This window comes from Enterobacter sp. Tr-810, from assembly GCF_011752765.1.
Classification (GTDB): Bacteria; Pseudomonadota; Gammaproteobacteria; order Enterobacterales; family Enterobacteriaceae; genus Enterobacter; species Enterobacter soli.
Map to the genome: position 1 here is coordinate 1 of NZ_VWWW01000005.1, position 57671 is coordinate 57671.

At 52.8% G+C, this 57671-nt stretch carries 46 protein-coding genes, 1 tRNA gene and 1 pseudogene (1 of these 48 running past the window's edge); 27 read left to right on the forward strand and 21 right to left on the reverse strand.

What is annotated here, in order from left to right; all coding sequences use genetic code 11:
- Nucleotides 1-152 precede the first annotated feature (152 nt).
- Nucleotides 153-1151 carry a class 1 fructose-bisphosphatase gene (gene fbp / locus F3J30_RS14815; RefSeq protein ID WP_014068665.1) on the reverse strand — a complete coding sequence of 333 codons (999 nt, stop codon included), beginning with the start codon at nt 1149-1151 and terminating at the stop codon, nt 153-155.
- 198 nt (nt 1152-1349) lie between these two features.
- Here fbp and mpl point away from each other — a divergent pair, with 198 nt between their 5' ends.
- Nucleotides 1350-2729 (forward strand): UDP-N-acetylmuramate:L-alanyl-gamma-D-glutamyl-meso-diaminopimelate ligase, encoded by a 1380-nt coding sequence (mpl, locus tag F3J30_RS14820; protein ID WP_166717725.1) that lies wholly within the window; start codon nt 1350-1352, stop codon nt 2727-2729.
- A gap of 99 nt (nt 2730-2828) precedes the next feature.
- On the opposite strand, the gene yjgA is transcribed toward mpl, so the two are convergent.
- Entirely contained in the window at nt 2829-3380 is a 552-nt protein-coding gene (gene yjgA, locus F3J30_RS14825) for a ribosome biogenesis factor YjgA (protein WP_014068667.1), read from the reverse strand.
- A 95-nt stretch (nt 3381-3475) separates the two neighbouring features.
- Between yjgA and pmbA the strand changes: the two genes are divergently transcribed.
- The 12 genes from pmbA (at nt 3476) to F3J30_RS14885 (ending at nt 14249) form a co-directional block, all read left to right on the forward strand.
- Nucleotides 3476-4828, forward strand: a complete 1353-nt coding sequence (gene pmbA, locus F3J30_RS14830; RefSeq protein ID WP_014068668.1) for a metalloprotease PmbA — start codon at nt 3476-3478, stop codon at nt 4826-4828.
- A gap of 38 nt (nt 4829-4866) precedes the next feature.
- Nucleotides 4867-5253, forward strand: coding sequence for a cytochrome b562 (cybC, locus tag F3J30_RS14835; RefSeq protein WP_166717726.1), 387 nt, complete (start codon nt 4867-4869; stop codon nt 5251-5253).
- A gap of 319 nt (nt 5254-5572) precedes the next feature.
- Complete coding sequence (locus F3J30_RS14840; RefSeq protein WP_166717727.1) at nt 5573-5911, forward strand: glycine dehydrogenase; 339 nt, start codon at nt 5573-5575, stop codon at nt 5909-5911.
- 10 nt (nt 5912-5921) lie between these two features.
- On the forward strand, nt 5922-6284 hold the full coding sequence (locus F3J30_RS14845; protein ID WP_014068671.1) for an SFCGS family glycine-rich protein: 363 nt from the start codon (nt 5922-5924) through the stop codon (nt 6282-6284).
- A 2-nt stretch (nt 6285-6286) separates the two neighbouring features.
- Nucleotides 6287-6586, forward strand: a complete 300-nt coding sequence (locus tag F3J30_RS14850; RefSeq protein ID WP_006810338.1) for a DUF4312 family protein — start codon at nt 6287-6289, stop codon at nt 6584-6586.
- 22 nt (nt 6587-6608) lie between these two features.
- Nucleotides 6609-7385, forward strand: coding sequence for a DUF4311 domain-containing protein (locus F3J30_RS14855; RefSeq protein ID WP_014068672.1), 777 nt, complete (start codon nt 6609-6611; stop codon nt 7383-7385).
- A gap of 13 nt (nt 7386-7398) precedes the next feature.
- Nucleotides 7399-8040 carry a DUF4310 family protein gene (locus tag F3J30_RS14860; protein ID WP_014068673.1) on the forward strand — a complete coding sequence of 214 codons (642 nt, stop codon included), beginning with the start codon at nt 7399-7401 and terminating at the stop codon, nt 8038-8040.
- A 42-nt stretch (nt 8041-8082) separates the two neighbouring features.
- Entirely contained in the window at nt 8083-9216 is a 1134-nt protein-coding gene (locus tag F3J30_RS14865) for an amidohydrolase/deacetylase family metallohydrolase (RefSeq protein ID WP_166717728.1), read from the forward strand.
- Nucleotides 9200-10318, forward strand: a complete 1119-nt coding sequence (locus F3J30_RS14870) for a DgaE family pyridoxal phosphate-dependent ammonia lyase (protein WP_166717729.1) — start codon at nt 9200-9202, stop codon at nt 10316-10318. Before F3J30_RS14865 ends, F3J30_RS14870 begins: the two co-directional genes overlap by 17 nt.
- Nucleotides 10315-11055 carry a KDGP aldolase family protein gene (locus tag F3J30_RS14875; RefSeq protein ID WP_166717730.1) on the forward strand — a complete coding sequence of 247 codons (741 nt, stop codon included), beginning with the start codon at nt 10315-10317 and terminating at the stop codon, nt 11053-11055. Before F3J30_RS14870 ends, F3J30_RS14875 begins: the two co-directional genes overlap by 4 nt.
- Nucleotides 11056-11176: 121 nt before the next feature.
- The gene (locus F3J30_RS14880; RefSeq protein ID WP_166717930.1) at nt 11177-12319 is read left to right on the forward strand and encodes a lactonase family protein; all 1143 of its coding nucleotides are present in this window, start codon (nt 11177-11179) and stop codon (nt 12317-12319) included.
- A 19-nt stretch (nt 12320-12338) separates the two neighbouring features.
- The gene (locus tag F3J30_RS14885) at nt 12339-14249 is read left to right on the forward strand and encodes a BglG family transcription antiterminator (protein WP_166717731.1); all 1911 of its coding nucleotides are present in this window, start codon (nt 12339-12341) and stop codon (nt 14247-14249) included.
- A gap of 32 nt (nt 14250-14281) precedes the next feature.
- Here F3J30_RS14885 and nrdG read toward each other — a convergent pair whose 3' ends face one another.
- From nrdG to treR, 5 genes are all read right to left on the reverse strand, one after another.
- Nucleotides 14282-14746, reverse strand: a complete 465-nt coding sequence (gene nrdG, locus F3J30_RS14890) for an anaerobic ribonucleoside-triphosphate reductase-activating protein (protein ID WP_166717732.1) — start codon at nt 14744-14746, stop codon at nt 14282-14284.
- 141 nt (nt 14747-14887) lie between these two features.
- Complete coding sequence (nrdD, locus tag F3J30_RS14895) at nt 14888-17026, reverse strand: anaerobic ribonucleoside-triphosphate reductase (protein WP_014068680.1); 2139 nt, start codon at nt 17024-17026, stop codon at nt 14888-14890.
- 374 nt (nt 17027-17400) lie between these two features.
- Nucleotides 17401-19059 carry an alpha,alpha-phosphotrehalase gene (gene treC, locus F3J30_RS14900; protein WP_014068682.1) on the reverse strand — a complete coding sequence of 553 codons (1659 nt, stop codon included), beginning with the start codon at nt 19057-19059 and terminating at the stop codon, nt 17401-17403.
- A gap of 51 nt (nt 19060-19110) precedes the next feature.
- A complete protein-coding gene (gene treB, locus F3J30_RS14905; RefSeq protein ID WP_211053284.1) occupies nt 19111-20529 on the reverse strand; it encodes a PTS trehalose transporter subunit IIBC in 1419 nt (472 codons plus the stop codon).
- Between the two features lie 128 nt (nt 20530-20657).
- Nucleotides 20658-21605: a trehalose operon repressor TreR gene (treR, locus tag F3J30_RS14910; RefSeq protein ID WP_166717734.1), complete on the reverse strand. Its 948-nt coding sequence runs from the start codon at nt 21603-21605 to the stop codon at nt 20658-20660.
- Between the two features lie 390 nt (nt 21606-21995).
- Here treR and mgtA point away from each other — a divergent pair, with 390 nt between their 5' ends.
- Together mgtA and F3J30_RS14920 are read left to right on the forward strand one after the other, a co-directional pair.
- Nucleotides 21996-24704, forward strand: a complete 2709-nt coding sequence (gene mgtA / locus F3J30_RS14915; RefSeq protein WP_166717735.1) for a magnesium-translocating P-type ATPase — start codon at nt 21996-21998, stop codon at nt 24702-24704.
- 175 nt (nt 24705-24879) lie between these two features.
- The gene (locus tag F3J30_RS14920) at nt 24880-27264 is read left to right on the forward strand and encodes a family 20 glycosylhydrolase (RefSeq protein WP_166717736.1); all 2385 of its coding nucleotides are present in this window, start codon (nt 24880-24882) and stop codon (nt 27262-27264) included.
- 94 nt (nt 27265-27358) lie between these two features.
- Here the strand turns inward: F3J30_RS14920 and gbpA are convergent, their stop codons facing one another.
- The 10 genes from gbpA to arcA all read right to left on the reverse strand — a co-directional run bounded on the left by gbpA (nt 27359) and on the right by arcA (nt 36323).
- A complete protein-coding gene (gbpA, locus tag F3J30_RS14925) occupies nt 27359-28810 on the reverse strand; it encodes an N-acetylglucosamine-binding protein GbpA (RefSeq protein WP_166717737.1) in 1452 nt (483 codons plus the stop codon).
- 131 nt (nt 28811-28941) lie between these two features.
- Nucleotides 28942-29328 (reverse strand): 2-iminobutanoate/2-iminopropanoate deaminase, encoded by a 387-nt coding sequence (gene ridA / locus F3J30_RS14930; protein ID WP_014068687.1) that lies wholly within the window; start codon nt 29326-29328, stop codon nt 28942-28944.
- A 73-nt stretch (nt 29329-29401) separates the two neighbouring features.
- Nucleotides 29402-29863 (reverse strand): aspartate carbamoyltransferase regulatory subunit, encoded by a 462-nt coding sequence (pyrI, locus tag F3J30_RS14935; protein ID WP_014068688.1) that lies wholly within the window; start codon nt 29861-29863, stop codon nt 29402-29404.
- Between the two features lie 12 nt (nt 29864-29875).
- Entirely contained in the window at nt 29876-30808 is a 933-nt protein-coding gene (gene pyrB, locus F3J30_RS14940; RefSeq protein ID WP_014068689.1) for an aspartate carbamoyltransferase, read from the reverse strand.
- 34 nt (nt 30809-30842) lie between these two features.
- Complete coding sequence (locus tag F3J30_RS14945; RefSeq protein ID WP_022646880.1) at nt 30843-30947, reverse strand: pyrBI operon leader peptide; 105 nt, start codon at nt 30945-30947, stop codon at nt 30843-30845.
- A gap of 100 nt (nt 30948-31047) precedes the next feature.
- Complete coding sequence (locus F3J30_RS14950; RefSeq protein ID WP_014068690.1) at nt 31048-31527, reverse strand: ArgR family transcriptional regulator; 480 nt, start codon at nt 31525-31527, stop codon at nt 31048-31050.
- Nucleotides 31528-31602: 75 nt separating this feature from the next.
- Complete coding sequence (locus F3J30_RS14955) at nt 31603-33006, reverse strand: YfcC family protein (protein ID WP_014068691.1); 1404 nt, start codon at nt 33004-33006, stop codon at nt 31603-31605.
- 47 nt (nt 33007-33053) lie between these two features.
- Nucleotides 33054-34058: an ornithine carbamoyltransferase gene (gene argF / locus F3J30_RS14960; RefSeq protein ID WP_014068692.1), complete on the reverse strand. Its 1005-nt coding sequence runs from the start codon at nt 34056-34058 to the stop codon at nt 33054-33056.
- 122 nt (nt 34059-34180) lie between these two features.
- Entirely contained in the window at nt 34181-35092 is a 912-nt protein-coding gene (locus tag F3J30_RS14965) for a carbamate kinase (RefSeq protein WP_014068693.1), read from the reverse strand.
- A 10-nt stretch (nt 35093-35102) separates the two neighbouring features.
- Nucleotides 35103-36323, reverse strand: a complete 1221-nt coding sequence (gene arcA, locus F3J30_RS14970) for an arginine deiminase (protein ID WP_166717738.1) — start codon at nt 36321-36323, stop codon at nt 35103-35105.
- Nucleotides 36324-36993: 670 nt separating this feature from the next.
- Between arcA and F3J30_RS14975 the strand changes: the two genes are divergently transcribed.
- Nucleotides 36994-37446: a YhcH/YjgK/YiaL family protein gene (locus F3J30_RS14975; RefSeq protein WP_166717739.1), complete on the forward strand. Its 453-nt coding sequence runs from the start codon at nt 36994-36996 to the stop codon at nt 37444-37446.
- A 125-nt stretch (nt 37447-37571) separates the two neighbouring features.
- Here F3J30_RS14975 and argF (F3J30_RS14980) read toward each other — a convergent pair whose 3' ends face one another.
- Complete coding sequence (gene argF, locus F3J30_RS14980; RefSeq protein WP_166717740.1) at nt 37572-38576, reverse strand: ornithine carbamoyltransferase; 1005 nt, start codon at nt 38574-38576, stop codon at nt 37572-37574.
- On the reverse strand, nt 38546-38641 hold the full coding sequence (locus tag F3J30_RS22670; RefSeq protein ID WP_217188093.1) for a hypothetical protein: 96 nt from the start codon (nt 38639-38641) through the stop codon (nt 38546-38548). The genes argF (F3J30_RS14980) and F3J30_RS22670 overlap by 31 nt, the downstream gene beginning before the upstream one ends.
- 99 nt (nt 38642-38740) lie before the next feature.
- On the opposite strand from F3J30_RS22670, the gene rraB reads away from it, so the two are divergent.
- From rraB to F3J30_RS15025, 9 genes and pseudogenes are all read left to right on the forward strand, one after another.
- Entirely contained in the window at nt 38741-39163 is a 423-nt protein-coding gene (rraB, locus tag F3J30_RS14985) for a ribonuclease E inhibitor RraB (RefSeq protein ID WP_014068697.1), read from the forward strand.
- A 42-nt stretch (nt 39164-39205) separates the two neighbouring features.
- Nucleotides 39206-39964, forward strand: coding sequence for a tRNA isopentenyl-2-thiomethyl-A-37 hydroxylase MiaE (gene miaE, locus F3J30_RS14990; protein ID WP_166717741.1), 759 nt, complete (start codon nt 39206-39208; stop codon nt 39962-39964).
- Nucleotides 39965-39994: 30 nt separating this feature from the next.
- Nucleotides 39995-40726 carry a topoisomerase II gene (locus F3J30_RS14995; RefSeq protein WP_166717742.1) on the forward strand — a complete coding sequence of 244 codons (732 nt, stop codon included), beginning with the start codon at nt 39995-39997 and terminating at the stop codon, nt 40724-40726.
- 105 nt (nt 40727-40831) lie between these two features.
- A tRNA-Leu gene (locus F3J30_RS15000) sits at nt 40832-40916 on the forward strand.
- Nucleotides 40917-41182: 266 nt separating this feature from the next.
- Nucleotides 41183-43435, forward strand: a pseudogene (locus F3J30_RS22735) (class I SAM-dependent DNA methyltransferase); the annotation flags it as partial.
- A gap of 1413 nt (nt 43436-44848) precedes the next feature.
- The gene (locus tag F3J30_RS15010; protein WP_166717743.1) at nt 44849-45862 is read left to right on the forward strand and encodes a restriction endonuclease; all 1014 of its coding nucleotides are present in this window, start codon (nt 44849-44851) and stop codon (nt 45860-45862) included.
- A 272-nt stretch (nt 45863-46134) separates the two neighbouring features.
- Nucleotides 46135-48495 carry a class I SAM-dependent DNA methyltransferase gene (locus tag F3J30_RS15015; RefSeq protein WP_166717744.1) on the forward strand — a complete coding sequence of 787 codons (2361 nt, stop codon included), beginning with the start codon at nt 46135-46137 and terminating at the stop codon, nt 48493-48495.
- Nucleotides 48495-49904 (forward strand): restriction endonuclease subunit S, encoded by a 1410-nt coding sequence (locus F3J30_RS15020; protein WP_166717745.1) that lies wholly within the window; start codon nt 48495-48497, stop codon nt 49902-49904. The genes F3J30_RS15015 and F3J30_RS15020 overlap by 1 nt, the downstream gene beginning before the upstream one ends.
- Entirely contained in the window at nt 49901-53149 is a 3249-nt protein-coding gene (locus F3J30_RS15025; RefSeq protein ID WP_166717746.1) for a DEAD/DEAH box helicase family protein, read from the forward strand. The genes F3J30_RS15020 and F3J30_RS15025 overlap by 4 nt, the downstream gene beginning before the upstream one ends.
- A gap of 145 nt (nt 53150-53294) precedes the next feature.
- On the opposite strand, the gene F3J30_RS15030 is transcribed toward F3J30_RS15025, so the two are convergent.
- Complete coding sequence (locus tag F3J30_RS15030; protein WP_166717747.1) at nt 53295-53804, reverse strand: hypothetical protein; 510 nt, start codon at nt 53802-53804, stop codon at nt 53295-53297.
- A 194-nt stretch (nt 53805-53998) separates the two neighbouring features.
- Here F3J30_RS15030 and F3J30_RS15035 point away from each other — a divergent pair, with 194 nt between their 5' ends.
- Nucleotides 53999-56086, forward strand: a complete 2088-nt coding sequence (locus tag F3J30_RS15035) for a DUF262 and DUF1524 domain-containing protein (RefSeq protein WP_166717748.1) — start codon at nt 53999-54001, stop codon at nt 56084-56086.
- 24 nt (nt 56087-56110) lie between these two features.
- Here F3J30_RS15035 and F3J30_RS15040 read toward each other — a convergent pair whose 3' ends face one another.
- Entirely contained in the window at nt 56111-57061 is a 951-nt protein-coding gene (locus tag F3J30_RS15040; RefSeq protein ID WP_247650591.1) for an HNH endonuclease, read from the reverse strand.
- A 506-nt stretch (nt 57062-57567) separates the two neighbouring features.
- On the opposite strand from F3J30_RS15040, the gene F3J30_RS15045 reads away from it, so the two are divergent.
- A protein-coding gene (locus F3J30_RS15045) for a SymE family type I addiction module toxin (RefSeq protein WP_166717749.1) crosses the window boundary here: on the forward strand, nt 57568-57671 show its 5' end (the start). Its footprint extends 352 nt past the window's final position; 104 of the gene's 456 nt are visible here — the first part of the coding sequence; its start codon is at nt 57568-57570; its stop codon lies beyond the right edge, outside the window.

The following is a 57671-nucleotide window of genomic DNA, read 5'->3' on the forward strand; positions in this document are numbered from 1 at the left end:
AGGTTTTGGTGAACTGATACTGGCCCGGTACGACAGAAGAAATCATCGTATAATCCGGGCCGATTAAGTCAAAAAGTGTTACCTATGTGACCGGTCAGATCTGTAACCCATGTGACCGGTTCATACAGGATCGGCTCCCCTGGAGAGAGGTGTTACGCGTCGGGGAACTCGCGGATGAAGCGTTCTACGTCTTCCACCATGTGGTTGTTGCCGACGAAGAACGAACGGCGCTGGTGCAGGCTTTCTGGCACGATATCCAGAATACGCTCTTTGCCATCGCTGGCTTTGCCGCCGGCTTGTTCCGCCAGGAACGCCATCGGGTTGCATTCGTACAGCAGGCGCAACTTCCCGTCCGGGTGGCTGGCGGTGCTTGGGTAGAGATAAATCCCGCCTTTCAGCAGGTTGCGGTGGAAATCCGCCACCAGTGAGCCGATATAACGAGAGGTATACGGGCGCTGGGTGTTTTTATCTTCTTCCTGGCAGAATTTGATGTACTTCTTCACGCCATTAGGGAATTTGATGTAGTTGCCTTCGTTGATGGAGTACGTGTTGCCTTTCTCCGGGAAGCGCATACGCTCCTGGCACAGACAGAACACACCCAGAGAAGGATCGTAAGTAAATGCATGAACACCGCAACCGGTGGTGTACACCAGCATGGTGGATGAACCGTAGACAACATAGCCCGCCGCCACCTGGTTGCTGCCTGGTTGCAGGAAGTCTTCTTCGGTCACCGGCGTGCCAACAGGCGTGACACGGCGATAAATGGAGAAAATAGTGCCGACAGAAACGTTAACGTCGATGTTGGAGGAGCCGTCCAGCGGATCCATCAGTACAACGTATTTTGCGTGTTCACACCCTTCGAAAACGACAATTTCATCTTCTTCTTCAGAGGCGATACCCGCAACGATGTCGCGCGCGCGCAGTGCAGCTTTCAGTTTTTCATTCGCGAACAGGTCGAGTTTCTGCTGAACCTCGCCCTGCACGTTTTCGGCACCGCTGGCACCCAGGATATCGACCAGACCGGCCTTGTTGATATCACGGTGGATGATCTTAGCGCCAAGCTTTATCGCCGACAGCAAAGCAGTGAGTTCACCCGTAGCATGAGAAAACTCGTGCTGCTTTTCGACAATAAATTCACCTAACGTTTTCATAACACTTTCCCTGCATCTTATGTGAGTAGAGCGATCGTATGTTCACTAAAACGACTAAAGCCCAACAATCTTAACAAACATTCAAATATTAGCGCAGAGGTGAATCGCGCCAGCAAAATACGGATTTACCTGAAATGCGTTTCACACCCGCTGACATGTGAGTAAAATGTGCGCCACATTGAAGAAGGATAGTGACGTATGCGCATTCATATATTGGGGATTTGTGGCACTTTCATGGGCGGGCTGGCAATGCTGGCACGCTCGCTGGGCCATGAAGTAACAGGTTCGGACGCCAATGTGTATCCGCCGATGAGCACGCTTCTGGAGAATCAGGGCATTGACCTTATTCAGGGTTATGATGCCAGCCAGTTAGACCCGCAGCCGGATCTGGTCATCATTGGCAATGCCATGACCCGTGGTAATCCGTGTGTTGAAGCGGTGCTGGAACGCAATATTCCATACATGTCTGGCCCACAGTGGCTGCACGATTTCGTGCTGCGCGATCGCTGGGTTGTGGCCGTTGCGGGTACGCACGGTAAAACCACGACCGCCGGGATGGCGACCTGGATCCTCGAAGCCTGTGGTTACAAGCCAGGTTTTGTGATCGGCGGCGTGCCGGGCAACTTTGACGTCTCTGCGCGTCTGGGTGAAAGCCCGTTCTTTGTGATCGAAGCCGACGAGTACGACTGCGCGTTCTTCGATAAACGTTCCAAGTTCGTGCACTACTGCCCGCGCACGCTGATCCTCAATAACCTTGAGTTCGATCACGCAGACATTTTTGACGACCTGAAAGCCATCCAGAAACAGTTCCACCATCTGGTGCGTATCGTCCCGGGCCAGGGCCGTATCATCCTGCCGGAAAACGACATTAACCTGAAACAGACGATGGCGATGGGCTGCTGGAGCGAGCAGGAGCTGGTGGGCGAGCAAGGCCACTGGCAGGCGAAAAAACTCAATGCCGATGCCTCTGAGTGGGAAGTCCTGCTCGACGGCGAAAAAGTGGGTGAGGTGAAGTGGGGCCTGGTGGGCGAACACAACATGCACAACGGCCTGATGGCGATTGCTGCGGCACGTCATGTGGGCGTAGTGCCTGCGGACGCGGCCAATGCGCTGGGGTCATTCGTGAATGCCCGCCGTCGCCTGGAGCTGCGCGGTGAAGCCCACGGCGTAACGGTGTATGACGATTTTGCACACCACCCAACGGCTATTCTGGCAACGCTTGCTGCCCTGCGCGGTAAAGTTGGCGGAACGGCACGTATCCTGGCCGTGCTGGAGCCTCGTTCAAACACTATGAAGATGGGCGTCTGTAAAGACGATCTGGCGCCGTCTTTAGGGCGTGCGGACGAAGTGTTCCTGCTGCAACCTCAGCATATTCCATGGCAAGTGGCGGAAGTTGCTGAAGCTTGCGTACAGCCCGCACACTGGAGTGCGGATGTGGATACCCTGGCGGATATGGTGGTGAAAACCGCCCAGCCTGGCGATCACATCCTGGTGATGAGCAACGGCGGATTTGGCGGCATCCATCAGAAACTGCTGGATGGCCTGGCGAAAAAGGCTAAAGCCGCAGCCGCAGAGTAAAAAAAAGCCCGGTGGCGCTAGCGCTTACCGGGCCTTCATTCTTTTCTCCCTCGCCCCACAGGGGAGAGGGCCGGGGTGAGGGGAACAGACGATTCGATATTACTCGTCGTTCTCAGACAGCTCGCGCAGATACTGGAAAATCAGGCGCGCAGACTTCGGCGGCTTATTCCCTTCTTTCTCTTTCTTCGCATTGCGGATCAAAGAACGCAGCTGCTGGCGGTCGGCGTCTGGCCACAGATTCAAGACTTCCGGTACCGCGTCATCGCCCTGTTCAATCAGACGGTCGCGGATCTGCTCAAGCTTATGGAAAAACGCAACCTGCTGGTTGTGGCGGTTCTTAAGCTTGTCCAGAGCCTGGCGAATCGGCTCAACGTCGCGCTGACGCAACATTTTACCGATAAGCTGAAGCTGGCGGCGACGGCCTTCTTTTTTGATTTTCTGTGCCAGTTCAATGGCATCACGCAGATCCTGGTCGAGCGGGATCTTATCCAGCGCGTTTTTACCCAGTTCTACCATTTCCGCGCCAAGCTGTTTTAACTCTTCGGCGTCGCGTTTAATTTCACTTTTACTGACCCAGATGATCTCATCATCTTCGTCTTCGATGTCATCACCGGGAACGTCGTCGAGCCAGTCTTCGGGCTGCTTAGTCATGTCAGGCTCCTTAAAAAAAGAGGCTAATGTTACCAGTTAAGACGCGCACTGAAAAACGGTTCTCTGATAGACTTCACTTAACTCTCTCTTACAGTATGGCATTTGCGATGAAAGTAACCTCACAAGTTGAAGCGCAGCGTAAGATTCTGGAAGAAGCAGTCTCCACAGCGCTGGCGCTGGCTTCAGGTAAATCAGATGGCGCCGAAGTGGCGGTAAGCAAAACCACCGGCATTAGCGTAAGTACCCGCTATGGCGAAGTGGAAAATGTTGAATTTAACAGCGATGGCGCACTGGGGATCACGGTTTATCACCAGAATCGCAAAGGTAGCGCGTCATCGACCGACCTCAGCCCGGATGCCATTGCCCGTACTGTGCAGGCCGCGCTGGACATTGCGCGCTATACCTCACCCGATCCTTACGCAGGCGTTGCTGATAAAGAGCTGCTGGCGTTCGACGCACCGGATCTGGATCTGTTCCACCCGGCGGAAGTTACCCCGGATGAGGCCATCGAACTGGCTGCGCGTGCAGAACAGGCGTCTCTGCAAGCGGATAAACGCATCACCAATACCGAAGGCGGCAGCTTTAACAGCCACTATGGCATCAAAGTTTTCGGCAACAGCCACGGTATGTTGCAGGGCTATTGCTCAACCCGTCATTCACTTTCAAGCTGCGTCATTGCCGAAGAGAATGGCGATATGGAGCGTGATTACGCGTACACCATTGGCCGAGCGCTGGGCGATTTGCAGTCTCCGGAGTGGGTCGGTAAAGAGTGCGCCGAGCGCACGCTGTCACGCCTGTCGCCGCGTAAACTCTCCACCATGAAAGCGCCGGTTATTTTTGCCAATGAAGTGGCTACCGGTCTGTTTGGTCACCTGGTGGGGGCGATTGCGGGCGGTTCAGTTTACCGTAAGTCCACGTTCCTGCTGGATTCACTCGGCAAACAGATCCTGCCGGAATGGCTGACCATTGAAGAGCACCCGCATCTGCTGAAAGGGCTGGCCTCCACGCCGTTCGACAGCGAAGGTGTGCGCACTGAACGTCGCGATATCATCAAAGACGGCGTGCTGACTCAGTGGCTGCTGACCAACTACTCTGCGCGTAAGCTGGGGCTGAAAAGCACCGGTCACGCGGGCGGTATCCACAACTGGCGCATTGCCGGTCAGGGCCTGAACTTTGAGCAGATGCTGAAAGAGATGGGCACTGGTCTGGTGGTCACCGAGCTGATGGGGCAGGGCGTAAGCGGTATCACCGGGGATTACTCTCGCGGTGCAGCGGGCTTCTGGGTTGAAAACGGTGAAATTCAGTATCCGGTGAGCGAAATTACCATCGCCGGCAACCTGAAGGATATGTGGCGCAATATCGTTACGGTCGGTAACGATATTGAAACACGTAGCAATATACAGTGTGGTTCAGTTCTTCTGCCTGAAATGAAAATTGCCGGACAATAGATTTGGCGTTTTGTTAATTATAAAAAAGGAAGTGAGCAATGCGTAAACACCTGTTAGCGATCGTCGCGGCCTCAACGCTGGTTCTTGGTTCGACTGCGTTTGCTGCCGATCTTGAAGACAATATGGACACCCTCAGCGCCAATCTGAAAGTGGTGCAAAAAACCGATAATGCGTCCGAAATGAAAGATGCATTAACCAAAATGCGTGAAGCGGCTCTGGACGCGCAGAACGCAACGCCACCAAAGCTGGAAAGCAAAGCGGCAGACAGCGCGGAAATGAAAGATTACCGCCACGGTTTTGACATCCTGGTCGGCCAGATTGACGGTGCACTGAAGCTGGCGAATGAAGGTAAAGTGAAAGAGGCGCAGGCCGCGGCTGAGCAGTTCGTGACCACCCGTAACACCTACCACAAAAAATACCGCTAACAGACTCAGCATCTGACACAACAGAAGGCGAGGGCGTAATGCTCTCGCTTTTTTTATGCGTCGTAATAAGTAAACCCTATCGCTGTCACATTTCTGCGACTCCCCCTCAAGATGTTTTCGTTTTCTGCCCTGCTGTTTTGTCGAAGGATTGCGTGATATTCATCACGTAAATCCAGCGAATTGTCATTATTCAACGCATTTATGTGGCACAGATCACTGCCGCCGCTCTCCTTTCCACTTCGAAGTGGAAAACAACTCGCTACAAACAATCAACCGCCAACGTTAGTTTTATCCCAGAGACATTAACGGGGTAAGACGAGTGATTAACGGAGCGGTAATGAACGACGTTGGAGACCAGGCGGTGCAAACAGAGCAGCTCGCAACCACCATGCTTAAGCAGGTTTATGCCCTGCTGGCCGGGCACAACATCATCCCCAATGCAGTACAGGAACAGATGCTGACTTCACACGTTCGCGCGATGGCGCACCGGTCCGTGACCGGCGAGCCGCTGCCGGAAGTCGAAGCGGAATTGTTCGACGAAATTTCACCCGATTCAATGCGGCTTGCCCGCGAAGTGGTGGCGCAGTTTGGCAACCTTCCTGATGAAGAAGCCTGGCTGCTTTCCGTTCACTTTGAAGTCGCAAAAGACAACCTTTAAGGAGCAACACATGGAACAAATTACAGTCGTGATTGGCGATCGCCTGGGTAAAGGTCAGAAAGTGGCGGCCGGTATCGAAAAAGCGGGTGGACGCGCGGTGGTTGTGCCGGGTATGGCAGCGGATATGAAGCTGGGTGACGTGATGAAAGCGGAAAACGCGACCTTCGGCATCTCCTTCTGCGGCAGCGGCGGTGCGGGTGCCATCACTGCACAAACCAAATATGGCTACAAAGCCAAATACGGTATGCGTTCAGTGGAAGAGGGCGTTACCGCCATCAACGAAGGCTGCAACGTACTCGGCTTCGGCTTTATGGACAAAGAAGAGCTGGGCGAGCGTCTGGTACAGGCGTGGCAGAAGAAGCACGGCGCGTAAGCATGAAAGAACAATTCACTACCACGGTGAGAGTGAAGGGAAAAGGCGATGCCAAAGCGCGCGCCTTTGCCGATGCACTCAACCACGTTCAGGCCGCGGTGATGAAAGCCTCACCGCATATCTTACTGCGTATTGAGCCACAGGATGTGCAGGTCGTTCAGGCGCAAGAAGCGGTGCGAAAAGAAGCGTTTCTGTTCTTCTTTTTGCGTCGGGAAAGACGCACCTACAGCGTGGAGCTGGATGTGACTGTCAACGTGACCGCCATCAATCTCGACCAGGTGGATTTCGTCACGCAACGCTGATTATTCATAAAAGGGCAGACTGATGTTCTTAATTATATTAATAAAATCGCTCATCATTGGCGGCCTGGTTGGCGTCGGTGTTGGGGCCGGGGCTGCACGCATGTTTCATGCGCCTACCACTCAGGGTATGGGCGCGTTTCGTACGTTGGGGGAACTGAACTCCTGTGAAGGGGATCCGGCTTCTCACTTCTCCTTTGGGTTAGGCTTCTTCTTTAACGCCTGGGCTTCTTCCGTGGCCGCGGGTGCGTTCACGCAGGACGTTGACCACCGCATCATCCCTAACTGGGGCGCGGCGGCGCTGATGATCAAAAACCGTAATGTCGGTGAAACACTCCACGATCCACGCAAAATGGCGATTGCCTGCGGCGTGATCGGCATGATCGTCGTGACCTTCCTTAACCTTACCGCTTCTTCCGTTCCGGCTGCACTTCAGGTGACGGCCGTTAAGGTGCTGGTACCGGCAGCTAACCTGCTGGTGAACACCGTGATGCCGGTGATCTTCTGGCTGGCGGCTATCGATGCGGGCAAAAAATCCGGCTTCTGGGCCACCGTGTTTGGCGGCGCAGCGCAGCTGATTATGGGTAACGCCGTACCGGGTCTGGTGCTGGGTATCCTGATTGGTAAAGGCGTTGAAGAGAGCGGCTGGAACCACGTCACCAAAGTGATGATGGCAGCCATCATCGCACTGTTCGTGCTGAGCGGCTTCTTCCGCGGCTTCGACATGAAGATGATCGAATCCTTCCATCTGACCGTGCCGAACTGGCTCGACATGATCCACAACTCGCTCAGCGGCAAGTAACAGGAGTCTCTAAATGGAACAGAATAAAGGTTTTTGGTATGCCGACTGGTCGTTCCCGATCTTCGTTGGCCTGCTCTCTTCCGGCGTGTTCGCCGGGACGCACATGTACTACCTGTATGGCATTGGCGCGTTTAACGAAGTGGCCTTTGTAGCGATGCTGAAAGCGGGTATCGATACCGGCGTGTACGGGGCTGTAGCGGCGTTCGGCGCAAGCTTCCTGTTCGCGCGCATCATTGAAGGCTCGCTGGTCGGTATTCTTGATATCGGCGGGGCGATCCAGACCGGCGTAGGCCTTGGTGTGCCAGCGCTGCTGCTGGGCGCGGGCATTATGTTCCCGGTGACCAACTTCATTGCTGCGCTGATTACCGGCCTGGTGATTGGTCTGGCGATTGGTTACGTCATCATCCTGGCGCGTAAATTCACCATCAATCAGAGCAACTCCACCTACGGGGCTGACGTGATGATGGGCGCGGGTAATGCCTCTGGCCGCTTCCTCGGCCCGTTGATTATCCTCAGCGCCATGACCGCCTCCATTCCAATCGGTGTCGGTTCACTGTTGGGCGCGCTGCTGTTCTATATCTGGCAGAAGCCAATCACCGGCGGTGCAATCCTCGGTGCAATGCTGTTGGGCTGGCTGTTCCCGGTCGCCCTTTAATACCTGCGGGCGCTCCGGCGCCCGTCTTATCAGGAGAACCCCATGTTTGATTTACTCCTGCGCCGTGCGCGCCTTACCGACGATACCCTGACCGATATCGCCATTCAGGACGGGAAAATCGCGGCGCTTGGCGAGATTGACGCCCCCGCCCGTAAAACGGTTGAGCTTAATGGCGAAGTGTTCGTCAGCGCAGGCTGGATTGACTCCCACGTTCACTGCTACCCGAATTCCCCGATTTACCACGACGAACCGGACAGCGTAGGCATCGCCACTGGCGTGACCTCCGTAGTGGATGCGGGCAGTACCGGTGCGGATGACGTGGACGATTTTTACGCCATCACCCGCAAGGCCTCAACCGAGGTCTTTGCCCTGCTGAATATCTCCCGCGTGGGGCTGATTGCCCAGAACGAGCTGGCCAATATGGCCAATATTGACGCGGATGCCGTGAAGCAGGCCGTTAAACGCCACCCTGATTTTATCGTCGGCCTGAAAGCGCGCATGAGCAGCAGCGTGGTCGGCGAAAATGGCATCACCCCGCTGGAGCGTGCCAAAGCTATCCAGAAAGAGAACGGCGACCTGCCGCTGATGGTGCACATTGGCAACAACCCGCCAAATCTCGACGAAATTGCCGAGCTGCTGAGTTCCGGCGACATCATTACCCACTGCTACAACGGCAAACCGAACCGCATTCTGACCCCATCCGGCGAGCTGCGCGCGTCCATCACCAGCGCCCTGAAACGCGGCGTACGTCTGGACGTGGGCCACGGTACGGCGAGCTTCAGTTTTGAGGTGGCGAAGCGCGCCATCGCGATGGGCATTCTGCCGCACACCATCAGCTCAGATATCTACTGCCGCAACCGCATTAACGGCCCGGTCGGGTCGCTGGCGAGCGTGATGTCGAAATTCCTCGCCATCGGTATGTCGCTGCCGCAGGTGATTGAGTGCGTGACCGCAAATGCCGCCGACGGCTTGCGCCTGACGCGTAAAGGGCGCATCCAGCCTGGTCTCGACGCTGACCTGACGCTGTTCACTATTAAGCGCCAGCCAACGGTATTAACCGATGCCGAAAACGAAAGCCTTCAGGCTGAACACATTCTGGTGCCGCTTGCCGCGATCCGCGCAGGCAAGGGCTACATGACCGAACAAGGGAGCACGGAACATGCCTTCGATTTATGAGAAGTACAATTTAAAACAGGTTATCAACACCTCTGGCCGCATGACGGCGCTGGGTGTCTCCACGCCACGTCCGGAAGTGGTTCAGGCGGCGATGGACGGGATGAACCAGTACTTCGAGATGAAAGACCTGGTGAACAAAACCGGTGAATACATTGCGAACCTGCTGGATGTGGAAGGGGCGACCGTTGTCTCTTGCGCTTCTGCGGGCATTGCCCAGTCTGTGGCGGCGGTGCTGGTGAAAGACAGCGACTGGCTGCTGGAAAACCTGCACGTCACCCCGATTGAGAACAACGAAATCGTGCTGCCGAAAGGCCACAACGTTAACTTTGGCGCGCCGGTTGGCACCATGGTGGCGCTGGGCGGCGGCAAGCTGGTGGAAGCGGGCTATGCAAACGAATGCTCTGCCGACCAACTGGCGGCGGCAATCACCCCGCGCACGGCCGCGATCCTGTACATCAAATCTCACCACTGCGTGCAGAAAAGTATGCTTAGCGTAGAGCAGGCCGCCGTAGTGGCGCGTAAACACGATCTTCCGCTGATCGTCGATGCGGCGGCAGAAGAGGATCTGCACGTGTATTACCGTTCCGGGGCGGATCTCGTGATCTACAGCGGCGCGAAGGCGATCGAAGGCCCAACCAGCGGTCTGGTGATCGGCAAAACGCAGTATGTCGAGTGGGTGAAACGCCAGACGGCGGGCATTGGCCGCGCGATGAAGGTGGGTAAAGAGGGCATTCTCGGCCTGACCTGCGCCATCGAACACTACCTGACAGCAACCAAAGAGAACGGTGCGGAGATGGTGGCGAAGATGACGCCGTTTATCGATGCGCTGAACACCCTGAACGGCGTCACCGCGCGCGTGGTCTGGGACAGCGCGGGTCGCGACATCGCGCGCGCTGAAATCAAGTTCGACGAAGCCACCACTGGCGTGGGTACCGGCGAGCTGGTGACCCGCCTGAAGCAGGGCGAATATGCGATTTATTTCCGTGGCTACAAGGCCAACGAAGGGATCATCGAAGCGGATGTGCGCAGCGTGAACGCAGAGCAGCTGAACATTGTGTACTGCCGCATTAGTGAAGTTTTAGGACAGGAGAAAAAAGCATGAAACTGACCCCCAACTTTTACCGTGACCGTGTCTGCCTGAACGTACTGGCGGGTTCAAAAGCTAACGCCAGCGCCATTTACGAAGCGGCAGAAGGCCATGTGCTGGTGGGTGTGCTCTCCAAAAATTACCCGGACGTGGCAAGCGCGGTGGCCGATATGCGCGAATATGCGCAGCTGATTGATAACGCGCTGTCTGTTGGCCTGGGCGCGGGCGATCCGAACCAGTCGGCGATGGTGAGTGAGATCTCCCGTCAGGTACAGCCGCAGCACGTGAATCAGGTCTTTACCGGCGTGGCGACCAGCCGCGCGCTGCTGGGACAAAATGAGTCTGTCGTTAACGGTCTGGTCTCACCGACCGGGACTGTCGGCATGGTTAAAATCTCCACCGGCCCGCTGAGCAGCGCGGCCCCGGACGGCATCGTACCGGTAGAAACGGCAATTGCCCTGCTGAAAGATTTTGGCGGCAGCTCCATTAAGTACTTCCCGATGGGCGGTCTGAAATGCCGTGACGAGTACAAAGCGGTAGCGGAAGCCTGCGCCCGCCACGACTTCTGGCTGGAGCCGACCGGCGGTATCGATCTGGAAAATTATGAGGAGATTTTGCAGATTGCGCTGGATGCCGGCGTGAGCAAAATCATCCCGCATATCTACAGCTCAATTATCGACAAAGCCAGCGGCGACACGCGCCCGGAAGATGTGCGCACGCTGCTTGAGATGACGAAGAAACTGGTTAAGTAAAAACAACACCCCTCACCCCAGCCCTCTCCCCAAAGGGGAGAGGGTGTAATCGTCCCCTCTCCCCTTTGGGGAGAGGGTTAGGGTGAGGGGGCAAATGACGCACAAACCCGAAGGAGCCACCATGCACAACCGTAGCCTGCTTGTCGCTTCACTCTCTTTACTTGCCACCGCCGCCATCGCCCAGCCGCAGTACGCCTGGGTGGGAACCTATAATCCCAACGGAGAAGGGCTATACCGCTTTACCGTTGACCCGCAAACCGGGGCGCTCACCGGTAAAACGCTGGTCAGTAAACTGCCCAATGCCGCGCAGCTTACCGTCTCGCACGATGGCAAAACGCTTTATGTCGCAAGCGAAGTGGAGCAGGGCGTGGTGCAGGCATTACGCGTAGGGGATAACGGCGCGGTGAGTGAATTAAATCAGGTGGCTTCCGGTGGGGCTGGCCCGGTTTATCTCTCTTTAACGCCAAATGGCCGTCATCTGCTGGTGGCAAACTATGTGAGTGGTTCCATTGCCGTGTTGCCCGTGAAGGCGGACGGCAGCCTGGGGGATGCATCGGATACCCATCAGGATCAGGGTGAACCGGGCGCCGCTAAACCGCAAGCCGCAGCGGAAGGGAGTTTTGCGGTAAGCGATCATAATGGCCCACATGCGCACATGATCGCCGCCGATCCTGGCGGAAAGTATGTTTTTTCCACCGATCTTGGGCTGGATCGTATCTATCAGTACCGTTTTGACGATCAAAGCGGAAAGCTGACGCCGAACGATCCGCCGTTTATCAGCGCCTCCTCAAAAGGGGCCGGGCCGCGCCACTTCGTCTTTACGCCAAAAGGCGATGCTTTGTGGCTGATTAACGAAGAGGCGTCTACGCTGACCCACTATGCCGTGAATGCAAATGGCACCCTGAAAGAGGGCAAAACGCTTTCGGCGTTGCCAGCAGGCTATAAAGGCACCAGTTTTGCCGCCGGGCTGGCATTAAGTGCAGACGGTAAACAGCTGTATGTAGCTAACCGTTTGCATAACAGCATCGGGCACTTTACCGTAACAGCAGATGGCACGCTGACGCATCAGGACGATGTCTGGACGCGTGGTGATTACCCGCGCTCGCTGACGCTGGATAAACAAGGGCGATGGCTCTACGTCATGAATCAGCGCAGCGACAACATCACCCGATTCCGCGTAGCGGAAGACGGCAAACTCAGCTTCGAGCCGGACTATACGCCGGTTGGCAGTCCATCCCAGATGGTCATTTCACCTTCTCCCTGAGCCGTAAGAGGACAACGACGTGCGATTCCCGAACCAACGTTTAGCGCAACTTTTCGAACTGTTGCAAAACGAAACGCTGCCACAGGACGAGCTGGCGCAGCGGCTGTCGGTGTCCACGCGTACCGTCCGTGCTGATATCACGGCCCTGAATGCGCTGCTGGCAGGCCACGGCGCACAGTTTATTCTGAGCCGGGGGAATGGTTACCAGCTCAAAATCGACGATGTGGTGCGCTATCAGCAGCTTCAGGATTCTCATCCGCGCGCGCTGCGTATTCCCCGCACGGGGCCGGAGCGGGTGCACTATCTGGTGGTGCGTTTTCTGACATCGGCCTTTTCGCTAAAGCTGGAAGATCTGGCCGACGAATGGTTTGTCAGCCGCGCCACGCTGCAAAGTGACATGGTGGAAGTGCGCGAGTGGTTCCACCGTTACAACCTGACCCTGGAAACCCGTCCGCGCCACGGCATGAAGCTGTTTGGCAGCGAGATGGCGACCCGCGCCTGTCTGACCGACCTGCTCTGGGAGCTGGCGCAGCAGGACAGCCTGAACCCGCTGGTCACCGAAGTGGCGCTGAATGCAGGCGTGCCTGAACAGATGGTCTCGGTGCTGCATGATGCGCTCACCCGCCACCACATCCGCCTGACGGACGAAGGTGAACTGTTCCTGCGCCTGTACTGCGCGGTGTCGGTGCGCCGTATCAGCGAAGGCTATCCCCTGCCGGAGTTCCACGCGGAAGATGTGGAAGAGAACGTGCGGGACGCGGCGAAAGACATCGCGGTGACCATTCAACAACTGGCGGGCAAGGCGCTGGCCCCCTCGGAAGAGAGCTGGCTTTGCGTGCACATTGCTGCGCGCCAGATCCAGGAGATTGCCCCAAGCGCCATCAACGCCGACGATGACGAAGCGCTGGTCAATTACATCCTGCGCTACATCAACACCCACTATAACTACAACCTGCTCAGTGATGAGCAGCTGCACGCGGATTTGCTCACGCACATTAAAACCATGATCACCCGCGTGCGGTATCAAATCATGATCCCCAACCCGCTGCTGGATAATATCAAACAGCACTACCCGATGGCCTGGGATATGACCCTGGCGGCGGTATCAAGCTGGGGTAAATACACGCCGTATGTGATCAGCGAAAACGAGATTGGTTTCCTGGTACTGCATATCGGCGTCGGACTGGAACGCCACTACAATATTGGCTACCAGCGCCAGCCCCGCGTGCTGCTGGTGTGTGATGCGGGCAACGCGATGGTGAGAATGATTGAGGCGGTGCTCCAGCGTAAATATCCGCAGATTGAGGTGACGCGCACCCTCACGCTGCGCGAGTACGAGCAGGCAGAAAGCCTCAGCGAAGACTTTGTTATCTCAACGGCGCGCATCAGCGAAAAGGCGAAACCGGTGGTGATGATCGCCCCGTTCCCGACCGACTACCAGCTTGAACAAATCGGCAAGCTGGTGCTGGTGGACCGCACCCGACCGTGGATGCTGGATAAATACTTCGACGCCGCCCATTTCCGCATTATCGATGAACCTATCGACCAGCAGACGCTGTTCCGTGAATTGTGCGGGCAGCTTGAAAGCGAAGGTTTTGTCGGCGCGGAGTTTCTGGATTCCGTGGTCGAGCGTGAGGCGATCGTTAGCACCATGCTCGGTGAAGGGATTGCATTGCCGCACTCCCTGGGCCTGCTGGCGCAGAAAACCGTGGTCTATACGGTGCTGGCACCGCACGGCATCCCGTGGGGCGATGAAACTGCGCACGTGATTTTCCTGCTCGCCATCAGCAAAAGCGAGTATGAAGAGGCAATGGCGATCTACGATATTTTCGTCACTTTCCTGCGCGAACGGGCAATGACGCGGCTTTGTGGCTGCAAGGATTTTGCCGGGTTTAAGGCGGTGGCGATGGAGAGTTTGAGCCGGTTTTGAGATGAAGGCGGATAGAGGATATCCGCCTTTAATCACCGCAAGTGATGCACAACCTGGTTGCTACTGCCGCGCCAGATCAGCGCCGGGTCTTTTAAATCCTGCACGAATTTGCCATCGACCAGCACGTTGATCAGATCCACCACCTCCATTTGGGCAGTGTTCAGTTCATCCAGCTTATAGCCTGTCCACACCCAGATATCTTTTCCCTCGCACTCGCGGTGAATGCGTTTAACCAGCTTCAGGATCTCCGGTACGTTTTGCGGGTGTAGCGGATCGCCGCCCGACAGCGAAATCCCCTGGCGGTGAATGCGCGTGTCGTTCAGGTCGTTGATGATCCGGTCTTCCATTTCCTGGGTGAATGGCATCCCGGAATTTACACGCCAGGTGCTTTTGTTGTAGCAGCCCGGGCATTCGTGAACGCAGCCTGAAACGAACAGGGTGCAGCGGGTGCCGGGGCCGTTGACGATGTCGACGGGGTAGTATTGGTGGTAATTCATAACGTTAACCTGATGCCCTTACCCCGGCCCTCTCCCACAGGGAGAGGGAGAAAACCGGCGTCAGGCTCAACAATGTGCTCGATCGGTTCCCTCTCCCTTGAGGGAGAGGGCTAGGGTGAGGGGGAAAATCCGGCGAAAAACTTAACCTATCTGCCCATTCCCCAGATGTTTCACCCGGCGTTTCACCTCTTCCTGCTTACCGGCGTTAAACGGACGTGCATCCGGGCTACCAAGATAACCGCACACGCGGCGGGTGACGGAAACGCGGGCCGCATCGTGATTACCGCATTTCGGGCAGGTGAAGCCTTTGCTGGTGCACTCAAACTCACCGGTGAAACCGCACTCGTAGCACTCGTCGATTGGCGTGTTCGTGCCGTAATACGGCACGTGCTGGTAGCTGTAATCCCACACGTCTTCCAGCGCTTTCAGGTTGTGCTGGATATTCGGGTACTCGCCGTAACAGATGAAACCACCGCTGGCGATTGGCGGGTAAGCCGCTTCAAAGTCGATCTTGTCGTACGGGTTAACCTTTTTCTCAACGTCCAGGTGGAAGCTGTTGGTGTAGTAACCTTTGTCGGTTACGCCTTCCACAATGCCGAACTCTGCGGTGTCCAGGCGACAGAAACGGTCGCACAGGTTTTCACTTGGGGTGCTGTACAGGCTGAAACCGTAGCCCGTCTCATCTTTCCACTGGTCAACCGCATCGCGCAGACGCTGGACGATAGCGACGCCTTTCTCACGCAGGGCTTCGCTGTCGTACATATGTGTGTCGCCACACAGCGCGTTAATGGTCTCGTGAATGCCGATGTAACCCAGAGAAATAGACGCACGGCCGTTTTTGAAGATCTCTGATACGTCATCGTCCGCTTTCAGACGCACGCCGCAGGCCCCTTCCATATAGAGGATTGGCGCGACGCGGGCTTTCACCCCTTCCAGGCGCGCAATACGGGTCATCAGCGCTTTACGGGCCAGTTGCAGACGCTCATCCAGCAGTGTCCAGAAGGCGGCTTCATTGCCTTTGGCTTCCAGCGCGATGCGCGGCAGGTTAAGGCTGATCACGCCCAGGTTGTTACGCCCGTCGTGGATCTGCTCGCCATTTTCATCTTCATACACGCCGAGGAAGCTGCGGCAGCCCATTGGCGTTTTGAACGAACCAGTGACTTTCACCACCTGGTCGTAGTTCAGGATGTCCGGGTACATACGCTTGCTTGCGCATTCCAGCGCCAGCTGTTTGATGTCGTAGTTCGGATCGCCAAACTTATGATTCAGGCCATCGCGGATAGCGAACACCAGTTTCGGGAACACGGCGGTTTTGCGATTTTTGCCGAGACCAGAAATACGGTTGCGCAGAATCGACTGCTGGATCAGACGCGATTCCCAGCTGGTGCCCAGGCCAAAGCCAAAGGTCACAAACGGGGTCTGGCCGTTAGCGGTATGCAGTGTGTTCACTTCATATTCGAGCGACTGGAATGCGTCATAGCACTCTTTTTCAGTACGCGAATGCGCATAGCCGTCCGCGTCCGGGATCTGCCACTCTTCGGCGGTTTTACGGTGTTTGTTGAAGCTCGCTGTGACAAACGGCGCCAGCACTTCATCAATACGGTTAATGGTGGTGCCGCCGTAAATGTGGCTGGCAACCTGCGCGATAATTTGCGCGGTTACTGCCGTGGCAGTAGAGATAGATTTTGGCGGCTCAATCTCGGCGTTACCCATTTTAAAGCCGTGGGTCAGCATCCCTTTCAGGTCGATCAACATACAGTTGAACATCGGGAAGAACGGCGAGTAGTCGAGATCGTGGTAGTGGATCTCACCGCGCTCGTGCGCGGAAACCACATCGCGCGGCAGCAGGTGCTGACGGGCATAGTGTTTGGCAACAATACCGGCCAGCAGGTCGCGCTGGGTAGGAATCACTTTACTGTCTTTGTTGGCGTTTTCGTTGAGCAGCGCAGAGTTGGTTTGCTCGACCAGGCCGCGAATGTCCTGGTTCAGACGACCACGTTTTTCGCGCTGGACGTCACGGTCGTGACGGTATTCGATGTACGCGCGGGCCAGCTGCTTGTACGGGCCTGCCATCAGCTGGTTCTCAACAGCGGTCTGGATCTCGCTGATATCCACCTGGCTACGTTCGGTCATCTGGCTGCTAACGACTTCTGCGACGGTGGCGCAATAATCTGCGTCATCGACTCCCGCTGCTTTAGCTGCACGCAGAATGGCTTCTTTGATGCGCTCTGATTTAAACGGCACTTTACAGCCATCACGTTTCATCACATGCGGTGTCATGATCACTCCATTTTAAAAACAGGTTATCCACAGAGGTGGAGAAGACTGCACCGGGCTGATGTATTGATAGCCCAGTCACTTCCCTCGTTCCCGACAGTTGTTATCCACAATTCCGGAGAGCTGAGTCGCCGTCTTGTTGTAGGAATAGTAGACGATAAATACAAGATGTTGGGTCGGCGTGCATTTTAAGTGCTACATATAGTGATTTGCATCAAACATGTTTGCGTTTTATTTGATGCAGAACAAAGTAAAAAGACGAGAGTACAAATGACGGGCGCTACAGCGATTGTAAATTGTCGTGAGAAAAATCTGATTAATTATTCAACAAAAACAGTAAGGTAAACCGGGCATATTGCAATGCCCGGCGATGAAAATTACGACTGAAGCCACCAGACGGCTTCAAACGGACGCAGGGTCATGGCCTGCGGTGCGTTGGCCGCTTCCGCATAGTTACTCATCACTACCTGCCATTCGCTGCTCTGTATGTCTGGCTGCCATTGCTGGCACGCATTGCTGAGGTTTGCCGCCACGATCAGGGTTTGCCCCTGCCACTGACGACGGTAGCACCACAGGGATGGATGCTCAGGGAGCAGATCCTGATAATCCCCCCACGTCAGTACCGGCAGCGTTTTACGCAGCGCAATCAGCGACTGGTAGGTATAGAACACCGAATCCGGGTCGCTCAGTGCCGCGCTGGCGTTAATGCTCTGGTAGTTATCACAGACCGCAATCCACGGCTCACCCGCCGTAAAACCGGCGTTTGGCGAGGCATCCCACTGCATTGGCGTCCGGCCATTATCACGGGATTTACTGGCGAGGATCTCCAGCAGTTCATCCGCTTCACGGCCCGCGGCGCGCAGCTCGGTGAACATATTCAGGCTTTCCACATCGCGATAATCCGTGATCTGGCGGAAGTGCGGGTTGGTCATGCCCAGCTCTTCACCCTGGTAGATATACGGCGTGCCCTGCATTCCATGCAGCACCATCGCCAGCATTTTGGCGGCCGGGACGCGATGCTCGCCCTCATCGCCAAAACGCGACACGATGCGCGGCTGATCGTGGTTACACCAGAAGAGGGCGTTCCAGGCCACGTTATGCATTCCCTGCTGCCAGTGGCTGAACAGGGTTTTCAGCGCCACGTAATCGGGCTGCGCTTTCGTCCATTTTTCGCCGTCAGGGTAGTCCACCTTCAGGTGATGGAAATTAAAGGTCATCGACAGCTCGCGTCCATCAAGGGAGGCGTACTGCTGGCAGTTTTCTAACGAGGTGGAAGACATCTCGCCCACCGTCATCAGGCTGCGCGGGGTGAAGACGTCGCGGCTCATCTCCTGCAAATATTCGTGAACGCGCGGCCCGTCGGTGTAAAAGCGACGGCCATCGCCGTGCTCGTCATTCGGGAATGTCTGATCTTTGGAGATAAGGTTAATCACGTCGAGACGCAAACCGTCCACGCCGCGATCGGCCCAGAATTCGCACACTTTTTTCAGCTCGGTGCGCACTGCCGGGTTTTCCCAGTTCAGATCCGCCTGTTCCGGGGCGAACAAGTGCAGGTAATACTGCTCGCTGCCCGCATGCCAGCGCCAGGCATTGCCGCCAAATTTAGAGCGCCAGTTGTTCGGCAGCAGGCCATCCGGCGTGCCGTCGCGCCAGATATAGAACTGGCGATATGGGCTCTCTTTGTTCAATGATTCGCGGAACCATGCGTGCTGGGTTGAGGTATGGTTAAGCACCATATCCAGCACAATGCGGATGCCGCGAGAATGGGCCTGCGCGACCAGTTCGTCAAAGTCATCCAGCGTGCCGTATGCCGGGTCGATGGCGGTGTAATTCGCCACGTCATAGCCGTTATCAATCTGCGGAGAGATATAGAACGGGGTCAGCCAGATGGCATCAATACCGAGATTTTTCAGGTAGTCGAGGCGCTGCGTTACGCCGCGTAAATCCCCGGTACCGCATCCGGTGGTGTCCTGAAAACTCTTTGGGTAAATCTGATAGATGACACCGTTTTGCCACCACTGAGGAAGGGTATTCATAGTTCGTTCCTGCAAATGCGAAGGGGCGCAATTGCGCCCCGAAAGATGAAGTTAAACAATCTGCAACGTGCCCTGACGGTACTTACGCTGATAAACGAAGGTGGTCAGCGCCATCGGGACAATAATCGCGATAGCCATGGCCAGCGCAAACACCTGCCAGAAGGCTGGCTGAATGGAGAGGATGCCCGGCAGGCCACCCACGCCAATCCCGTTCGCCATCACGCCGTTCAGGCCACACACCAGGCCCGCCAGGCCAGAGCCGATCATGGCGCACAGCATCGGGAAGCGATATTTCAGGTTGATACCGTACATCGCCGGTTCGGTCACGCCGAGGTAGGCAGAGATAGCCGCCGGAACGGAAATCTCACGCTCGTTATGCTTACGGCTGATAATGATGATGCCGGTGACCGCAGACGCCTGAGCAATATTAGACAGCGCAATGATTGGCCAGACTGGCGTGCCGCCCATGCTCTGAATCATCTGCATATCAATGGCCAGCGTGGTCTGGTGCACGCCGGTAATCACCAGCGGCGCATACAGGAAGCCAAACAGCGCAGCACCAATCGGCGCGAAGCTACCGGTCATCAGGTGACGTACCGCAAAGGCCACGCCGTCGCCAATCATGCGGCCAAACGGGCCGATAAAGGCGTGAGCAAGGAACACGGCGATAATCAGGGAACAGACCGGCACCACCACCAGATACAGGTAATCCGGGACGATGCGTTTTAAGCGAGTCTCAATAAAGCCCAGCGCCAGACCTGCCAGTAACGCCGGAATCACCTGCGCCTGATAGCCCACTTTCGCGATAGTGAACAGGCCGAAGTTCCAGACTTCCGGCACCTGCTGACCCAGTAAGTAAGCGTTCATTAACTGCGGAGACACCAGCGTGACGCCAAGGACAATCCCCAGGATTGGCGTGCCGCCCATCTTGCGCACCGCCGACCAGCAAATTCCGACAGGCAGGTAGAAGAAGATGGCTTCACCAATCAGCCACAGGAAGTCGTAAACGGTTTTCAGCGCGGGATACATTTGCGCCAGGGTTTTGCCATCGCTCATCGGCACATCGCCGATCACGTTACGGAACCCTAAGATCAAGCCCCCGCTGATGAGCGCCGGCAGCAGCGGGAAGAAGATCTCTGCAAAGTGCGAGATCAACTGCTCGTGCCATTTCATATTTTGACGTGCGGCGAGCTTCGCCTGCTCTTTATCAGCAGATGAGTGGCCAGTGGTAGCCAGCAGAGCCTGATAGTAATCGCCCACTTCTGTGCCGATAACCACCTGGAACTGCCCGGCGTTGGTAAAGCAACCTTTTACCATCGAAAGCTCTTCAATCGCTTTCGGGTTAGCTTTGGCCGGATCGTTCAGCACAAAGCGCAGGCGGGTAATGCAATGACTGACGGTTGCGATGTTATCGCGTCCGCCAACCAGGACGATCAGCTGGTCGATATCTGCTTGTTTGACTTTGCTCATCATGAAACCTCATGACAGATGGAGAAGGGTGTAATGACCTGAACGCAAGCCTACTCCTTCAGCGTCACGGCGAAAATGGGAACGTTCCCGAAATCAGGCGAAGATCACAATAAACCGTTTAATGGGGTTTACGAAAGATGGGCAGGAATGACTATCTGGCGCGGTTCCGTGCGACCGGTGATCTGCTCGATCAACTGAGCGGCAGCCTGTCTCCCGGACTCGGCGTAGCCGGGATCGACGGTGATAATTTCCGGGTGAAGGAACTTCATCAGTGGCGTACTGCCGACGCTTGCGACCTGCAAATTATCGATACGCTGTTCCTGAAGGTATTTACTCGCGCCCAGCGCCAGGGTGTCCGTAGCGCACACCAGCGCGGTGGTCTGTGGAGTCAGCACGCTGGCGACCTGCTCGTAGCCCTGCTTCATACCCAGCCCTGGCAAGGAGGCTACGGCAGAGAGGTTGTGCTTTTTACAAAACGTCAGATAGGCTTCATGACGCCGTTTACCGGTGGTCACGTCCGCATGGGGTACACCGAGGAAGCTGATATGGCGATGGCCCTGATCGTATAAGCGCTGCATCAGCGTGAAGATAGCGCCTTCATCGTCATAACAGACAGAGGCAAAACCACTGGCATCGCGCGCCAGCAGCACCAGCGATGGCTGCCAGGGTTTAAGCATCTCTTCTTTAATGCCGGTAAAGCCGAACAGCACCACGCCGTCGATGTTGCGGCGTTGCAGCATTCCCAGGTGCTCTTCCACCAGCTGTGGCGAAAACTGGCTTTCCATCATAATCGGGTCGTAACCCTGTTCGTAGAAGGCAGGCAGCATGGTCTGAACCGCCAGGTTTTCAGACAGGGAATCGAGGCGCGACACAATAATGGCGACCACTTTGTCACTTTGCCCACGCATGGCGCGTGCGGAGCGGGAAGGGGAAAAACCGTGCTGATTCATGACCGCCTCGACGCGCTCGCGCGTGCGCTCGCTGACACCACTTTCGTTGTTCAGCACTCGCGACACGGTGGATTTCCCCACGCCGCTTAAACGCGCGATGTCTTTAATGGTAAGGCGGTTTTGCATCCTCTATTCCCTGTAACAGCGACGGCGGTCGTCAATTGAGCGTAATGGTATAGCGTGATTTTGCTATGGGCAAAGTCTGGTTTACGTATGGTTTACTTGCGCGGGGTTATAATACCGCCCGAATCGTCACAAACGGTACGGTTAATTCCTTATACTGCACGGCGAAATACCAATTTTACTTACCGGAGGTTACATGGATCCCGATCCCACGCCTCTCCTGAACGGGAGAGCTCTTTCTTTCCGGTAAGCCAGCCTTTTGCTGTCTCACCGGTGATGTGAGGCAGCAACGTCCCAAACGTTTCTGCTAATAATTAAAGTGCCGCCAGGTACGGATTTACCGTGTCTGCCAGCAAAACTGCGTTCGCTGCTGCGCGCGCAGGAGAGCTTATTATGCTGAAAAATATCACCCGGCAGCTGCTTGATCAGCTGAGCCGCCACCTGCCACGCCGCCTTATCCAGCGTGACCCAATGCCAAACGCCAAAAATCTGGCGGGCGCGGCTATTCCTTCTTCCCTGACCGAACGCTGCCTGAACGTGGCGGCGATGGACGAAAACGAAGTCTGGCGCGCCTTTGGCGGGCACCCGGAAGGGCTGAATGCAGCCGAAGTCGATAAAATCCGCGCCGAGCATGGCGACAATCAAATCCCGGCGCAAAAGCCTTCACCCTGGTGGGTGCACCTGTGGGTTTGCTACCGCAACCCGTTCAACCTGCTGCTGACGGTGCTCGGCATTATCTCGTATGCCACCGAAGACCTGTTTGCCGCAGGCGTTATCGCCCTGATGGTGGGGATTTCCACGCTGCTGAACTTTATTCAGGAAGCCCGCTCCACCAAAGCGGCAGACGCCCTGAAAGCAATGGTCAGCAACACCGCCACCGTCTCGCGCGTGATTAACGAGCTCGGTGAAAACGCCTGGCTTGAACTGCCTATCGATCAGCTGGTTCCGGGTGACCTGGTGAAACTTGCCGCCGGGGATATGATCCCGGCAGATTTACGCATCATTCAGGCGCGCGATCTGTTTGTCGCTCAGGCGTCGTTAACTGGCGAATCACTGCCGGTGGAGAAAGTGGCGCGTACCCGCGATCCGCAGCAGATGAATCCGCTGGAATGCGACACCCTGTGCTTTATGGGCACCACGGTGGTGAGCGGAACCGCGCAGGCCATTGTGACGGCCACGGGCGGTAACACCTGGTTCGGCCAACTTGCCGGGCGCGTGACGGAACAGGAAAGCGAACCTAACGCCTTCCAGAAGGGGATTGGCCGCGTCAGTATGCTGCTGATCCGCTTTATGATGGTGATGACGCCGATTGTGCTGCTGATCAACGGCTACACCAAGGGCGACTGGTGGGAAGCGGCGCTGTTTGCGCTCTCTGTTGCCGTGGGTTTAACGCCAGAAATGCTGCCGATGATTGTCACCTCCACGCTGGCGCGCGGGGCGGTAAAACTCTCTAAGCAAAAAGTCATTGTTAAACACCTCGATGCTATCCAGAACTTTGGCGCGATGGACATCCTCTGCACCGATAAAACCGGGACGCTGACCCAGGATAAAATCGTGCTGGAGAACCATACCGATATCTCCGGCAAGACCAGTGAACGCGTGCTGCACAGTGCCTGGCTCAACAGCCACTACCAGACCGGGCTGAAAAACCTGCTCGACGTTGCCGTGCTGGAAGGCGTGGGCGAAGAGTCTGCCCGCACGCTGTCTGGCCGCTGGCAGAAAGTGGACGAGATCCCGTTTGATTTTGAGCGCCGCCGTATGTCGGTGGTGGTGAGTGAACAGCAGGATGTGCATCAGCTGATCTGCAAAGGCGCGTTGCAGGAGATCCTCAATGTGTGCACCCAGGTACGGTACAACGGTGACATCGTCCCGCTGGACGACACCATGCTGCGCCGCATCAAACGCGTGACCGACAACCTGAACCGTCAGGGGCTGCGCGTGGTGGCGGTGGCCAGCAAATTCCTGCCAGCGCGCGTCGGGGATTATCAGCGTATTGATGAATCAGACCTGATCCTTGAAGGTTACATCGCGTTCCTCGATCCGCCAAAAGAGACGACAGCTCCAGCGCTGAAAGCCCTGAAGGCGAGCGGGATCACCGTGAAAATCCTCACCGGCGACAGCGAGCTGGTGGCGGCTAAAGTGTGTCACGAAGTGGGGCTGGATGCCGGTGACGTGGTGGTGGGAAGCGAGATCGAACATCTTTCTGACGATGAGCTGGCCAGGCTTGCCCAGCGCACCACGCTGTTTGCCCGACTGACGCCGATGCACAAAGAGCGCATTGTGACGCTGCTGCGCCGTGAGGGCCATGTGGTGGGCTTTATGGGTGACGGTATCAACGATGCTCCGGCGCTGCGTGCAGCAGATATTGGGATTTCTGTCGACGGCGCCGTGGATATTGCCCGTGAAGCGGCGGATATCATTTTGCTGGAAAAAAGCCTGATGGTGCTGGAAGAGGGGGTGATCGAAGGCCGCCGTACCTTTGCCAACATGCTGAAGTACATCAAAATGACCGCCAGCTCGAACTTCGGTAACGTCTTCAGCGTGCTGGTGGCGAGTGCGTTTTTACCCTTCCTGCCAATGTTGCCGCTGCACCTGCTGATCCAGAACCTGATGTACGATGTCTCTCAGGTGGCGATCCCGTTTGATAACGTGGACGATGAGCAGATCCAGAAGCCACAGCGCTGGAATCCGTCCGATCTTGGCCGCTTTATGCTGTTCTTCGGGCCGATCAGCTCCATTTTTGACATTCTGACCTTCTGCCTGATGTGGTTTGTGTTCCATGCCAACACGCCTGAACATCAGACCCTGTTCCAGTCCGGCTGGTTCGTGGTGGGGTTGCTGTCGCAAACGCTGATTGTGCATATGATCCGTACCCGCCGTATTCCGTTTATTCAGAGCCGTGCCGCCTGGCCGCTGATTGTGATGACGGGGCTGGTGATGGCGCTGGGTATCGCGTTGCCGTTCTCGCCGCTGGCAAGTTACCTGCAATTGCAGGCGCTGCCGCTGAGCTACTTCCCGTGGCTGGTGGCGATCCTCGCGGGCTATATGGTCCTGACGCAAATGGTGAAAGGGTTCTATGCGCGCCGGTATGGCTGGCAGTAAGTCGTTTTACCCTCACCCTAACCCTCTCCCTGTAAGGGAGAGGGAACCGTCCGGTGCGGTTTCCTCTCAAATTCAACAACCTGTGATCTCCGTCGTGTCATTCTCTTGACGACAAATTGAGCGCATGTTAACAGAATGTTTTGCCTTTTTTCGGCCCGTCAAATAAGGAACATTCATGTTACGGTACAGCCTCTTAACCGCCGGGCTTATGCTCGGCGCTTCTGCGTTTGCCGCTCCGGCAGGTGACCTCCCCCTGATGCCCTGGCCTGCAAAGGTTGAACGCCCGACAACGCAAGGCGCGCTGGTGCTCAGCGATAACATTTCTGTTAGCTTCAGCGGTGACGATCTGGGTGACGCGGTTAACCGCCTGCGCCAGCGCATTGCGCTGCAAACCGGCTGGACACTACAGCCGCAGGCCGATAAGCCAGACAAACCCACCATCCGCATCGACATCGCTAAAAAGGTGAAGCCGCAACCTCTGCCCGACAGCGATGAAAGCTACACGCTTAAGGTGGATGCTGACGGCGTGAACATCTCGGCTAACACCCGCTTTGGCGCGCTGCGCGGGATGGAAACGCTGCTTCAGCTTATCCAGAACGGGCCAGAAAATACTGCGATACCCTGGGTCACCATTGAGGATGCGCCGCGCTTCCCGTGGCGTGGTTTGCTGCTTGATTCCGCCCGCCACTTTATTCCGCTGAACGACATCAAGCGGCAGATTGACGGGATGGCGGCGGCAAAACTGAACGTGCTGCACTGGCATCTGACTGACGATCAGGGCTGGCGCTTTACCTCGAAGCGCTATCCAAAGCTCACGCAGCTTGCCAGCGACGGACAGTTTTACACCCCGGAGCAGATGCGCGAGATCGTGCGCTACGCCGCCGACCGAGGCATTCGCGTGGTCCCTGAAATCGACATGCCGGGCCACGCTTCGGCAATTGCCGTTGCCTACCCCGAGCTGATGAGCGCACCGGGGCCTTATGAAATGGAACGCCACTGGGGCGTGCTGAAACCGGTGCTGGATCCGACAAAAGAGGCGACGTATACCTTTGCAGAGGCAATGGTCAGCGAACTGGCGGCGATCTTCCCCGATCCCTATCTGCATATCGGTGGCGATGAGGTGGACGACACGCAGTGGAAACAAAACACCGCCATTCAGAAATTCATGCGTGACAACAAACTGGCGGACAGCCATGCATTGCAGGCGTATTTCAACCGCAAGCTGGAAACGATCCTCGAAAAACATCACCGGCAGATGGTGGGCTGGGACGAAATCTTCCATCCAGACCTGCCAAAAAGCATTCTGATCCAGTCCTGGCAAGGGCAGGACGCGCTGGGGCAGGTGGCCGAAAAAGGCTACAAAGGCATTCTCTCGACCGGTTTTTACCTCGACCAGCCACAGTCTACGGCCTATCACTACCGCAATGAGATTGTGCCGCAGGGCTTAAACAATGTGGACGTGATTGGCGATAACGACAGCCCGCAGAGCTGGTCTTTCACCCTGCCGCGCCTGAAAGGCAAGCCGCTAGAAGGGAGCTTTACGCTGGTAAAAGGCGATTCCGGCTGGCGAGGATTTATTGATTTTGCCGGGAAGTCGCGCCGCGCGGTTCAGAATATCGAATGGCGTAGCGACGACCAGGTGACCTTTACCGTCGATACCTGGATGGGCGAAACGCGCCCGGTGGTGACGGTGAGCACGGACACGCTGAGCGGCTATTTCCTGCTGGGCAACGCCCGTTACCCGGTCAGCGGCAAGCTGCTGGATGAGGTGCCAAAAGGTATCGCCCCTGTCGTGCCCGATACTGCCCAGCAGGCCAATCTGCTGGGTGGCGAAGCCGCGCTGTGGGCCGAAAACGTGGTGGCGCCGGTGCTGGATATTAAACTCTGGCCGCGCGCGTTTGCCGTGGCGGAACGCTTGTGGTCGGCACAGGACGTGAACGATACCGACAACATGTACACCCGTTTGCAGGCGATGGATAGCTGGTCAACGGTGTCGGTGGGGCTTTTGCAGCACAGCCAGCAGCAGGTGTACTTCACCCGCCTGGCGAACAATGGCGACAGCCTGCCGCTGCTGATCCTCGCGCAGGCAGTGGAGCCAGCACAGTATTACACTCGTCAGCACCTGAAGTTCCAGGCCGGGAAATACCATCAATTTGAGCCGCTCAACCGCTTCGCCGATGCGCTGAGCGCTGAAAGCGCAACCGTGCGTCAGATGAATAAATGGGTCGACAGACTGGTGAGCGATGCCGAAGACACGGAAAGTGCGGATGCGCTGCGCCACGTGTTTAACCGCTGGCAGAGCAATACCAGCGATGCGCTGGCGCTGAGCGGAAGCAATTATCAGCTGAAGGCCATTAAACCGGTGATTCAGGAAGTGGATAAGCTGGCGTCGATTGGGTTGCGCTTAACCGATCTGGTCGCGCGTCAGGGGACGCTGGATGATAAAGAAATTGCGTCGATTCAGGCGGAGCTGGATAACGCGGCGAAAATCCAGGATGAAGTGGTGATTGCGGCGGTTTACCCGCTGGAGACGCTGCTCAGAGCCACGCGTAATCAGTAGTAAAGAACCCTCACCCTAACCCTCTCCCAAAGGGAGAGGGAATTTATACACCCTCTCCCTTTGGGAGAGGGTCGGGGTGAGGGGATCAGAGGACTCAGTTCTTAAGAACCCATGCCTCTTTCCAGTGTGAACCCACGCCAGGCTCATACTGATTCGCATACTGGCTCCACTGTACGCAGTAGCCGCTGTACGGGAATGGCTTACATTCGTAGGTCTTGCCGTCTTTTGGCTGTAACACTACCGTGCCCGCTTTATAGGCGGCGATGTTCGCCGGGAAGCTAAAGTCGTAATGGCCCGTATTTCCGGTTGCGGCATCCTCTTCCAGCATCAGGTTCAGGACATCCTGCGCAAACAGGGTGCCGTCCTGATTGGTGGCGTAATATTTCAGCATGTGGTGGCCCGGCTCAACGTTGGTCAGGTTCATGGTAACGTCCTGATTCACGTTGTTCATATCCTGCTTCAGATAGCCTTTCTCCGCGCCGTTATGGTTCATCACATGGGCTTCAAAATCCACGTTACCGTGGGTGTTCAGATGGAAGGTGACCGTGGCATTACCCTGCTCGATTTTGCTGTACTGAAGGCTGGATACCGCAATGGTTTCATTGACCTGCGCTTTCTGCTCTTCGTAGGAAATCGCTACCGATTTTAACGTGCTCCCTTCTTTGACGAAAATGCTGTTGGCCCCATGGATCGGGCTGATTTCACCGGAGGCATCTTTTACCCCCACGCGAATTGCGCTCTGCGCGGTGTTGAGCTTCTGCGCCAGATCGTAAGACCACTGGTTCGCATCACCCTGTTCGGCTGAAGCGATGGCCATCTCTGTGCGCATGGCGGTTACTTCACCGTTAGCGTCAAAGAAGCGAGCAATCACTTTGTCACCAGCATTGAGGTTATTCCCCGTAATCTGGCCGCTCAGCGTGGTGCTCCATTCGGACACTACAGCCGGTGTTTCGTCGGGTTTGACCGTACCGTCATTGCCGAAATCAACGTCAATTGCCTGATAGAAACTGTTTGTTGTATCAGCAATTTCCCACACGCCATAAATAACCTGGTAACCAGTACGCGCCGGAACATTACAATTCATGGCCTGACGCATGGCCGGAGCCTGGTTATTTCCGTTAATGGTGCAGAATGGCGTTAATTCAAACTGATCGCGAGTAAGGGGTTTATTCGGATCCCAGTTTTGTTTGGTCATATAATAACGCCAGTTGGTGGTTTTGTGCGGCGCAGTGTGATACCAGACAAACTCATGTGGGCCTGCGGTCATCGGCGTTTTAGTCCAGGCATTCAGACTCTGTTTATCAAGCTGGGAGTAGTTGGCAATGCCAGCGCTGGCGAGCTGCCCGTCTGGCGGCAATGTGCCCGCAGGGAAGCCGGACGTTTTTTCCACGCTCTGTGGTTCATATTGCACGGAACCACAATCAATATTTTGACCGAGCTTACACATATAGGCGCGGCTGGCGGGGGATTCAATATAACCGTGTGCCAACGCGGAGGACGCAACGGCCATCGTCGCCATCGCCAGCGTAATTTTTGATAATTTCATTGTTAATCCATTAATAATAAATATGCAGCTCGATATTATTAATGGGAGGTGGGGGACGTCATGCTGTGGCGAGAGGAAAAATATCCAAAAAAAATGGACGGCCGGAGCCGCCCATTTTTTATTGAAATAAATTAACGACGTACTGCAATCGCTTCGATTTCAATTTTCACGTCTTTCGGCAGACGCGCCACTTCAACGCAAGAGCGCGCCGGGAAGGTGGCATTGTGTTCGGTGAAGAATGCTTCGTAGGTCGCGTTTACGGTCGCGAAATCATTCAGGTCTTTAACGAATACCGTGGTTTTCACGATATCACCCACTTTCAGACCTGCAGATTCAACGATAGCCTGCACGTTTTCCAGCGACTGACGTGCCTGCGCAGCTACGTCTTCCGGCACGGCGCCGGTTTTTGGGTTAACCGGGATCTGGCCTGAGGTAATAATCATGCTACCCAGATCAACGCCCTGAACATATGGGCCGATAGCCGCTGGTGCATTTTCCGTCGCGAGTACTTTGGTCATGATTTCTCCAGAATAACAGCTGATTTAAGAGTCCCGGCCATTATAACAGCCGGGATTTCATTACCAACCTCAATTAGTTGGCCAGCACCACATAATGAGAAAACTCTTTTTCACAGTATTTGCATTTGAGTGCGATGTCATCGGCGCGTTTTTTCACTGAAAAACTGGAAGAAACCGGCTCAGCATGGCTGATGCAGTTACTGTTCGGGCAGACCAGCACGCTTTCGATACGATCCGGCAGGCTTGGGCGTGATTTGCCCACCACGTCATAATCGTCGATACGGTTAACGGTGGCGTCCGGTGCGTACAGCGACAGCTGGTTTACCTGCTCGTCAGTCAGGAACGTGTTCTCAATTTTGATCAGATCTTTGCGGCCCATTTCGCCAGACGGCAGGTTCAGGCCGATGGTGATGCGCTGGTCAGTTTCGGTCAGCTTAAACAGGGTCAGCAGCTTAAAACCTACCTGCGCAGGGATGTGGTCAATCACGGTGCCACGTTTGATGGCTTCAACCTGAAGTTTGTTATCGTGTGTCATTGTCATTTCCCCTTACAAAGCTAATTCGCGATTCAGAACCAGTGCCAGTAACGCCTGGCGAGCGAAGATGCCGTTCCCGGCCTGCTGGAAGTACCAGGCATGTGGCGTCTTATCGACGTCTGTTGTGATCTCATCGATACGTGGCAGCGGATGCAGCACCTTCATGTTGTCGCGTGCGCCCTCTAGGTCGCTGGCGCGCAGCACAAACTGGGCCTTCACGTTGGCGTATTCAGAGGGATCCAGGCGCTCTTTCTGCACGCGGGTCATATACAGAATATCCACGCTGTTCATCACCTCTTCGATGCTGGCGTGCAGGCTCCACTGGATGCCTTTTTCGTCCAGCATATCGAGGATGTACTGCGGCATCGCCAGCGCGTCCGGGGCGATAAAGTAGAAGCGGTTGCCGTTAAATTTCGCCAGCGCCTGCGTCAGCGAGTGGACGGTACGGCCATATTTCAGGTCACCGACCATGGCGATGTTCAGGTTTTCCAGGCTGCCCTGGGTTTCCTGAATGGTGAACAGATCCAGCAGCGTTTGCGTCGGGTGCTGGTTCGCGCCATCCCCGGCGTTCAGTACCGGAATGCCGCCGGAAAACTCGGTCGCCAGACGGGCCGCACCTTCCTGCGGATGACGCATTACGATGGCGTCAACGTAGGTGCTGATAACTGAAATCGTGTCCGCCAGCGTTTCGCCTTTTTTACCCAGCGACGTGTTGCTGCTGTCTGAGAAGCCCACCACGCTTGCGCCCAGGCGGTGCATGGAGGTTTCAAAGGAGAGGCGCGTACGGGTAGAGGCTTCGAAGAAGCAGCTCGCAATGACTTTGTGTTTAAGCAGCTCCGGTTGCGGATTCGCCTTCAGTTTTGCCGCGGTTTCCAGAACCAGTTCCAGCTCTTCGCGGCTGAGGTCGTTTATGGAAATGATGTGTTTTTGATAAAGCGGATTCATGTTTATCTCCTGACGCCGGGCAAAAAAAAGCCCCTCAAATGAGGGGCTCTGGGAATAGGTTTAGCAACGGGAAGAAAAACGGCAGGCCAGCGTCTGATTTCAGACGCGGTAAGACGTTATGTCGTACACGCTTGACCATGCTTCCTCCCGGCAAATTGTCGGGCATTATACGCACCCCGATTTTCGGATCAAGCGATTTAATGCACACTTTACTCAATGCAAACGGTTCTTTGTGAATATTAATTCGTTCTGAGTAAATAATTAATTTGTTTGTGCACCAGGGCAGTGCGCTTCACCACGCGCGGGGCAACCCAGACAATACTGCTTCCGGCAACCACGCCTAAAATTTCCGGTAACTGGTGATAATCCAGAATACGCGCCACCGCGCGGCCATATCCGGCAACGGTATGGATAAGGATAAACTCGCTATTATGCTCCACGCTGACCACCATTTCGGAAACCGTACGCGCAGCATCGGGAGCAGGGCGTAACTGGTGATTCAACGAATAAATCTTTAGCCCTTTGGCATTTCGAATTTTTATGACTCCGAGCAACTTGAGCAGACGTGAAACGGTAGACTGGCTGATGCTGTCGAACCCCCGCTCCTGTAAGTCGCGGCGAATTTCTTCCTGGGAGAGATAACTCTTTTCGGTAATCAGACGCTGACACACCGTCAGCTGTAGCTGTTCCTTTGGAGAGTAATCACCATATTCCGTCATAACTTAATCCCATGTAATTGGCTGAAACAAAATGCCCGGTGGCGCTACGCTTACCGGGCCTACAACGTCAAAAGATCACAACAACGCTCCGAGGCTCAACGCCACCATAATCACCACCGTCAGGATCGCCAGCAAAGGAGCAACCCACTTCAGGTAACGCACATAAGGGACGCGGGCGATCGCCAGCCCGCCCATCACGACGGCAGAGGTCGGCGTGACCAGGTTAACGATGCCGGAAGCCGACTGATACGCCGTCACCACCAGGTCGCGGTTGACGTTAGCGAAATCGGCAAGCGGTGCCATGATCGGCATCGTCAGAACGGCCAGGCCGGACGAAGAAGGCACAAGAAACGACAACACCACCTCCAGCCAGTACATCACGTTGATAAATGCGACGGTCGGTAACCCGCTTACCAGCCCTTCAGCACTGTGTAAAATGGTGTGGGTAATCATGCCTTTATCCATTATCACTACGATACCGCGCGCAATGCCGATAATCAGCGCGACACCCAGCAAATCCCGCGCGCCGTTGATAAAGGTTGAGGTAAGTTCTTCTTCGCTCATGCGGGCGATAAGCCCGACGATGATCGCGCTGGCGAGGAATACCGCGGAGATCTCCGCCATCCACCAGCCGAGCACCGCCACGCCGTAAATCATCACCGCGAAGGCGAGGGCGAAAATCACGAGGATGATTTTGCGCACCGGGGTAAATTCCAGCGACTGTTCGCCTTTGTTACCGAGGAAATGGGCGAGGTTCTCTTCCTGTTTGTCCGCGACGATAGAGAGAGAGGGGTCCTTACGCACTTTACGGGCGTAACGCATCACCCACGCCACGCAGATTATCCAGCCAATCACCAGCAGCGCCACGCGCAGGGCAATACCGTTGGTGAAGGGGATCCCGGCTGCGTTGGCGGCGATCACCGTGGCAAACGGGTTGATGGTGGAGCCGAGCGTGCCGATCCCGGCGCCAAGCAGGACGGTGGAAGCCGCCACCACCGGATCAAACCGGGCAGCCAGCATCACCGGAACCAGCAGCGTGTAAAACGGCAGAGACTCTTCGGCCATGCCGTAAATCGTGCCGCCTGCGGCAAACAGCGCCATCAGGATCGGGATCATCCACTCTTCACGACCACGTAACCGGGTGGTGACGCGCTCGATCCCGGCGTCAATCGCCCCGGTTTTGGTGACGATCCCCAGAAAACCGCCGATGATCAGAATAAACAATGCCACGTCGATGGCACCGGCCTGGCCGGATTCCGGATCGTACAGCCCGGCGATAGGAGCCATCAGCACCGAAATAATGCCCTGCGGATGGGCGGCAACGTGGGCGTAAGTCCCGGCAATAGGCACTTCTTTGCCGAGGGCCGCGTTCATTGCCATCTGGTACTGACCGGCCGGGACAACCCAGCTCAGCGCGGCCACAACGGCAATCAGAAAGAAGAGAATGGTGTAAGCGGAGGGAAACTTAAACTTGCCCATGGTGTTCTCCTTAAACCCGGCGCACCCCGCGGCACGCCGGGTGGTGATTAGTCGCCGAGTGTCGCCACCATGACCGCTTTAATGGTGTGCATCCGGTTTTCGGCTTCGTCGAAGACAATGGAATTGGGGGATTCGAAGACCTCTTCCGTCACTTCCAGCCCTTTCAGGCCGTAAGCCATTTCGATTTCGCGACCCACTTTGGTGTGCTCGTTATGGAATGCAGGCAGGCAGTGCATGAACTTAACATTCGGGTTGCCGGTGGCTTTCATCACCTTCGCGTTGATCTGATACGGCGTCATCAGGCTGACGCGCTCGGCCCAGGCTTCCTTCGGCTCGCCCATCGATACCCACACGTCGGTGTAGAGGAAATCGGTGCCGTGAACCCCTTCTTCTACATCGTCTGTCAGGGTGATGCGTGCGCCCGTTTCTTTGGCGATGGCGCGACACTGCTCAACCAGCGCCGCTTCTGGCCAGAAGGATTTCGGCGCCACAAGACGGATATCCATGCCCATTTTGGCCGCGCCAACCATGAGTGAATTACCCATGTTGTTGCGCGCATCGCCCAGGTAGGCAAAGCTCAGCTCCGGCAGGGTTTTGCCCGGCGCGTGTTCGAGCATGGTCATCAGGTCGGCAAGAATTTGGGTCGGGTGGAATTCATCGGTCAGGCCGTTCCAGACCGGCACGCCCGCGTATTCGCCCAGCTCCTCGACAATCGCCTGACCGTAGCCGCGATACTCAATGCCGTCGTACATACGGCCCAGCACGCGGGCGGTGTCTTTCATTGATTCCTTATGCCCAATCTGCGAGCCGCTTGGGCCGAGGTAAGTCACCTGCGCACCCTGGTCGAACGCGCCTACTTCAAAGGCGCAGCGCGTGCGGGTGGAGGTTTTTTCAAAAATCAGCGCGATGTTTTTGCCAACCAGAGTCTGCTTTTCGCGCCCGGCTTTTTTGGCGGCCTTCAGGTCAATGGCGAGGTCAATCAGGTACTGGATCTCTGCCGGGGTGTAGTCCAGCAGTTTGAGAAAATTGCGGTTTTTCAGGTTGATGGTCATGTGGGAAATCCTTTTAAAATTAATGTCTAAGACCTGACCCCTCACCCTAACCCTCTCCCCAAAGGGGCGAGGGGATGGTTTGCTCCCTCTCACCTTTGGGGAGAGGGCAGGGGTGAGGGGTTTTAGTTGCGAATCAACGTGCCTTTCTCGCCTGCGAGGATCTCCGCGCCATCGGCCAGCGCGCCGATCCCGGCAATGCCGTTGCAGGTTTCAACAAACTCGCGGCAGGCGGCCACTTTCGGCCCCATCGAGCCGGCGTCGAACTGCATGTCTCTGAGCAGTTCCGGCGTGACCTGTGCCAGTGGGCGCTGGGTGGGTTTGCCCCAGTCGAGATACACCGCATCGGCATCGGTCAGGATCAGCAAGGCATCCGCCTCTATCTGACGCGCCAGCAGCGCAGCGGACAGATCTTTGTCGATCACCGCTTCGATGCCGTGGTAGCCGTTGGCGTTTTCCACCACCGGAACCCCGCCGCCGCCGTTACAAATCACCAGGTGGTCGCGCTGGATAAGTGCGGTAATGGCATCGCTCTCGACAATGCGTTTCGGCTGCGGGGAAGGCACCACGCGGCGGAAGTAGCGGCCATCGGCCTTAAACACCCAGCCTTTTTCCGCTGCCAGCGCGCTGGATTGTTCTTCGCTGTAGACCGGGCCGATGTACTTGGTCGGGTGAGTAAACGCCGGGTCGGCGGCATCCACTTCCACCTGGGTGAGCAGCACGCTTACCTCACGCTGGGGCAGGTTGTTTTTCAGCGCTTGCTGGAGCATGTAGCCGATCATCCCCTGACTTTCGGCCCCGAGGATGTCGAGCGGGTAGGGCGTGACCTTGTCATAGGCGCTGTTTTGCAGTGCCAGCAGCCCGACCTGCGGCCCGTTGCCGTGAACCAGCACCACGCGCCACTGCTCGGTCAGCCCGGCGATGGTGCGGGCCGCCAGCTCGATGTTCTGGCGCTGGATCTCCGCTTCCAGTGGTTCACCGCGTTTGAGTAACGCGTTACCGCCAAGCGCGACGACCAGAGTGGGTTTTCTTTCCATGATGGCTCCTTTAAATTCCGTCGCGTTCCAGCGGGCAGCTCATGCAGCGCGCGCCGCCACGGCCACGCCCCAGTTCGTCGCCAGGGATCGGCAACACGGTGATCCCGGCCTTGTCGTACTTCTCGTTGGTCCAGATGTTGCGCTCGTAACCAATCACCACGCCCGGGCGGATGGTCAGCACGTTGTTGGCGTCGTTCCACTGTTCGCGTTCGGCTTCAAAGGCATCGCCACCGGTGGTGATCAGGCGTACGTGGTTAATGCCAAGCGCTTTTTCGATGGCGTGGAGCAGGTCGGTTTCCTGGGTACGCAGCAGGCCGCCGCGTCCGTCCGGGGTCAGCGTCCAGCACTGGGCGTCTTTGCGCACCACTTCCGGGTAGACGGAGAAGGTGTCGACATCGATGTGGGTCATGACGGTATCGAGGTGCATACAGGAGCGGTGTTTTGGCAGCTCAACGGCGATGACGCGTTCGGCCTGGCGGTGTTTGAACAGACTGTTGGCGAGGAACTCCACGCCCTGCGGGGTGGTGCGTTCAGACATACCGATTAATACCGCGCCGCGGCCAATGACTAATACATCGCCGCCCTCTAATGTGGCGTGGTCATAATTAATATTCTCGTCACCGAAGTACTTAATAAAATCACCGTCGGCAAAAGCAGGGTGCCAGCGATATATAGCGCGCAGGTTATTGGTTTCACGCTGGCGGGCGGCTTTAGCCATTGGGTTAATGGACACACCGTTATATATCCAGCAGGAGGTATCGCGGGTAAATAAATGGTTTGGCAGCGGCCTCATAATAAAATCATTTGCCGTGTGAGTATCGACGACCATATTTTTAATTGCCGCCGGAATTTCGCCGTAGGTTAATCCACCGCTTAACCGGCGTGCCAGCTCGCGATGCGGCATATCGGCCAGCCAACCACGAACATCGCCCGCGAAGGTCGGCCCGAGGCGATAATCAGAGATTTGGGTTTCCAGCAGCCAGGCTTTGGCGTCTGCAATATCAAGTGTTTGCGTCAGAAGGTCGGTTAACAGCAGGACTTCCACACCCTGCTCACGCAGCGTGTTTGCAAACATGTCATGCTCTTCACCCGCACGTTCAACCGATAACACATCATCGAATAATAATTCCTGGCAATTCGAAGGTGTTAAGCGTTTTAAACTTAAATTAGGGCGGTGCAGCATCACACTGCGCAATTGACCAATTTCAGAACCGACGTAATGCTTTTCCATAATTATTCCTTTAACTGTTTTTCAGAATAAAAAGGGCTGGGCCATGCAGTTATTTGCATGGCGGATTAGCTCAATTGATTTCACGGCTCATACTAGGCGACTTGTTATTTCATATTGTGATGTTGCTCACGCGGAATGGGGTATTGAATGGTTTGTTTTTATTTGCATGACGCGTATCAGATAATGATTAATTAGGCATTATTCAGAGATGAATAACTACGCGGTATTCTTCGGTCTTATTTGTATTTGTTATTAACTTGTAGAATTTAACGCTTTGACATATTTGGTTATCGCATTGATTTTAAAGTATTAAATTAAGTCAGTAGAATGACTATGCAAAAACACACATTAATTATTTTTGACTTAAGGAAAATCAATAAATATTTATTTGTTGATTCCGCAAATTATAAAAATGGTGAAATGTGAGGCAGGGATGGTTTTTGTGATTAGGTCTTTTGAATCAACAGATTAGATTAGCGCGTGTGAAGCCCTTGTTCTGAGGTTATGCATAACCGCTGCATATTTTCTTGTTGCAGGTTAACAGGCAATTAACAGATTTCCCGATAAACATGCGTTCGCGCAAATCTCTTCTAAAAAGTGGTGGTATGGCAGTGGGAATTCTCGTATAAAAGATAAAAATGAAACGATGTTTTATATTAAGGATTAGATCATGATTGTTGGCAACATCCACCATTTACAGTCCTGGCTGCCGCAAGAACTGCGTCAGGCCATTGAACACATCAAAGCGCATGTCACCGATACCACCCCGCTCGGCAAGCACGATATTAACGGCAACAACCTGTTTTATCTGGTGTCTGAAGACATGACTCAGCCGTTTGCTGAGCGCCGCGCGGAGTATCACGCGCGCTATCTGGATATACAGATAATCATGAAAGGCCAGGAAGGGATGACCTTCAGCACCCTGCCGCACGGCACGCCGGACACCGACTGGCTGGCGGATAAAGACATCGCGTTCCTGCCAGAAGGTGAGCAGGAGAAAACTGTGGTGTTAAGCGAAGGGGATTTTGTGGTGTTTTATCCGGGGGAAGTGCACAAGCCGCTGTGCGCCGTGGGTACGCCTGCGCAGGTGCGCAAGGTCGTGGTGAAGATGCTGATTAACTGAAACGGGTTTGCTCCCTCTCCCCGTGCAAGGTAAAAGTAAAAACGACAACTTTGTTGTCGTTTTTTAGTGTTTGCTCCCTCTCCCCGTGGGAGAGGGCTGGGGTGAGGGCACCAGCCCGCAGAGGACTAACTGCCAAGCGTCGCGACCATCACCGCCTTAATGGTATGCATCCGGTTTTCTGCCTGGTCGAACACAATACTCGCCGCCGACTCAAACACTTCGTCCGTCACTTCCATCCCGCCGTGCAGGTCGAACTCTTTCGCCATCTGCTTGCCGAGCGTGGTCTGGTCGTCATGGAATGCAGGCAGACAGTGCAGGAACTTCACGTCCGGGTTGCCGGTCAGCGCCATCATCTGGCTGTTCACCTGATACCCGCGCAGCAGCGCAATACGCTCCGCCCACTTCTCTTTTGCCTCGCCCATCGACACCCACACGTCGGTATAGATGAAGTCCGCGCCTTTCACGCCTGCCGCCACATCTTCCGTCAGGGTGATTTTCCCGCCATTCTTCGCGGCCAGCGCGCTGCACTCCGCTACCAGGCTCTCTTCCGGCCAGCAGGCTTTTGGCGCCACCAGGCGCAGATCCAGCCCGGTCAACGCAGCAGCCTCAAGCATGGAATTGCCCATGTTGTTACGCGCATCGCCTGCATACACCAGCGTCATCTCGTTAAACGCTTTGCCTGGCAGATGCTCCTGCATGGTCAGCAGGTCGGCTAACAGCTGGGTTGGGTGGAACTCGTTGGTCAGCCCGTTCCAGACCGGCACGCCGGCATACTGTGCCAGGGTTTCAACCACTTCCTGACCGTGGCCACGGTACTGAATGCCATCGTACATGCGGCCAAGCACGCGCGCGGTATCCTTAATTGATTCTTTATGCCCAATCTGGCTGCCGCTCGGCCCTAAATATGTGACGCGCGCGCCCTGGTCAAATGCGGCAACTTCGAAAGAGCATCGTGTACGAGTTGAGTCTTTTTCGAAGATGAGCGCGATGTTTTTACCGGTAAGCTTTTGTACTTCCTTGCCATTTTTTTTATCAGCTTTGAGCTGTGCGGCAAGTGTCAGCAGAGAGGTGAATTGTGCAGGGGTAAAGTCGAGCAATTTCAGAAAGTGTTTCTTATACAGATCAGACATTTTATCCTCACATGGCGAACGCCACTTATTGAATTAAAATTCACTTTATATGTATGAATATTCATTTGCAACCCCGTTTCACAAATCTTTCTTACAAAGGTGGAGGCAAACACGTCCGTGTGTGAAAATAGAAGTATCTGCCGCACTTTAAAGAGGAATGAGCCATGGCAAACCCAGAACTACTGGAAGAGCAACGCGAAGAGACGCGTCTGATTATTGAGGAACTGCTGGAAGACGGCAGCGATCCGGACGCGCTGTACACCATCGAGCACCATTTCTCTGCCGACGATTTCGAAGCGCTGGAAAAACTGGCGGTTGAAGCCTTCAAACTGGGTTACGAAGTGACCGAGCCAGAAGAGCTGGAAGTGGAAGAGGGCGACACCGTCATCTGCTGCGATATCCTGAGCGAAGGCGCGCTGAAAGCAGAGCTTATTGATGCGCAGGTAGAACAGCTGATGAACCTGGCCGAGAAGTTTGAAGTGGAATACGACGGCTGGGGAACCTACTTCGAAGATCCGAACGGTGAAGACGGAGACGAAGACGACGAAGATTACATCGACGAAGACGACGACGGCGTGCGTCACTGATTGTATTTTGCGGCAGCTTCGGCTGCCGCTTCAGGAACTCGAATGGATTACCCGCAGATACTCGCCCCCGTACTCAACTTCCTCCAGTGCCCGACCCCGCAAGCATGGATTGATAAAGCCCGTGACCCGGCCAACCTGCCGCTGCTGCTGACCGACCACATGGTGTGCGAACTTAAAGCTGCACAGACTGCGCTCCTGCTGGTGCGTAAATATGTCGCCGATGAAAGCGGTGCCGATGCGTTGCTCGACTGGCTCAGACCTTACGAAGTGTTTACCTTCCGCGACGGCCCAGAGCCGGACTTTATCGCCCTGCACAAGCAGATTGGCAAAAGCGTGATGCCCAAAACCGACGACCCCTGGGGCCAGTTGCTTATCGACAGCATGGTGCTGCTGATAAAAGAAGAGCTGCACCACTTCTGGCAGGTGCGCGAGGCGATGCTGGCGCGCGATATTCCGTACGTCAAAATCACCGCCAGCCGCTACGCCAAAGGGATGCTGAAGGAAGTTCGTACTCACGAACCACTGACGCTTATCGACAAGCTGATTTGCGGGGCGTATATCGAAGCCCGCTCCTGCGAGCGCTTTGCCGCACTGGCGCCGTTCCTCGATGACGATTTGCAGAAGTTCTACCTGTCGCTGCTGCGCTCGGAAGCACGCCATTACCAGGACTATCTGACCCTTGCCCAGCAGGTGAGCGACAACGATATCTCACCCCGGGTACAGCTTTTTGGTGAAATTGAAGCCACACTTATCTCGACACCGGACAACGAGTTCCGCTTCCATAGTGGCGTGCCGGTGTAAACCGACACTGCAAAAGGATGCGAGATCGAGATGAAAAAAACGTGGATACGTATTGTCGTGGTGGCCGTCGTGGCGGCCGCTGTGGCGTTCTGGGTCTACTTTGATAAGCAGCGCTTGCAGCAAGATCCGGAACAACAGCTTGATACCACCCTGAACGCCATGCCCGCCTGGCAGGTGCTGAAAGAACAAGAGCCGGCGCTGCAAAAGCGCATCCGCGAGCAGATCCTCGCGATGCAGAAAGCGGGCGACTCTGAACAGCACATCATCGATGTGATCCAACCGCAAATCCTTAACCTGCAAATGTCGCGCCTGCAATACGCCCCGGATGCTAACGTGGTGGAGTATATGAAGGCCAATATGGAGCAGACCGCCGCCATCCAGAAGGTGAGTGACGATGCCTGCTTCCGGTTCTTGTACCCGGGCGTAAAGGGCGGCGTGAACCCGATGAGGGTACTCGATAAACCGATGATGCAGCGTCGGATGCAGGCCGATGCTGACATGATGCGCGCCGCCTACGGGAAAAACCGCCACACCGTGACACCGGAAGAGCGCGCCACCGCCGTAGCCGATGTGCGACCCATAATGAAGGAACTTGCCGACAAATACGGCGAGGCCATCCAGCTGCTGCAAACTCCTGAGCAAGCGGTGGGCAAGGAGAAGCTTTCGTGCGATATGGTGCAGGATATGTGGGCGAAGGTGCTGAAGCTGCCAGAGCCGAAGGCGGCTGGCGTGATTCGACTGGCGGTTTCCGAGCTGGATTGACGAGTGTGCTGATTTTTTGGGCACTTAGCGTGGGTTTAGCGCGTCGCTGCTTGCATGGCGGCGCGCGACAGGTATAATCCACAACGTTTCCGCATCCCCTTCAGTGCCGAAGTGGCGAAATCGGTAGACGCAGTTGATTCAAAATCAACCGTAGAAATACGTGCCGGTTCGAGTCCGGCCTTCGGCACCAAAAGATGTGAAAGAAAGTCGCTTAAGGGCGGCTTTTTTTGTGTCTGGAATTTAGTGTCTGCACAATTATTTCCCTTCATTTACAGCAAGCTAAATGCACTTTGTTAACTCTGCTGATAATCAGATATTCAATACCATTGTTCATTTCTTTGTCCTCTATCGTTTGAGATAACCCTCGTAGCGGTTATTATTTTGCGAACTGAATTCCAAAACTGAATATTTGCCTGCGCACATTTGCACTAAGGCCGCGATCTCCCCGAGGGCTTCATGACGAACACTAACTTTTCTCAAACGGCTGCGTTTATCTGGTCGGTGGCTGATTTGCTGCGCGGTGATTTCAAACAGTCTCAGTATGGGCGCGTGATCCTGCCTTTTACGCTGCTGCGTCGTCTTGAGTGTGTGTTGGCGGAGACCAAAGATGCGGTGGTGGCGAAATATGATGAGTTAAAAACCAGCTCACTGCCGGAAGATGCCAAAGAGAAGTTTCTGCTGCGCGCTAGCGAGCTTTCCTTCTTTAATACCTCGAAGATGGATCTTGGCAATATGGGGCAGAACGACATCAAAGCCAACCTGGAAAGCTACGTACAGGCGTTCTCCCCGGATGCGCGTGAAATCTTCGAGCACTTCAAATTCAGCGAGTTTGTCGGCCTGCTGGAAGATGCCAACCTGTTGTTCAAAGTGGTGAAGAAATTCGCTACCACCGATCTCAGCCCGAAGGCCATTTCCAACTATGAAATGGGCCTGGTGTTTGAAGAACTTATCCGTCGTTTTGCGGAAAGTTCCAACGAGACTGCTGGTGAGCACTTTACCCCCCGCGATATCGTGCGTCTGACCACTTCGTTGGTGTTTATGGAAGATGATGAAGCCCTGACGCAGGACGGTATCATCCGCACCATTTACGACCCGACGGCCGGAACCGGCGGCTTCCTCTCTGCGGGCATGGAATATGTGCATGAGCTGAACCCTAACGCGGCGATGCGTGCTTTTGGTCAGGAGCTGAACCCGGAATCCTACGCAATCTGTAAAGCCGACATGCTGCTCAAAGGTCAGGATGTCAGCCGTATTAAGCTGGGCAACACTCTCTCTAACGACCAGCTGCCGCTGGACCAGTTCGACTACATGCTCTCTAACCCACCGTTTGGCGTGGACTGGAAAAAGATTGAGGGCGAGATTAACGACGAACATACACAGAAAGGCTTTAACGGTCGATTCGGCCCGGGCCTGCCGCGTGTTTCCGACGGCTCTCTGCTGTTCCTGATGCACCTGATCAGCAAAATGCGCGACAGCCACAATGTGGATGGCACCGTGAGCAACGGCGGGCGTATAGGGATTATCCTTAACGGTTCCCCACTGTTTACCGGCGGTGCAGGCAGCGGTGAAAGTGAAATCCGTCGTTACATTCTGGAAGCCGATTTACTGGAAGGCATCGTCGCGTTGCCAACGGACATGTTCTACAACACCGGCATTGCCACCTACATCTGGATCCTCTCCAACAAGAAAGCGCCTGAGCGTAAAGGTAAAGTGCAGCTGATTGATGGCACCAACCTGTGCGGCAAGATGCGTAAGTCGCTGGGCTCCAAGCGCAACCTGATGGGCGAAGACGATATCAAACTGATCACCCAGACCTTTGGTGATTTTAAAGTGGTGGAGGTCAAAGCCCCGGAAGAGCTGAGTCTGGAAAATGTCGCCGAGCAAAAATCCAGCCGTGGCCGTCAGCCTGCCACTGCCAAAACCGAAGCGCCGAAAACCTTCGCCAGCAAAATTCTTAACAGTACCGACTTTGGCTATCGCCGCCTGACCATTGAGCGCCCGCTGCGGTTATCCGCTCAGGTCACGGACGAGGCAATTGCGACTCTGCGCTTTGCACCGAAGCCGTTTAACGCGCCGATGGAACGTCTGTATGAAGAGTTCGCATCCCAGTGGCAGGAGGATAGCTATGGTGATTTCTCCGAACTGGAAGCCGATGCGCGTGCCATAATCGACGCTGAATTTGCAGAGCTGAAAGAGAAACATGTCAAAGTCCTGCTCGACAGCAAACTGTGGCTGGCACAGCGCGGATTGATGGAAAAGGCACAGCAGATTCAGACAGCTCTGGGTACGCAGGCGGGTGGTAAAACGCTGGTAAGCAATGACTTTAACCAGTTCCAGCTGACCCTGAAAGGGGCCATCAAAGCGGCTGGCGTGAAGCTGGATGCGAAAGAAAACAAACAGTTTATAGACGCTATCACCACCAAAAAACCAGATGCCGAACCGGTGGTGAAGAAGGTGCTGAAAGAAGCCGCTCAGCCGCTGTACGGCGCGTTTGAGTACAAAGGCAAAGTGGTGGAGTTTGAACAGGACGGCGAGTTGCGCGATAACGAAAACGTTCCGCTGAACCCGGCAGTATCCACCAGCGACCTGATTGAAAACTACTTCAAAGCTGAAGTGCTGCCACTGGTAACTGATTCTTGGATTAATGCTGAAAAGCAAGATAATAAAGATAATAATATCGGAATAGTTGGTTATGAGATCAACTTTCATTCCTGTTTCCAAAGAAAACACTACAGAGATAAGCTTCTTCAAGGAAAATCGGTTCGTTTAAAAGAAATAGTGAAAATAAACAACTCTGGGTTTTATGTATTGGATCAATTAACTGGAAGGATAAATGAATTTTCTTCCTTAAGTGAAAAGAGAATTGCTCTCAATCCAATTCGCTTTGATTTTCACAATGAAACTCTCATTCCTGAGTTTTATAATATATTTTTACAACAGGAAGAAGGTGTGGATTGGCTTAAAAATAATTTTAAAACACCTTCTATATATTCAAGAAATATATCAATGTCAGCATGGTTAAATGCGAAGTTCTCGCTTCCAACCGTAGGTAATCAGTCAGGGTTAATAGAGGTTTGGAATGAGTGTGAGGCAGTGTTATCTCGAGTCTCGTTACTTAAAAAATCTGTTTTTTCAAATTTTATCTCGGCACAAGAACAATTACTACCATATCAAAGTGTTGCGCATAGATATGAACAAGAATTCTCAGCGATGTTGCCTACTCCTTTAGCCATCCTGTGGGAGTTAGCAGAGTCAAAATTTACTAATAGAGAACGATGTGAGTCTCTTATTAAATTTTTTGAATATCTTGGCTTGTATTTTGTTTCATTTGTTTTTGGGCATAAAAAGCCGTCAAAAGAATGCTTTTGTAAAAAGAAAAAAGACTTGCCAGATATTACAATGGCCTTTAGTTATAATCGAATTAAAGACTATAAGAATCTATTTGATTTAAGTGATGGTAATGTCAGTTTGATATGTAGTGACGAAATTGTAAACATTCTCCGTGAAGCCACTGAGCTAAGAAATGATATTTCTCATAGAGGATTACCCTCTGCTACCGCGGTAAGTTCAACAAAAGAGGTTATTGAGAATTTAGTTAATCGTATGCAACCTGAATGTCGAGAGTTTTTTGAATTAACCACTCTTATAAAACCAATTCAAGCAAAATTCGATGGAAGTGGATTTTTGAATGAAGTTGAGGTTCTTAAAGGGTTAGGGATTAATCCGAGTAAAACTACGCAATTCAAGACTTCTGAGCCTATGATATCCGGAGAACTATATCTTGCACATGGTGATTTAGCACTCAATGAAAATATAAGCGTAACCAAAATGTTTCCTTTAATGGTCATGAGAGAAATTTTACCCGAAAGTGATATAATGGGTTTTTACTTCTATAGTGACATTTTTGACGATAATATTCGTTTTGTTTGTCCTTATCCTAACGTGACAACTTACACATTTCTCGATCAGAATATTATTACAGATAGCCTAGGGTGAATCATTTAAAATAATTATTCTTGTATAAATTCTTGGATGTCGGGGTATCCGCTGTAGTGAGTTTTGACGCCTGCAACTAACAAGCTTATGATCCAGCAAAATTTCTTTTCCGCATAAGGGACAGGTATGGGCAACAGGATGTGGATGATTCGCGGCGATGGCGGCAAACTCTACGACGATTTTCGCGATAAACAAATCGTAGGTATTGGTTGGTCTCAACTGGCTCCTTTAGTCAAACCCGGCCTGTCCCGACCTCAGTTACTCGCCTTGTATCAGGAAGCAGAACCTCTGATGAAGTTGGGTAGCGCTCGTTCTGGTGCATCGCAGGTCTGGCGTTTTGTGAATGAAATTCAAAAGGGTGATTGGGTTATTACCTATTCGCCAGCCAATCGTACTTATCTGTTAGGCAAAGTTACTTCCGACTTTCAATACCATCCTGAATGGGTGGAAGAAGGTATGGGAATCGTTCGCCAGGTTAAATGGAATATTGAAGAAATCGACCGCGATCGATTGTCTGTTGCTACTAAAAATTCACTGGGCTCTACGCTGACGGTTTTCCAGCTACCAGAGTATGCGTCAATAGAGCTGTTACAAGATAAGAAACCCACAGTTGACGTTATTACTCAGAATTCAGTTTCAATGGATGAGGATGAAGTTGTTTCAGATCCGCTTCGTGATATGGAAATGCTTGCATTTGAGGGGATTAAAGATCGAATCAACTCACTCGACTGGGATGAGATGCTGGACCTTGTCGCCGGAGTCTTACGCAGTATGGGGTATAAAACTCAGGTGTCACCCGCTGGAGCCGATCGTGGTAAAGACATCATAGCTTCACCTGATGGATTTGGTTTTGAAAATCCGCGTATTATCGTTGAGGTAAAGCACCGCAGAGAACAGATGGGAAGTCAGCAAATCCGTAGTTTTATTGGCGGTCGTCATAAAGACGATCGTGGGCTTTATGTCAGTACTGGCGGCTTTACAAAGGATGCTCGATATGAAGCCGATCGTTCGACGATACCGCTGACGCTCTGGACGCTTGATGACCTTGTCAGAGCGCTTATCGAAAACTATGAGCAGGTCGATATTGACACTAAGCTGCTGGTGCCTCTCAAGAAAACCTATATTCCTGCCAAAAATTAACTTCCACGGCAATTAAGTTGCAAGATCAAGTCGCTTCAGGGCGGCTTTTTTGTCTGGCATTTAGCGTTTATGAGTCTCATTGAATGTAGATGGACATTAACCTGGCACAGCTACCGCTCTCCTCAACTGTTTCTCAATAGTAGTATTCATTTCTTTGTCCCATATCGGTTGCGATAGTCCCTGTAGCAGGTATTATTTTGCGCATTGCATTCCAAAACTGATTTTTTGCCTGAGCATTTTGCTCCAGAGCGGCGATCTCTTCCGAGGGTTTCATGACTAACACTAACTTTTCTCAAACGGCTGCGTTTATCTGGTCGGTGGCCGATCTGCTGCGCGGTGATTTCAAACAGTCTCAGTACGGGCGCGTGATCCTGCCCTTTACGCTGCTGCGTCGTCTTGAGTGTGTGTTGGCGGAGACCAAAGATGCGGTGGTGGCGAAATATGATGAATTAAAAACCAGCCCGCTGCCGGAAGATGCCAAAGAGAAGTTTCTGCTGCGCGCCAGCGAGCTTTCCTTCTTTAACACCTCGAAGATGGACCTTGGCAAGATGGGCCAGAACGATATCAAAGCCAACCTGGAAAGCTACGTACAGGCGTTCTCCCCGGACGCGCGTGAGATCTTCGAACACTTCAAATTCAGTGAGTTTGTCGGCCTGCTGGAAGATGCCAACCTGCTGTTCAAAGTGGTGAAGAAATTCGCTACCACCGATCTCAGCCCGAAAGCGATTTCCAACTATGAGATGGGCCTGGTATTTGAAGAGTTGATCCGTCGGTTCGCGGAAAGCTCAAACGAGACCGCTGGTGAGCACTTCACCCCACGCGATATCGTGCGTCTGACCACTTCGTTGGTGTTTATGGAAGATGATGAAGCCCTGACGCAGCCCGGTATCATCCGCACCATTTATGATCCGACGGCCGGGACCGGCGGCTTCCTCTCTTCAGGCATGGAATATGTGCACGAGCTGAACCCTAACGCGGTGATGCGTGCCTTTGGTCAGGAGCTGAACCCGGAATCCTACGCAATCTGTAAAGCCGACATGCTGATCAAAGGTCAGGATGTCAGCCGTATTAAGCTGGGCAACACTCTCTCTAACGACCAGCTGCCGCTGGACCAGTTCGACTACATGCTCTCTAACCCACCGTTTGGCGTGGACTGGAAAAAGATTGAGGGCGAGATTAACGACGAACATACACAGAAAGGCTTTAACGGTCGATTCGGCCCGGGCCTGCCGCGTGTTTCCGACGGCTCTCTGCTGTTCCTGATGCACCTGATCAGCAAAATGCGCGACAGCCACAATGTGGATGGCACCGTGAGCAACGGCGGGCGTATCGGGATTATCCTTAACGGTTCGCCACTGTTTACTGGCGGGGCGGGCAGCGGAGAGAGCGAAATCCGTCGCTACATTCTGGAAGCCGATTTACTGGAAGGCATCGTCGCGCTGCCAACGGATATGTTCTACAACACCGGCATTGCCACCTACGTCTGGATCCTCTCCAACAAGAAAGCGCCTGAGCGTAAAGGTAAAGTACAGCTGATTGATGGTACCAACCTGTGCGGCAAAATGCGTAAATCGCTGGGCTCCAAGCGTAACCTGATGGGTGATGACGATATAAAACTGATCACCCAGACCTTCGGTGACTTTGAGGTGGTGGATGCCACAACCCTGGAAGAACTGGGTCTGGAAAAAGCCGCCGAGCAAAAATCCAGCCGTGGCCGTCAGCCTGCCACCGCCAAAACCGAAGCGCCGAAAACCTTCGCCAGCAAAATCTTTAACAGCACCGACTTTGGCTATCGCCGCCTGACCGTTGAACGCCCGCTGCGGTTATCTGCTCAGGTGACGGATGAATCGATTACGACTCTGCGCTTTGCGCCGAAGCCGTTTAACGCGCCGATGGAACGCCTGTATGAAGAGTTCGCGTCCCAATGGCAGGCGGATAGCTATGGTGATTTCTCCGAACTGGAAGCCGAAGCTCGCGCCATCATCAAAGCCGAATTTGCAGAGCTGAAAGAGAAGCAGATTAAAGATCTTCTCGATAGCAAGCTGTGGCTGACACAGCGCGGGTTGATGGAAAAAGCGCAGCAGATTCAGGAAGCACTGGGTACGCAGGCAGGTGGTAAAACGCTGGTATGCAATGACTTCAATCAGTTCCAGCTGACCCTGAAAGGGGCCATCAAAACGGCTGGCGTGAAGCTGGATGCAAAAGAAAATAAACAGTTTATCGACGCTATCACCACCAAAAACCCGGATGCCGAGCCGGTGGTGAAGAAGGTGCTAAAAGAAACCGCTCAGCCGCTGTACGGCGCGTTTGAATACAAAGGCAAGGTTGTTGAGTTTGAACAGGACGGCGAGCTGCGTGATAACGAAAACGTGCCGCTGAACCCGGCAATGTCTACCAGTGACCTGATTGAAAACTACTTCAAAGCGGAAGTGCTTCCGCATGTGGATGACGCGTGGATCAACGCTGATAAGCGCGATGCGAAAGATGGTGAAGTGGGGATTGTCGGTTATGAGATTCCATTTAACCGCCATTTCTATGTCTATCAGCCGCCGCGCCCGCTGGAAGATATTGATGCCGACCTGGATGCGGTCAGCGCCGAGATTATGAAGCTGCTGCAGGAGGTACATTCATAATGAATTTACCTACCTATGGAAGTTATAAGAAATCGAATATTATATGGGTTGGAAATTATCCCAGTGAGTGGTTCATTACGAAAGTAAAGTATGAAGCATATGTTAAGGCAAGAGTCGGCTGGCATGGCCTAAAATCGGATGATTTTACGGATGAAGGACCATTTCTTGTCACCGGTAGTGACTTTAAGTCATCACGCATTCACTGGGCTGATTGCTATCATTGTGATTTGAATCGCTATGAGCAAGATCCATATATACAGCTAAGAAATGGTGATTTGCTTATTACTAAAGATGGAACTATTGGGAAAGTAGCATTGATTGACGGGTTAAAACCCAATGAAAAAGCGACTTTAAATAGTGGTGTATTTGTCGTAAGGCCGCTTGTAAATAACTTCTCTACTAAATTCTATTTTTGGCTGCTCCAGTCTAAGGTGTTTACCGATTTTGTCGATTACAATAAAACAGGTAGTACGATTGTTCACTTGTACCAAGACACCTTTGTTAATTTTTCTTATGCATCTCCCCAACTAAAAGAGCAGATACAAATCGCTGCATTCCTCGATCACGAAACCGTAAAAATCGATAATCTGATCGAGAAGCAACAGCAACTGATTGAAATGCTCAAAGAAAAACGTCAGGCAGTGATTAGCCATGCCGTCACCAAAGGGCTAAACCCTGATGTGCCGATGAAAGATTCTGGCGTTGAATGGTTGGGGGAGGTTCCAGAGCATTGGGATGTTCTTCGCCTTAAACACTTAATATCATCTTTAGAGTCAGGGTGCAGTGTGAATGCTGCTGATATTCCTGCTCAGCAAGGTGAAGTAGCTGTTCTAAAAACTAGCTGTGTTTATACTCGTAGCTTTAGGGCTAATGAAAATAAGATTGTTGTATTAGAAGATCTGCACCGCGTAAAATGCCCTGTTCGAAAAGGAAGCATAATTATTAGCCGCATGAATACTCCTGATTTGGTTGGCGCAAGTGCCTTAGTGGATGTTGATGCGGAAAATATTTATTTGCCAGATCGTTTGTGGCAAACAAATTTCAACTCTAAGCTGAAGCTAATTCCAGCTTATTTGGCTCATTTTATGACGACTCAAGGCTTTCGCACTCAAATATCTTTGGGAGCAGAGGGCGCCAGTAGCAGTATGCAAAATATTGCTAAAGATGATTACTTATCTATTAACTGCTTATTACCATCAATTGAAGAACAACAAGAAATAACAAGTTTTTTAGAAGAAAAATTATCCTACTTTTCTGATTTAGAATTGAGGTCTTCAGAAATCATACAATTGCTCCAGGAGCGCCGCACCGCACTGATCTCCGCCGCCGTCACCGGAAAAATCGACGTCCGCGACTGGGTATCCCCTGAGACGCAGGACGTTGAGGAGCCACAGGAGGCCACAGCATGAGCATGGACAGCACCAAAGAGCTGATTTTCCAGAATGAAATGATTGCTCAGATGAAAGCAAAAGGCTGGATTTGCGACAAAGCAGAAGGCTACGATCGCGAACGTGCGCTGTACTCGCAGGATGCGCTGACGTTTGTGCAGACCACGCAGCCGCAGGAGTGGGAGAAGTTTGCCAAAATTTATCCTACCGATACCGAGCGTCATTTCCTCGATGCGCTGGTGGCGCAGCTGAAAAAAGCGGACATCAACGCCACCGATGTGTTGTCGCGCACCTACGGTACGCTCGGTGTGCTGCGTCATGGTATCAAAAGCCATAACGCACGTTTTTCCCTGTGCCAGTTCAAGCCGGAGCATAACCTCAATCCGGAAACCCTGACACGCTATAAACAGAATATCTGTCGCATCGTGCCGGAGCTGGTTTACAGCCCTCATGCGTCGAACGCCGCATTTGAAGAAACGGGCGTTAAGGCGAAGAAATGGCGTATCGACCTGGTTCTGTTCGTCAATGGCTTGTCGATAGCGACCCTCGAACTGAAGTCTGAATTTAAGCAGACCGTACAAAACGCCATCACGCAATATAAGAAAACGCGTTTGCCAAAAGATCCTGGCACTAATAAGCCTGAGCCGCTGCTGACATTTAAGCGCGGCGCGCTGGTGCATTTTGCCGTCAGCCAGTATGAAGTGTTTATGGCGACCAAACTTGAGGGCGATAAAACCTTCTTCCTGCCGTTTAACAAAGGCACCCATGACGGCGGCGCGGGGAACGATATCCCGGAAGATGCTAACGACTACGCCACCAGCTACCTGTGGAATGAGGTGCTGCTGCCGGACAATCTGCTGAAAATTCTCGCGAGCTTCGTGCATCTGCAAATCGTCGAAAAAGAAAATGCCATTGGCCTGAAGTACAAAAGCGAGAGCCTGATTTTCCCGCGCTATCACCAGTGGGATGTAGTGAACAAACTGATCACCGCCGCCACTTTGGAAGGCACTGGCAATAAATACCTGATTCAGCACAGTGCGGGGTCGGGCAAATCGAACTCTATCGCCTGGACGGCCCATCAGCTTTCCCGCCTGTACGATGAGCATGGCGAGAAGCAGTTCCACTCGGTGATAGTGGTGACGGACCGCACCGTGCTTGACGACCAGCTGCAGGACACCATCTATCAGTTTGAGCATCAGGATGGCGTAGTCGGGCGTATCAATAACAAAGAGGGCGACGGTTCTAAATCGGAGAAGCTGGCCAGCGCGCTGGAAAACTCGCAGCCAATCATTATCGTCACCATTCAGACCTTCCCGTTTGTCCTGAAGGCGATTGAAAACAGCGTCAGCCTCAAGCAGCGTAAATACGCGGTGATTGCCGATGAAGCGCACTCCTCGCAGAGCGGCTCTACGGCGCGTCAGCTGAAAGAAGTGCTGATGACGGAAGAGGCGGATGACGATGTGGAGATGTCTTCAGAAGATATTCTGGATGCCACCGTCGCCGCGCGTAAAGGCAGCAACAACCTCAACTATTACGCCTTCACCGCCACGCCGAAAGCCAAAACGCTGGAGCTGTTTGGTCGTCTTCCTAATCCGCAGGAACCGGCGTCGAAAACGAACAAACCGGAAGCGTTCCACGTTTACTCCATGCGCCAGGCCATCGAAGAGGGCTTTATCCTCGATGTGCTGAAGAACTACACCAACTATAAAGTGGCGTACAAGCTGCTGCAAAAGCTGGACGATCCTGATCGGGAAGTGGACAGCAAAAAAGCGAAGATCAAACTAAACCAGTGGGTCTCACTGCACGATCATAACGTGTCGCAGAAAGTGAAGGTGATTGTTGAGCACTTCCGCAAGCATGTGATGCACTTACTGGCTGGCCAGGCGAAAGCGATGGTGGTGACCAGCTCGCGTAAAGCGGCGGTGCGCTACAAGCTGGCGTTCGATAAATATATCGCTGAGCAAAAGTACGACAAGATAAGCGCGATGGTGGCGTTTTCCGGGGAAGTGGAATTCAATGAAGATGACCAAAACAGCCTTGCGCTGCTTAACCAGAAGTTCACCGAGATCAATATGAACCCAGGCCTGAAAGGCCGGGATATGCGCAAAGCGTTTGACTCCGATGACTATCAGGTAATGCTGGTGGCCAACAAATTCCAGACTGGTTTTGATCAGCCTAAGCTGTGCGCCATGTATGTGGATAAAAAGCTGGGTGGCGTTGAGTGTGTGCAGACGCTGTCGCGCCTGAACCGTACTTATCCAGGGAAGGTGCAGTCCGGCACGTTTGTGCTCGATTTCTACAACGAACCCGACGAGATTTTGGGTGCTTTCCAGCCGTACTACCAGACAGCAGAACTGACGGATGTCAGCGATCCGCAGCTCGTCTTTGAGCTGTTTGAAAAGCTGCGTACCAGCGGTATTTTCCTGTGGAACGAGGTAGAGCAGTTCTGCGAGGCGTTCTTCAGCAAAAACAAATCCAACGCGGCCATTAGCAATATCTGCAAACCTGCGGTGGAGCGCTGGAAGCATCGTTATACCTCAGCGATTGATGCGTATGTGCTGGCTAAAGAGATGTTTGAACGCACCAAAAAGACCGGCGATATTGTGCTGATCACCAATGCGGAAAACACCTTCAAAGAGTGCGAGAAAGAAAAAAGTAAGCTGGATATCTTCAAGAAAGATCTCGGCAGCTTTGTCCGCTTTTACGAGTTTATGTCGCAAATCGTCGATTACGACGACAAGAACCTGGAGAAGCTGAGCCTGTTTGCCCGCCATCTGCGTCCGTTACTGCATGAACAGCGTATCGAAGAAGGCGAGATTGATTTAAGCAATGTGGAGATGAGCCATTATCGCCTGTCGAAGCTTCACGAACAGCACCTAAAACTGCAGGAAGATGCGGAAGAATACAAAATCACACCGGGTAATGATGTCGGTACGGCAAAGCCGAAGGACAAGAAAGAAGAGTTTCTGTCGAATATCCTGGCGCGTCTTAACGAGCTGTTCGTTACCGATAATCTCACCGATAAAGACATGATCAACTATGCCTTCGCGGTGCGTGACAAGCTGTCAGAAAACCAGGCGGTGATGACCCAGATTGCCAACAATACGCGCGAACAGGCAATGCTGGGCGATTTCCCAAAAGCCATTGATGATGCCGTGATGGACAGCAACGACGCCCAGCAGGAGATGATGGTGCAATATCTCTCTAATCCTGAACTGGCGAAGGGCTTTGCCCGGGTGGTGTTTGATATGTTGAAAGGGGCTTGATTTTCGATTCCCCGATTAAAAGATGGAATGTTTTGTCAGGTATAAAATCCGAAACATTACATTCCCATCATCTTATTCAAATAGTATAGATACCTAAACTGATAGCAATCGGGTATCGATGAGTTATCTGTGTTGTAAAACAACTTTACCGTGAGAACCAATCAAGTTTTTTGATCAATTTCGGTTGTTCTATTCCATATATATCATTGTATGTTAAATTTAATTCTAACATCGACAGTTCAGAACGAAGTGTTTGTCGCAAATGCTTTTCAGTCTGATCAAAACTAGCCTGTAAGAGTATCAACTCTTTGTCTACAGCAATTATTCTTTCATCAATATTATCAGTAAAACGCTCCCAAAGGATATTGAGCTTAATTTTACTTATTGCATCCATTATTCGATCATGGCTATTACTTGCATCTTGCGTTAAAAATTCTTTTACGATCAATGGCCCTGTTCCTTGGTTTTTTATTTTAATAAAGATAACGTCTTCATAATCACCTATCAAGAATTCTGCTAATGGCTTTACCGATAGTTGGTTGTGCTTTTGCTGATGTAGTTGCGCCTTGTATGCAATGAATAACGATATAACTGAGGTTATCATTGCACAAAATGAGACAATAAGTTCAGATTTTCTGGCTATTAGATCGAGCATGTGATTACATTTCCCTTTTGTGAATGTTTATTGATAAGGCATATAAATGCATTTTTAAGTCAGGTTTTTATTCAAGTCAGTTAATTTTACTTAAGTTACCATATTGGGTTAAATAAAAGCTTTAGATAATATCCCTGAAAAGAGGTAGATTGTCACTATCAGTGGAGTGTAGTCGAACAACAAGGAACATAGGGATGAAGGCTAAAGAAGCCAAGCTACTCAACTTTCTGCATACAGCACCTCAACTCGTAATACCTATCTATCAACGACTCTATTCGTGGAGCCTGAAAGAGTGCGAACAACTGTGGGAAGACATCATTCGTTGTGGAAGGGATGAAGATAACCAGGGTCATTTCATAGGTTCAGTCGTTTACATCGAAAATGGTCTCTATTCAGTGACATCGCAGTCGCCGTTGCTGATTATCGACGGTCAACAACGTATTACGACAGTCTCTTTGTTGATTGCTGCTCTGGCCGAAGCTGTGGGTGATCTGGAACTTATTGAAGGGTTCAACCAGGCCCAATTACGAGGGTTCTACTTAACGAATCCTCTCCTGTCTGGGGAGAAGCGTTACAAACTCATTTTGTCATTAACTGATAATGAGACCCTGCGCGCTATCATCGATGGTAAACCTCTGCCTGAAACGAGTTCGGTAAGAGTGAAAGAGAACTTCGACTTTTTCAGGGAAAAACTTCGGGACAAGGTGTTGCTGGAAACAGTATGCAAGGGTTTAGGCAAGTTGATTGTGGTTGATATTTCTCTGCAACGTGGAAATGACAACCCACAACTTATTTTCGAGAGTATGAACTCTACGGGGAAAAAACTCAGTCAGGCAGATTTGATCCGTAACTACATTTTAATGGGGCTTGAAACTGAGCGTCAGACGAATTTGTATAATGATCACTGGCGTAGGATGGAGCTGTTGTTTGGGCAGGAAGCCTACTCTGAACAGTTTGATGCCTTTATGCGCCATTATCTTACTGTCAAAACGGGTGATATACCTAAAATTGACGATATCTATGAAGCATTTAAACAATATTTTCATCAAACAAAAAAATCTGTTGAATGCATTTTGGCAGAAATACATCAATATGCTGGTTACTATTGTTCCATTGCACTTGGTGCTGAAAAGAACAAAGAGCTAAAAAATGTGTTTCAGAACATCCGTGAGCTTAGAATGGATGTTGCTTACCCGTTGATGCTTGAGTTATATGATGATTATAAGCATGATAAATTATCTGTTGAAGATTATTCTGAAGCTTTGCGGTTGATGGAGAGTTATGTATTTCGTAGAGCAGTATGTTCTATACCAACTAACTCAATGAACAAAACTTTCGCAGGGCTTAGTAAAAATTTTGATAAAGAACGTTACCTGGAAAGTATTAAGGCTTCGTTCATTTTACTACCATCATATAGACGTTTTCCGGGTGATGAAGAATTCATTCGAGATATACAGACGCGGGATTTATATAATTTCAGGAGCCGTAGCTATTGGCTCAGGAGGCTTGAAAACCATAAGCACAAAGAGCCGATTTCCGTAGAAGGCTATACAATTGAACATATTCTTCCTCAGTGTGACAATAAGCAGGAGAAAGTTCCGGTATCATGGAGAACGGAACTTGGTGATGAGTGGCAACGTGTATGGGAAACTCGCCGCCATACCCTCGGTAACTTGACGTTAACGGGGTATAACTCTGAATACAGTAATCGTTCATTTAGTGAAAAACGTGATATGGATGGGGGATTCAAATATAGTCATTTGCGCCTTAATGATGGATTAAGTGCTCTGGATAGCTGGAACGAAAGTACAATCTCTGCCAGGGCAGAGAAAATGGCGATCCTTGCGAGTGATGTCTGGCCAAGTGCTAAGTTATCAAGTGATATTTTGGCTCATTATCATCCGCAAGTGGATGCAAATACAGTTTATCGCTTTGAAGATCATGCCCATCTTGCGAAAGAAAATGTTAATGCACTATTTGACGCATTTCGAAAAGCAACGCTAGAGCTTGATCCCTGTGTGACAGAAGTATTCTTAAAACTTTATATTGCTTATAAGGCCGAGGTTAATTTCGTAGACGTTGTTCCTCAGGCAAAACGATTGCTACTTATTCTTAATATCCCTTATTCTCAGGTTAATGATCCAAAGGGCATCTGTAGAGACATTACTGGTCTTGGCCGTTGGGGGAATGGTGATGTAGAGGTTGGTTTCGAGAAATTAGACGAATTGCCATATGTGATGTTTCTCGTGACACAGGCATTTGAGCGTCAAATAGATAACTAATATATATAATATTGAGGGCTGTTTTCAGCCCTTAAAAACAAATTCCCGGTGCCATGACAAATAATCGAATGATAGTTGAGGTAACTCGATGATCTTCTGGGGTAAGTTCAGCTTATCGCATGTCTCAAAATCAAGATGATTACTAATCAGAACGTCACCTTTATTAGCAAACGTAATCCAACCTGAATCAAAAAGTGTATCGATATGTGCAGCCAGCATGATGCCATTATGTGGATCCAGGCGTTCTTGCGCCGTTCGACAATCCGCCCATGGTTTTATATGGCTTGCTCTGAGCAGCGGTTGAAAACTAATACCGGTTACTGGGCAGGTTGGATAGAGTTTTAAACAACCTGTGCGAAAGGATCCCTGTCCGATTCTTGCCTGGCTCAAGATTTTTCGGGTCGTTTCGCTCAGAGATAAATCATTAGTGATCAGCTCGAGATCCTGCTTAATCAGATCAAATTGGTCGATCGGATTATCAACTACTACAGGTTGTTTCGGTGTTTCAAAACCAAGCTCACAGGACAATGCAGAGTGAATGTCTTCAGGCAAATATTCTTCTAGTATCTGCTGCGCCAAGGTATCGATTAACAACGTTTGATGTTGTACTAACGAAAATGATGAAACATCAAAACCTCCGGCAACATTATGATCTAAAACCATTTGTAATGCCGGTTCAACAGGGCTTTCCAGAAAGTTAAGGTTGTCGCTGTCCAGAACCCAAAATCCGTCATTTTTCAGGCGCCAGAAAGGCATGAGAGTTTCGTATGTTCTACGTTTAGGCCCATACTTTTTCAGCAACTCCTTGAGTTGCGGTTGTATTTCTGTCTGAAAATGAAACAGCTGTGCGTGTCCCTTTTTGTACTGAGAAAGTACATACAGAACCAGTAAAGGCTTATTCGGTGCTGGGAAATTGCCATACCAGGCTGTTTTCATTTCAGCGATTTTTTGACTGAGAGATTTTGCTATGGTCATGGTTCTGTTACAGGAGTCAGTAGAATTTGCGATGATGCTCGCAAAAGCTCGGTTAATCAACCTACTAACTTCTCACTTTCAACTAAGCAAGTACCAGCAGATGCTACCTTCGACTTAAAAATTTTACCCTGACAGACTCCACTCTACACACCATCTATTGCGGTTCTTACTAGTGGTCCTCCAGTACTTTGCTACTCTTCATCAACGATATGCTCATTAGGTGCACCCACGTTCAACAGATTATTCAGTCTTTCACTACCATTGCAGCTCTTGCACAAAAATACCACCAGACCCCCAAACCCTATTTCCTGAATCCTCCTCGCATTTCCCAAATTTACCCACCGCAAAACCGCTGTATTTATATTCAGCTCTGTATAATAGGCAGCAGAAATTACGCCAGACGGCAAAGGAAGTATCAAAGGGAAATAAATGAAGGAATTCGCGATATGAAGGTGCAGCAACACCCTCATACCGCTAACCACAACCAACTATCCTAGGAGTTGAAAATGGCTGCGACGAATTTTAAGCCAGAGTTTACTGTTTGCAAAACAGAATCAGACGCTTTTACCGGCGTGATTGAAAACCACGAGCTGGTACGCAAAAACAGTGC

Excerpts from the sequence above, each read along its gene's own strand:
- fbp (WP_014068665.1), bottom strand. The coding sequence starts at position 1,151 with ATGAAAACGTTAGGTGAATTTATTGTCGAAAAGCAGCACGAGTTTTCT.
- mpl (WP_166717725.1), top strand. The coding sequence starts at position 1,350 with ATGCGCATTCATATATTGGGGATTTGTGGCACTTTCATGGGCGGGCTG.
- yjgA (WP_014068667.1), bottom strand. The coding sequence starts at position 3,380 with ATGACTAAGCAGCCCGAAGACTGGCTCGACGACGTTCCCGGTGATGAC.
- pmbA (WP_014068668.1), top strand. The coding sequence starts at position 3,476 with ATGGCATTTGCGATGAAAGTAACCTCACAAGTTGAAGCGCAGCGTAAG.
- cybC (WP_166717726.1), top strand. The coding sequence starts at position 4,867 with ATGCGTAAACACCTGTTAGCGATCGTCGCGGCCTCAACGCTGGTTCTT.
- F3J30_RS14845 (WP_014068671.1), top strand. The coding sequence starts at position 5,922 with ATGGAACAAATTACAGTCGTGATTGGCGATCGCCTGGGTAAAGGTCAG.
- F3J30_RS14850 (WP_006810338.1), top strand. The coding sequence starts at position 6,287 with ATGAAAGAACAATTCACTACCACGGTGAGAGTGAAGGGAAAAGGCGAT.
- F3J30_RS14855 (WP_014068672.1), top strand. The coding sequence starts at position 6,609 with ATGTTCTTAATTATATTAATAAAATCGCTCATCATTGGCGGCCTGGTT.
- F3J30_RS14860 (WP_014068673.1), top strand. The coding sequence starts at position 7,399 with ATGGAACAGAATAAAGGTTTTTGGTATGCCGACTGGTCGTTCCCGATC.
- F3J30_RS14865 (WP_166717728.1), top strand. The coding sequence starts at position 8,083 with ATGTTTGATTTACTCCTGCGCCGTGCGCGCCTTACCGACGATACCCTG.
- F3J30_RS14870 (WP_166717729.1), top strand. The coding sequence starts at position 9,200 with ATGCCTTCGATTTATGAGAAGTACAATTTAAAACAGGTTATCAACACC.
- F3J30_RS14875 (WP_166717730.1), top strand. The coding sequence starts at position 10,315 with ATGAAACTGACCCCCAACTTTTACCGTGACCGTGTCTGCCTGAACGTA.
- F3J30_RS14880 (WP_166717930.1), top strand. The coding sequence starts at position 11,177 with ATGCACAACCGTAGCCTGCTTGTCGCTTCACTCTCTTTACTTGCCACC.
- nrdG (WP_166717732.1), bottom strand. The coding sequence starts at position 14,746 with ATGAATTACCACCAATACTACCCCGTCGACATCGTCAACGGCCCCGGC.
- nrdD (WP_014068680.1), bottom strand. The coding sequence starts at position 17,026 with ATGACACCGCATGTGATGAAACGTGATGGCTGTAAAGTGCCGTTTAAA.
- treC (WP_014068682.1), bottom strand. The coding sequence starts at position 19,059 with ATGAATACCCTTCCTCAGTGGTGGCAAAACGGTGTCATCTATCAGATT.
- treB (WP_211053284.1), bottom strand. The coding sequence starts at position 20,529 with ATGAGCAAAGTCAAACAAGCAGATATCGACCAGCTGATCGTCCTGGTT.
- treR (WP_166717734.1), bottom strand. The coding sequence starts at position 21,605 with ATGCAAAACCGCCTTACCATTAAAGACATCGCGCGTTTAAGCGGCGTG.
- mgtA (WP_166717735.1), top strand. The coding sequence starts at position 21,996 with ATGCTGAAAAATATCACCCGGCAGCTGCTTGATCAGCTGAGCCGCCAC.
- F3J30_RS14920 (WP_166717736.1), top strand. The coding sequence starts at position 24,880 with ATGTTACGGTACAGCCTCTTAACCGCCGGGCTTATGCTCGGCGCTTCT.
- gbpA (WP_166717737.1), bottom strand. The coding sequence starts at position 28,810 with ATGAAATTATCAAAAATTACGCTGGCGATGGCGACGATGGCCGTTGCG.
- ridA (WP_014068687.1), bottom strand. The coding sequence starts at position 29,328 with ATGACCAAAGTACTCGCGACGGAAAATGCACCAGCGGCTATCGGCCCA.
- pyrI (WP_014068688.1), bottom strand. The coding sequence starts at position 29,863 with ATGACACACGATAACAAACTTCAGGTTGAAGCCATCAAACGTGGCACC.
- pyrB (WP_014068689.1), bottom strand. The coding sequence starts at position 30,808 with ATGAATCCGCTTTATCAAAAACACATCATTTCCATAAACGACCTCAGC.
- F3J30_RS14945 (WP_022646880.1), bottom strand. The coding sequence starts at position 30,947 with ATGGTCAAGCGTGTACGACATAACGTCTTACCGCGTCTGAAATCAGAC.
- F3J30_RS14950 (WP_014068690.1), bottom strand. The coding sequence starts at position 31,527 with ATGACGGAATATGGTGATTACTCTCCAAAGGAACAGCTACAGCTGACG.
- F3J30_RS14955 (WP_014068691.1), bottom strand. The coding sequence starts at position 33,006 with ATGGGCAAGTTTAAGTTTCCCTCCGCTTACACCATTCTCTTCTTTCTG.
- argF (WP_014068692.1), bottom strand. The coding sequence starts at position 34,058 with ATGACCATCAACCTGAAAAACCGCAATTTTCTCAAACTGCTGGACTAC.
- F3J30_RS14965 (WP_014068693.1), bottom strand. The coding sequence starts at position 35,092 with ATGGAAAGAAAACCCACTCTGGTCGTCGCGCTTGGCGGTAACGCGTTA.
- arcA (WP_166717738.1), bottom strand. The coding sequence starts at position 36,323 with ATGGAAAAGCATTACGTCGGTTCTGAAATTGGTCAATTGCGCAGTGTG.
- F3J30_RS14975 (WP_166717739.1), top strand. The coding sequence starts at position 36,994 with ATGATTGTTGGCAACATCCACCATTTACAGTCCTGGCTGCCGCAAGAA.
- argF (WP_166717740.1), bottom strand. The coding sequence starts at position 38,576 with ATGTCTGATCTGTATAAGAAACACTTTCTGAAATTGCTCGACTTTACC.
- F3J30_RS22670 (WP_217188093.1), bottom strand. The coding sequence starts at position 38,641 with ATGAATATTCATACATATAAAGTGAATTTTAATTCAATAAGTGGCGTT.
- rraB (WP_014068697.1), top strand. The coding sequence starts at position 38,741 with ATGGCAAACCCAGAACTACTGGAAGAGCAACGCGAAGAGACGCGTCTG.
- miaE (WP_166717741.1), top strand. The coding sequence starts at position 39,206 with ATGGATTACCCGCAGATACTCGCCCCCGTACTCAACTTCCTCCAGTGC.
- F3J30_RS14995 (WP_166717742.1), top strand. The coding sequence starts at position 39,995 with ATGAAAAAAACGTGGATACGTATTGTCGTGGTGGCCGTCGTGGCGGCC.
- F3J30_RS15010 (WP_166717743.1), top strand. The coding sequence starts at position 44,849 with ATGGGCAACAGGATGTGGATGATTCGCGGCGATGGCGGCAAACTCTAC.
- F3J30_RS15015 (WP_166717744.1), top strand. The coding sequence starts at position 46,135 with ATGACTAACACTAACTTTTCTCAAACGGCTGCGTTTATCTGGTCGGTG.
- F3J30_RS15020 (WP_166717745.1), top strand. The coding sequence starts at position 48,495 with ATGAATTTACCTACCTATGGAAGTTATAAGAAATCGAATATTATATGG.
- F3J30_RS15025 (WP_166717746.1), top strand. The coding sequence starts at position 49,901 with ATGAGCATGGACAGCACCAAAGAGCTGATTTTCCAGAATGAAATGATT.
- F3J30_RS15030 (WP_166717747.1), bottom strand. The coding sequence starts at position 53,804 with ATGCTCGATCTAATAGCCAGAAAATCTGAACTTATTGTCTCATTTTGT.
- F3J30_RS15035 (WP_166717748.1), top strand. The coding sequence starts at position 53,999 with ATGAAGGCTAAAGAAGCCAAGCTACTCAACTTTCTGCATACAGCACCT.
- F3J30_RS15040 (WP_247650591.1), bottom strand. The coding sequence starts at position 57,061 with ATGACCATAGCAAAATCTCTCAGTCAAAAAATCGCTGAAATGAAAACA.